This is a genomic window from Micromonospora sp. AP08 (genome assembly GCF_008085935.1).
In the GTDB taxonomy this organism is placed as follows: Bacteria; Actinomycetota; Actinomycetes; order Mycobacteriales; family Micromonosporaceae; genus Micromonospora; species Micromonospora chersina.
In genome coordinates this window covers 1-56,962 of the sequence record NZ_VSEZ01000020.1, presented here as the reverse complement: position 1 = coordinate 56,962, position 56,962 = coordinate 1, and the positions used below count along the sequence as shown (strand labels likewise).

The following is a 56,962-nucleotide window of genomic DNA, read 5'->3' as shown; positions in this document are numbered from 1 at the left end:
TGGCCGTACCGGCCATCACCGAGATGAAGGAGCTGGCGAACCAGTGAGCACGTGCGGCATCGGGCGGGCAGAAGGGGCGGCGGCGTGAGCGCCAACGGTGGGACGAAGGCGATCATCGCCGCGCTGGCGGCCAACATCGGCATCGCCGTCACCAAGTTCGTCGCGTTCCTGCTGACCGGCTCCTCATCGATGCTGGCCGAGTCGATCCACTCGGTGGCTGACTCCGGCAACCAGGGCCTGCTGCTGCTGGGCGGCCGGCGGGCCAAGCGGGAGGCCACCCCGGAGCACCCGTTCGGCTACGGCCGGGAGCGCTACATCTACGCGTTCATCGTGGCGATCGTGCTGTTCAGCGTCGGTGGACTTTTCGCGCTGTACGAGGCGTACCACAAGGCGCAGCACCCGGAGCCGATCACGAGCTGGCAGTGGGTCCCCGTGGCCGTCCTGGTGATCGCCATCGGCATGGAGAGCTTCTCGTTCCGGACCGCCATCCAGGAGTCCAACCACATCCGGGGCAACCAGTCCTGGGTGCGGTTCATCCGCCGGGCCAAGGCCCCGGAGCTGCCGGTGGTGCTGCTGGAGGACTTCGGCGCGTTGATCGGTCTGGTCTTCGCGCTGTTCGGCGTGGGAATGACGCTGATCACCGGGAACGGCATGTGGGACGCGGCCGGCACCGCGATGATCGGCGTGCTGCTGGTGATCATCGCGATCACGCTGGCCATCGAGACGAAGAGCCTGCTGCTCGGTGAGGGCGCGGAGCGCCACGATCTGGCGAAGATCGCGCAAGCGGTGACCGAGGGGCCCGAGGTCGAGCGCATCATCCACATGAAGACGCTCTACCTGGGCCCGGAGGAGCTGATGGTGGCCGCGAAGATCGGGGTGACGGCCTGCGAGACGGCCGAGGAGGTGGCGCGGGGCATCAACGCCGTGGAGGCGCGGATCCGCGCCGCGGTGCCCATCGCCCGGGTCATCTACCTGGAGCCCGACATCTACAGCGCGGCGGCGGACCGGGCGGGCACCGGGCAGGCGGCCCACACGGCCGTCCCGCAGCCGGAGGCCGCCGCCGGCGGCGACGAGGCGGCCGGACGGCCCGGGAGCTGACCGTGGAGCTGTTGCAGGGCCGGATCCGGGACTACGCCTGGGGCTCCCGCACGGCGATCGCCGAGCTGCAGGGGCGGCCGGTGCCGAGCGCCGGGCCGGAGGCCGAGCTGTGGCTGGGCGCCCACCCGGGCGCACCGGCCACGGTGGACCGCGACGGCAACCCGGTCAGCCTCACCGAGCTGCTGGTCGGGGAGCCGGAGCACTGGCTGGGCGAGCGCCTGGTCGGCCGGTTCGGCACCCGGTTGCCGTTCCTGTTGAAGGTCCTGGCGGCGGACGCCCCGCTGAGCCTCCAGGCCCACCCGGACGCCGAGCAGGCCCGGGCCGGCTACGCCGCCGACACCGGCCGGGTCAACTACGTGGACCCGTACCACAAGCCGGAGCTGCTGGTCGCGCTCTCGGAGTTCGAGGCGCTCTGCGGGTTCCGGGACCCGGCCGAGTCGGCGGCGGCCATCGCGGCGTTCGGCGTACCCGCGCTGGAGCCCGTGGTGGCGGCGCTGCGGACCGGGCCGGAGGGGCTACGGGAGGCTGTACGCCTGCTGTTGAGCTGGCCGGAGGCGGAGCGTGCCGGGCTGGTGGCGGACGTGCTGGCGGCGGAGGCCGCCGGTCCGGACGCGGGGCTGGTCCGGGCGCTGGCGGTCGACTACCCGGCCGACCCGGGTGTGGTGGTGGCGTTGCTGCTGCACCACGTCCGGCTGGCGCCGGGCGAGGCGATCTGGATGCCGGCCGGCAACCTGCACGCCTATCTGCGGGGCACCGGCGTGGAGATCATGGCGGCCAGCGACAACGTGCTGCGCGGCGGGCTCACCCCGAAGCGGGTGGACGTGGACGAGTTGCTGCGGGTGCTGCGTTTCGAGGTGCTCGACGAGCCGGTGGTCCGGCCGGAGCAGGTGGCGCCCGGGGTGGTGACCTGGCTGGTGCCCGTGGACGACTTCGCGCTGCACCGGGTCGAGGTGACCGCCGGTCGTCCGGGGGCACGGCTGGACGTGCCCGGCCCGCGGGTGGTGCTGTGCCGCGCCGGGGAGGTCACCGTGGCCGACGGGGTGGGGACGGTCACCCTGGCGGCCGGCCAGGCGGCGATCGGCACCGCGGCCGGCGGTCCGCTCGTGCTCGGTGGGGCCGGCGTGGCGTTCGTCGCCACCTCCGGCCTGCGCTGACCGGAACACTGCGCGGTGGCTCAGCCTCGCCACAAGTCCGACTTTCCCGAAATGGCTTGACGCGACCCTGACCCGGTGTGACTCTATGGGTACGCAGCGTTGTCGCGACGAAGGTCCGGTAACGCGCGGGGGAACCAAACCGGGGGGATGCACGGGGCGGCCGGGCCGTGAGCGGAAAGTCCGTTCACGACCGACCGCCCCGTGCGCTGTCCGCCGACCGGGGCCGCCGCCCCGTCGGTCAACCGGGCACGGGAGAAGAAGTCCACGCGCGTAAGGTGGAAGGCTGCGCAGTCATCGTTCGACAGGAGCTTCCATGACCAGCACCCTCCCGGCGGCCCCCCGTGGCGCGTCGTCCGGAGCCCGGCCGAGCACCCTCGCCGAGGGCGACTACAAGGTGGCGGATCTGTCGCTCGCCGCGTTCGGGCGTAAGGAGATCCGGCTCGCCGAGCACGAGATGCCCGGCCTGATGGCGATCCGGCGCGAGTTCGCCGAGGCCCAGCCGCTCGCCGGCGCCCGCATCACCGGCTCGCTGCACATGACCATCCAGACCGCCGTCCTGATCGAGACCCTGGTCGCGCTCGGCGCGCAGGTCCGCTGGGCGTCCTGCAACATCTTCTCCACCCAGGACCACGCCGCCGCCGCGATCGTCGTTGGCCCGGACGGGACCCCCGAGGCCCCGGCCGGCGTCCCGGTCTACGCCTGGAAGGGCGAGAGCCTGGAGGAGTACTGGTGGTGCACCGAGCAGGTGCTCACCTGGCCCGACGGGCAGGGCCCTAACATGATCCTCGACGACGGCGGCGACGCCACCCTGCTCGTGCACAAGGGCGCCGAGTTCGAGAAGGCCGGCGTCGTGCCGCCGGTCGAGTCCGCCGACTCCGAGGAGTACGCGGTCATCCTCCAGCTGCTGCACCGCTCGCTCGCCGAGGACGGCCAGCGCTGGACCCGGATCGCCGCCGGCATCAAGGGCGTGACCGAGGAGACCACCACCGGCGTGCACCGGCTCTACGAGATGCACCGCGCCGGCACCCTGCTCTTCCCGGCCATCAACGTCAACGACTCGGTGACCAAGAGCAAGTTCGACAACAAGTACGGCTGCCGCCACTCGCTCATCGACGGCATCAACCGCGCCACCGACGTGCTGATCGGCGGCAAGATGGCGGTCGTCATGGGCTACGGCGACGTGGGCAAGGGCTGCGCCGAGTCGCTGCGCGGCCAGGGCGCCCGCGTCGTGGTGACCGAGGTCGACCCGATCTGCGCCCTCCAGGCGGCGATGGACGGCTACCAGGTGGCCACCCTCGACGACGTGGTCGAGCAGGCCGACATCTTCATCACCGCGACCGGCTGCTTCAACGTCATCACCCACGAGCAGATGGCCCGGATGAAGCACCAGGCCATCGTGGGCAACATCGGCCACTTCGACAACGAGATCGACATGGCCGGCCTGGCGAAGCGCTCCGACGTGACCCGCGAGAACATCAAGCCGCAGGTCGACGTGTGGCGCTTCGACGACGGCCACGCCATCATCGTGCTCTCCGAAGGCCGCCTGCTGAACCTGGGCAACGCCACCGGCCACCCGAGCTTTGTGATGTCGAACTCGTTCGCCAACCAGACCATCGCCCAGATCGAGCTCTACACCAAGACCGACGAGTACCCGGTCGGCGTGTACGTGCTCCCCAAGCACCTGGACGAGAAGGTCGCCCGCCTGCACCTGGGCGCGCTCGGCGCCAAGCTGAGCACCCTCACCAAGGAGCAGGCCGCCTACCTGGGTGTGTCCCCGGAGGGCCCGTTCAAGCCGGAGCACTACCGCTACTGAGTTCCGCACCCGGAGGGGACCGGGGTCGGCCGTCGCGCGGCCGTCCCGGTCCCCTTCGCGTACGGGTGGGGCCGAACGACCCTGGCGGGTGTGCCCGCCGCCGGGCGAAGGTGAGGTGACCAGGGCATGTGAGCATGCCGACGGGCGGGGTGACGTTCGGCCGATCGACTTGACTCGGTGCCCGATCAGGAGCAAGGTATGGCTGCCCTAAGTTAACTGAGGCGTGCCTAACCAAACACGGAGTACCGATGTTCGCCACCTACCTGATCGGCCTGCGCGAGGGCCTGGAAGCGACCCTCGTGGTCAGCATCCTGGTCGCCTTCCTCGTGAAGTCGAACCGCCGCAACCGGCTGCCGCAGGTCTGGGGCGGGGTCGGTACGGCCGTGGTTCTCTCGGTGCTCTTTGGCTGGCTTTTCGTCTACACCTCGACGTCGCTGCTCAAATCCTCCGGGTCGCGCGAACTCTTCGAGGCCGTTACCTCAGTGGTCGCCGTGGTCTTCGTGACCTGGATGATCTTCTGGATGCGCAAGGCCGCCCGGTCGATCGCCGGCGAGCTGCGGGGCAAGCTCACCGATGCGCTCGCCGTCGGATCCCTGGCGGTGGCCGGTATGGCCTTCCTCGCGGTGATCCGAGAGGGCTTGGAAACGGCCTTGATCTTCTACTCCGCTGCGCAGGGCGCAGCCGAAGGCGCGGGCGGCCCGCTGCTCGGACTGATCGGCGGCATCGCCACCGCCGTGGTAATCGGCTTCCTGCTCTACCGGAGTGCCGTGAAGATCAACCTCGGCAAGTTCTTCACCTGGACCGGCGCTCTGCTGATCCTGGTCGCCGCGGGCATCCTGAAGTACGGCGTGCACGACTTCCAGGAAGCCGGGGTTCTGCCCGGGCTGAACAACCACGCCTTTGACTTCAGCTCAATCGTGGACCCGGACGGGTGGCTCGGCTCGCTGCTCGGCGGCATGTTCAACATCACCCCCGCGCCCACGGTGCTGGAGACGATCGCCTGGGTGGCCTACGCGGTCCCGGTGCTCGTGCTTTTCCTGCGCAAGCCGGCCGCCCCGGCCCGGCCCGCCGCACCCGCCGCCCCCGAGGCTTCCACCGACACCGCGCCCCAGCGCGCCTGACCGGCCCGTTTCCGAGGAGACACCACCGATGCGTACCACTCGATTCGTCGTGCCCGCCGCCGCCGGGGTGCTCGCCGTCGCCGGGCTGGCCGGTTGCGGGGGCGGTGACGACTCCGACGCCAAGGCCGGCGGCCCGATCGCCGTCAAGGCCACCGACAGCGCCTGCGAGGTCGGCGTCACCGAGGTCGAGGCCGGGCAGGTGACCTTCAAGGTGACCAACTCCGGGTCCAAGGTCAACGAGTTCTACGTCTACGCCGCCGGCGACCGGGTGATGGGCGAGGTGGAGAACATCGCCCCCGGCCTGAGCCGCGAGCTCCACGTCGAGCTGCCCGCCGGCACGTACGAGACCGCCTGCAAGCCCGGCATGAGCGGCCGCGGCATCCGGGGCGCCCTCAAGGTCAGCGGCACGGCCGCGACCGTCGCGCCCGACGCCGCGCTCAGCCAGGCCACCGCCAGCTACCAGCGCTACGTGCAGAGCCAGACCGCCGCGCTGCTCACCAAGACCGAGGAGTTCGTGGCCGCGGTCAAGGCCAACGACGTCACCAAGGCCAAGGAGCTGTACCCGGTGGCCCGCACCTACTGGGAGCGGATCGAGCCGGTGGCGGAGAGCTTCGGCGACCTCGACCCGAAGATCGACGGCCGCGAGGAGGTCGTGGAGGAGGGCATGCCGTTCACCGGCTTCCACCGGATCGAGAAGGACCTGTGGACCACCGGCGACGTCAGCAAGGACGGCGGCATCGCCGACCAGCTCCTCGTCGACGTGAAGGCGATCGTGGCCAAGGCCAACGCCGAGAAGCTCACCGCGCTCCAGCTCGCCAACGGCGCCAAGGCGCTCCTCGACGAGGTCGCCAGCGGCAAGATCACCGGCGAGGAGGAGCGGTACTCGCACACCGACCTCTGGGACTTCAACGCCAACCTGGAGGGCTCGAAGGCGGCCATCGCCGCGCTGCGTCCCGCCCTGGAGCAGCGCTCGCCCGACCTGGTCAAGCAGCTCGACACCGAGTTCGCCACCGTCGAGGCCGCGCTCGGCAAGCACCGCGCCGGCGACGGCTGGAAGCTGCACACCCAGCTCAGCAAGGCCGAGCTCAAGGAACTCTCGGACAGCATCAACGCCCTGGCCGAGCCGATCAGCAAGGTTGCCGCGGTCGTCGCCCGATGACGACCGGGTCCGGAGGTGACGTGATGAGCGAGCCGAACACCGACGAGACGATCCGCGGGACCGGCGTGTCCCGGCGCCGGGCCATCACCCTGGCCGGAGCCGGCGTGGCCGGCGTCGCCGGGGTGGCGGTCGGCGCGGGCGCGCTGCTCGGCGGCGGGGACCAGGCGTCGGCCACCGAGACGGCGGCCGGCGCCGTCCCGTTCCACGGCGAGCACCAGGCCGGCATCGTCACCCCGGCCCAGGACCGGCTGCACTTCGTCGCGTTCGACGTGATCACCAAGGACCGGGCCCGGCTGGTCGCGCTGCTCCAGGAGTGGAGCGCCGCCGCGGCCCGGATGACCGCCGGCAAGGACGCCGGGCTGATCGGCGCGGTCGGCGGTGTGCCGGAAGCCCCGCCGGACGACACCGGCGAGGCGCTCGGGCTGCCCCCGTCGCAGCTCACCATCACCGTCGGCTTCGGACCGACGCTGTTCCGCGACGCCCAGGGCCGGGACCGCTTCGGCATCGCCGACAAGCGGCCCGCCGCCCTGGCCGACCTGCCGCACTTCGCCGGGGACGCGCTCAAGCCGGAACTGTCCGGCGGCGACATCTGCGTCCAGGCGTGCGCGAACGACCCGCAGGTGGCGGTGCACGCCATCCGCAACCTGGCCCGGATCGGCATGGGCGTGGTCAGCGTCCGCTGGTCCCAGCTCGGCTTCGGGCGTACCTCGTCGACGTCCCGGGGGCAGGCCACCCCGCGCAACCTGTTCGGCTTCAAGGACGGCACGGCCAACCTCAAGGCCGAGGACGCCGACCTGCTCCGCGAGCAGCTCTGGGCCCAGGCCGGCGACGGCCCCGCCTGGATGGCCGGCGGGTCCTACCTCGTCACCCGCAAGATCCGGATGCTGATCGAGACCTGGGACCGCAGCCCCCTGGCCGAGCAGGAGATGATCGTCGGCCGGACCAAGGGCAGCGGCGCGCCGCTCGGCAAGCGCGCCGAGTTCGACGAGCCGGACTTCGCCGCCAAGGGCGACGACGGCGAGCCGGTGATCGCCGAGACCTCGCACGTCCGGCTCGCCCACCCGGACCAGAACGACGGCGCCCGCCTGCTGCGCCGCGGCTACAACTTCGTGGACGGCTCGGACGGGCTGGGCCGGCTCGACGCCGGGCTCTTCTTCATCGCCTACCAGCGGGACCCGCGCAAGCAGTTCGTGCCGATCCAGACCCGGCTGGCCCGCAACGACGCCATGAACGAATACCTGCGGCACGTCTCCAGCGGCCTGTTCGCCTGCCCGCCCGGCGTCCGTGACGCCGCCGACTGGTGGGGCCGGGAACTGTTCTCCTGACCGGGGTCAGCGCCCGGCGCGGACCGAGGTGGGCTGTCCGCGTACCGGATCGGGTGGGGTGGGGACGGCGGGCCGCAGGGTGGTCGGCGCCGGGGTGGCCGGCGCGGAGGTCAGCTCCGGCCACAGCGTGGCGGTGACCGCCCGGGCGCGGCCCAGCCGGTACGCGGCCCGGCGACCCCGCTCGGCCAGCACGGCGGCGAGGTACACCGGCTCGGGCGCGGCCCACGGCGGGGGCGGCGACGTGACCGCCGCGACCTCGGCCCACAGCCCTCGGCCCAGCCGGCTCCGGTCCGGCTCGGCGAGCTGGTGCAACCGGCCCAGGTACTGCCGGACGACCAGGGCCAGCCCGTCGTCCACCCGGGTCAGGTCGAGGGTGGCCGCCCAGCGGAGCAGCGGCGGCACCGCCGGCGGGGCCGGCCGCCACACCCCGGCGCTGCGGGTGTGCACCACCAGCGTGCCGGCGACCAGGTCGCCCAGCCGCCGCCCGCGCGGGTCGGTCAGCATCACCGTCACGCTCGCCGCCCAGCTCAGCAGCGGCAGCACCAGCCCCGGCCACTCCACGGCCACGCCCACCAGCGCGCGGGTCAGCGACTGGCCGACCCCGACCGGGCCGCCGTCGGCGCGGACCACCCGCAGGCCCACGGCCAGCTTGCCCAGCGTCCGGCCGCCCACGAAGCGCTCCATGAGCACCGGGTAGCCGACCAGCACCAGCACGAGCACCACGAGCTGGAGGGCGCCGGCCAGCGCGGCGTCCATGAGGTCACCCGGCAGGCTCACCACCAGCACCGACAGGCCCGCGCTGAGCAGCATCGCCACCACGAGCTGGGCCACCAGGTCGATCAGCAGGGCGAGGACCCGGGAGCCCAGCCGCGCCGCCCGGACGTCCAGCTCCACCGCCTCGCCGCTGACCAGACCGGCGTCGGCCCATCCGGCCGGTGGGGGAGGTTGCGCGCGCACCCCGACAGTGAACACTATGTGCGCCGGACGGGGGAGGACGAAGTGGATCTCGACGCGTACGTGGCCGAGCACGGCGCCGAGTGGCGGCGGCTGGAGCAGTTGACCGGCCGGCGGAAGCTGGACGCGGCCGAGGTGGACGAGCTGGTCGGCCTCTACCAGCGCGCCGCCACCCACCTGTCCGCGCTGCGCAGCCGGGCCCCCGAACCGGCCCTGGTCGGCCGCCTCTCCCACCTGGTGCTCGCGGCCCGGGCCCGGATCACCGGCCGCCCCCGGCCCTCCTGGGCGGCGGTGGGCCGGTTCCTCCTCGGCGACCTGCCGGCCGCCCTCTACCGGGCCTGGCCCTGGTGGTGCGCGGTGGCCACCGGGTTCAGCGCGCTCACCGCCTTCCTCATCTGGTTCGTCGCCGGCCACCCGGACACCGCCGCCGCGTTCATCGGCGCCGAGGCGGCCCGGCAGCTCGTCGACTCCGGCTTCGCCGGCTACTACACCGAGTTCACGGCGCCGACCTTCGCGTTCCACCTGTGGACGCACAACGCCTGGCTGGCCGCGCAGTGCCTGGCCGCCGGGGTGCTCGTGGTGCCGGTGCTCTGGCTGCTCTGGCAGAACGCGCTGAACATCGGCGTGGTGGGCGGCGTGATGATCTCCTACGGCCGGGCCGACGTGTTCTTCGGCATGATCACGCCGCACGGGCTGCTCGAACTCACCGGCATCCACGTCGCCGCCGGGGTCGGGCTGCGTACCGCGTGGGCCTGGATCGCGCCGCCGGCGCACCTGAGCCGGGGCCGGGCCGTCGCCGAGGCGGGCCGCTCGGCCATCGTGGTCGCCGCCGGTCTGGTCGGCCTCTTCGCGGTCTCCGCGCTGCTGGAGGCGTTCGTGACCCCGGCGCCGCTGCCGGTCGCCGTCCGGGTGGGGATCGGCGCCACGGTCTGGCTGGCCTTCCTGGCGTACGCGCTGCTCCTCGGCGGCCGGGCGGTCAGAGCTGGCCGAGGGACTTGAGCCGCAGGTAGGTGTCCGCGACCGCCGGGGCGAGCCGGTCGGCGGGGGCGTCCACCACGGTCACCCCGTGCCGGGACAGCGCGGTCCGGACCCGGTCCCGCTCGGTCAGGGCCCGCCAGGCCGCCGCGGCGGCGTACGCGTCGTCGGGGCCGGTCGGCGGGGCGGTCGTGAGCCCGGTCAGCACCGGGTCGTGGGTGGCCGCGAGCACGACCCGGTGCCGGGCGGCCAGCCGGGGCAGCACGGGCAGCAGCCCCTCGCCGAGCGCGCCGGCCTCCAGGGCGGTGAAGAGCACCACGAGGCTGCGCTGCCGTTCCCGGCGCAGCACCTCCCCGGCGATCAGCTCGAAGTCGGTCTCCACCAGCGCCGGCTGGAGCGGGGCGACCGCGTCCACCAGCCGGGCGAGCAGCGCGGGCCGGCCGCTGCCGGTCACCCGGGCCCGGATCGCGGTGTCCGCGGCGAGCAGGTCGACGCGGTCGCCGGCCCGGGCGGCCAGCGCGGTGAGCAGCAGCGCCGCGTCGATCGCGGTGTCCAGCCGCGGCTCGTCGCCGAGCCGGACCGCCGAGGTGCGGCCGGTGTCCAGCACGCAGACCAGCCGCCGGTCCCGCTCCGGCCGCCAGGTGCGCACCAGCACGTCGGAGCGGCGGGCGCTGGCCCGCCAGTCGATCGAGCGTACGTCGTCGCCGACCACGTACTCGCGGAGGGTGTCGAACTCGGTGCCGTGGCCCCGCCCCCGGGTGACCTGGACGCCGTCGATGACGCGCAGCTTCGCCAGCTTCTCGGGCAGGTGCCGTCGGGAGTCGAACCGGGGCAGCACGCGCAGCGTCCACGGTGGGGTGGCCGGGTGGCCGGCGCGCTGCCGGAACGCCAGCCGCATCGGCCCGAGGGAGCGTACGGTCAGCGCCACCGCGGGCCGGTCGCCGCGCCGGGCCGGGGTGAGCCGCACCGGCAGGGCGGCCGTGCGGCCCGGCGCGACGGTGAGCACCCGCCCGGCGGGGACGTCGGGCCGCGCCCCGGCCGACGGCACCCACGCGTCGCGCACCTGGGCGCGCAGCGTCCGGGCGGAGGCGTTTGCCAGGTGCAGGGTGACCGTGGCGGTGCCGCCCAGCCGGACCGTGCGGTCACCGGCGCGGGTGGCGGTGACCCCGTGCAGCGGCGCCGCAAGAGTCCAGTCGAGGACGACCAGCAGCAGCACCGCCGCCGTCAGCACGGCGACGCCGAGGAAGGGCGCCGGCCAGGCCGGCAGGGTCGCCGCGCTCGCCGCGAGCAGCAGACCCGCCCGCCAGGTCATCGCGGCGTCGGCACGGTGGCCAGCACCGCGTCCAGCACGGCGTCGACGGTCACGCCCTCCAGCTCCACCTCCGGGCGCAGCCGCAGCCGGTGCCGCAGGGTGGGTCGGGCGACCGCCTTCACGTCGTCGGGGGTGACGTGGTCCCGGCCGGCCAGCCAGGACCACGCCTTGGCGGTGCTCAGCAGGGCGGTGGCGCCCCGTGGCGAGGCGCCCAGCTCCAGCGCGGGGGCGACCCGGGTGGCCCGGCACAGGTCCACGATGTAGCCGAGCACCGGTTCGGCCACGTGCACCGCCCGCACCGCCGCCCGGGCAGCGGCCAGGTCGGCCGCGGTGGCCACCGGGCGTACGCCGGCGGCGCGCAGGTCGCGCGGGTCGAAGCCGGCGTGGTGCGCCCGGAGCACGCCCAGCTCCTCCTCCCGCTCGGGCAGCGGCACGGTCAGCTTGAGCAGGAACCGGTCCAGCTGCGCCTCCGGCAGCGGGTAGGTGCCCTCGTACTCGACGGGGTTCTGGGTGGCCGCCACGATGAACGGGTCGGGCAGCGGGCGGCGCTCGCCCTCGACGGAGACCTGCCGCTCCTCCATGACCTCCAGCAGCGCCGACTGGGTCTTCGGCGGGGTGCGGTTGATCTCGTCGGCGAGGAGCAGGTTCGTGAAGACCGGCCCCTCCCGGAAGGTGAAGGCGGCGGTGCGCGGGTCGAAGATCAGCGACCCGGTCACGTCGCCGGGCATCAGGTCGGGGGTGAACTGCACCCGCTTGGACTCCAGGTCCAGCGCGCCGGCCACGGTCCGCACCAGCAGGGTCTTGGCCACCCCGGGTACGCCCTCCAGCAGCACGTGCCCCCGGCAGAGCAGCGCGATGACCAGGCCGGTGACCACGGCGTCCTGCCCGACGACGGCCTTGGCCACCTCGGCCCGCAGCCGGTGCAGGGCGGCGCGGGCGTCGGGCTGGGCGGCGGGCGACGCGGCGGCGATGACGGGTCCGGTCACCGGGGATCTCCTTCGGTCGGGTGGGGGGCCAGGGTACGGGTCAGGGCGTCCAGGCCGCGGGCCAGCTCCAGCAGCTCCCGGTCGTCCTCCGGGGCGGCGCCGTGCAGCAGCTCGGCCACCCGCTCCGGGTCGGCCCCCGCGTGCGCGGCGACCCGGGCGGCCACCTCGTCGGGCGGGGTGTCCGGGGGCAGGTTGAGCCGGGGCAGCAGCCGGTCCAGCGCGGCGGCGCGCAGTGTCGCTGCGGCGGTGTCCCGGGCGCCGGCCCGGCGGTAGAGCCGGGCGCGGCCGAGCACCGTCTCGGCGGAGTGGACGGTCACCGGCAGCGGCTCCGGCACGGGCGGGCCGAGCCGGCGGGACCGCCAGAGCACCAGCAGCAGCCCGGCCACGGCGAGCTGCGCCAGCACCGCCCAGAACCAGGGCGGGAAGGCGTCCCAGAGCGGGTTGTGCCAGTTCGGCGGCGGGTCCGCCCGGTCGTCCGCGCGCCCGCCGCTGCGCCGGGGCAAGGGGGTCCCGTCGCCGTCGGGGGTCGGCGACAGGCTCGGCCCGGTCGGGGCCGGCTCGGGGCCGGGCAGTTCGAGCCAGACCAGCGGGCGGTCGCCGCCGAGCAGGCCGGTGGCGAGGCTCCGGTTGCCCCACTCGTCGATCCGGTCGTTGCGGAACGGGTCGCTGGCGCCGATCACCACCACCTCGGCGCCCCAGGAGATCCGGTGCAGCGCGCCCGCGTAGCACCGGTCGACGGGGGACGGCCCGGCGTAGCGCTGGTGGTCGACGGCGGCGGTGCCGGCGCGCAGCGCCTCGGGCAGCCGGCAGGACGGGCCGTCGGCGTCCGGCGGCAGGGCCCGGGTGGCCCACCGGCGGTCGGTCGGTTCCAGCGGCAGGGCCAGGCCGGTCAGCACCCGGCGGGACGGCTCGACCAGCACGAGCCGGCTGCCGCCGGGCAGCACCGTCAGGGCGGGCAGGGTGCTCGGGTGCACCAGCTCGGGGGCCGGCACGAAGAGGGTGACCGGGCCGGGCCCGACGGCACGCAGGGCCTCCCGCACGTCGGTCTCCCGGCGGATCGGCACGCCCTGCGCGCGCAGCGCCCCCGCCAGCCGGCTGCCCCCGTCGCCGCCGGTGGCGACCGGGGACAGGAAGCCCCGGTCGGCCGGGTCGGGCTGGTCCACGGCGTGCAGGACCAGGGTGGTCACGATCAGCAGCACGGCCAGCCCGAGCGGGACCAGCATCCGGTGCCACCGGCGGCGTGGCGCGGGGGGCGCCGCCGGGCGGGCCGGGTCGAGGGTGGTGGTCACCGGTGGTCCCCCTCGGCGGCCAGCTCGCGACGCAGGTCCGTGGCGAGGTCACGCATCCGGTGGTCGTGCGCGGCGGTGGCCGGGCGCTGGGCGTACCAGAGGTCGGAGAAGATCGCCCCGGCGGCGTGCAGGGTGGGGTGCACCCCGGGCCGGACCCGGGCGACGGCCGCCGTCAGCTCGGTGACGGTCAGCCCGGGGCGGGGCTCCACCAGCTGCCGCGCCACCAGGAGGCGGACCATCTCACGCAGCCGTTCCCGAACCGCCTCGGCGTACCGGCCCTCGGCGGCGAGCCGGTCGGCGAGGCCGGCGGGGGCGGCCGGCCCCGGCTCGGGGGACCGGGGCGCGGGCAGCGGCACCGCCGGCGTCTCCGGCCGGGCCCGGCGCCGCCGCCGGGGCAGCCGCAGCTTCGGCCGCCGCAGTCGGGGCAGGCGCAGTCGGGGCAGCCGCAGCCGGGGCAGCCGGAACCGGGGCAGGCGGAGCCGGGGCCGGCCGACCCGGGGCAGTCGGCGGGGCACCCAGGCCGGGAAGAAGTGCCAGGCCAGCGCGACCAGCAGCGCACCGGCCAGCAGGAGCAGGGCGGCCAGCGGCAGCGGTACGGCGTCGCCCAGCGCGGCGACCGACTCGGTCCACCACCGGCTCACCTCGGCACCGCCAGCAGGACGGGCTCCGGGGTGCCGGCCGGTGCCCGGGAGAGCCGGATGTCCAGCCCTTCGGTGCGCATCCGGGTCTCCAGGTGCAGCACCGCGTCCAGGCACGCCAGCGCCGGGTATGCGACCGCGTTGACCGCCGCCCAGGCGACGGTGGCGACCGGCAGCGCCCAGGCGGAGACGTCGAAGAGGCCCAGCAGGCCGAGGCCGTGGTAGACGCCCAGCCCGATGCCGAGCCGGATCAGCCACCAGCCCAGGTAGCCGAGCAGGCGGATCGCGGCGGCCCGCCCGCCGACCCGGACCGCCAGTCGCAGTGCCCGTCCCGGCGCCCGGTACGCCGCCACCCGGTCCACCACGAGCGCCGGCACCACCGCGCCGAGCAGCCCGTACGCGACGAACCAGGCCGGCCCGGCCAGCCCGGCGAGCAGGACGGTCGACCCGACCAGGGCCCCGGCCAGCAGGGTGGCCCACCAACGGGCGTCGTGCAGCAGCTCGCGTGCCCCGGTGCGGCGGCCCAGCAGGGCGGCCCCGGCGCTCCGGGCGGCCGGGTTGCCCAGCAGCGCGATGATCATGGCCTCGGTGCCGGCGCCGAACGCGAGCAGGAGCCAGTACCACCCGAGCCGGTCCGGGTCGAACCACCACTCGGGCGGCCGGGCGTTCGCCAGCACCCGCAGCGGGTGCAGCAGGGCCTGCTCGCCGAGGGCCAGCAGGACGGCGAGCGGGACGAGCACCCGGGCCTGGTTGCGCAGCAGCAGGACGGCCGAGTCGAGCAGCTCACCGACCGTCAGCGGGCGGCGCGGGAGCACCGCGGTCGGGCCGACGTCGGGCACGGCGTACTCCTGGCGGGCGGGTCGAGGTGGCGGGCGGCGACTGGCACGAGGGATCATGGTTGCACGGCGCGTCCGCGCCCGGTGGACCCGTCCGCCACGACGCGCCACGCGGGCGGCCACGCCGTCAGCTGTGGTGCCGGACCGCCCTCGGCGCTACGGTGCCGTGAAGACGGCGGACCCTACGAACGAACGGGGATGGAACGATAAACCCCATGAGAGCCCGGGTACTGGTGGTCGACGACGACCCCGCACTCGCCGAGATGCTCGGCATCGTCCTGCGCAGCGAGGGCTTCGTGCCCTCCTTCGTCGCGGACGGAGAACGGGCACTGGCCGCGTTCCGTGACAGCCGGCCCGATATCGTCCTGCTCGACCTGATGCTGCCCGGCATGAGCGGCATCGACGTGGCCCGGGCCATCCGTGGCGAGTCCGGCGTGCCGATCGTGATGCTGACCGCCAAGAGCGACACGGTCGACGTGGTGCTCGGGCTGGAGTCCGGGGCCGACGACTACGTGGTCAAGCCGTTCAAGCCCAAGGAGCTGGTGGCCCGGATGCGGGCCCGGCTGCGCCGGGGCGAGGACGTGGCGCCGGAGCTGCTCACCATCGGCCCGCCCGGCAACCAGATCACCATCGACGTGCCCGCGCACACGGTGAGCCGGGACGGCGAGGAGGTGAAGCTGACGCCGCTGGAGTTCGACCTGCTGGTCGCGCTCGCCCGCAAGCCGCGCCAGGTCTTCACCCGGGAGGTGCTGCTGGAGCAGGTCTGGGGCTACCGGCACGCCGCCGACACCCGCCTGGTCAACGTGCACGTGCAGCGGCTGCGCGCCAAGATCGAGCCGGATCCGGAGCGACCCGAAATCATCCTCACCGTGCGAGGCGTGGGCTACAAGGCGGGCACCGGATAGCCTGGTCAGCACTGTGGTGACCTCCCCGCGCCCCGACTCGCCGACCCCCGCGTCCCGCCGGCTCCCCGCCGCGCGGGCGCTGTGTCGCGTGCTGGCCGGCCGCACGGCCCGGCTCGCCGCGGGCGTCCACCAGACCTGGCGGCGCTCGCTCCAGGTCCGTGTGGTCACCATCACACTGGTGGCGTCCAGCCTGCTGGTGGGCGGGTTCGCCTACCTGATCGCCGACAAGCTCACCAACATCCTGCTGGAGAACGCCGAGACCGACGTCCTGCTGCGGCTCCAGAACGGCAGCGACTACGCCTCCAAGCAGTTCAACCTCTACAGCCAGCCGCAGGAGGCCCAGCTCCAGGACACCATCGACGGCACGGTCAACTACCTGGCCGGTGGTGACCCGGCGCAGACCAGCGGCGTGGTGGTGGCGATCACCGCCGACAACTTCGCCGGGTTCATCGAGCCCCGCACCTCGCCGGACGTCCAGGTCCGCCCGCTGATCGGGCGGGAGCTGCGGGCCAAGGTCGCCGCCGGCAAGATCGCCCACCAGATCCGCACCGGCACGCTCGACGGCCAGCGCACCAAATACCTCGTCTACGGCTCCCCGGTGCCGACCCGGTTCGGGCAGGTGGAGCTCTACTACCTCGTGCCGCTGGCCCGGCAGGACGCCACGGCGGCCGACGCCCGGGCCACCGTGGTCGCCACCGGCGCGGCCCTGGTCCTGCTGCTCGGCCTGCTGGCCGCCCTGGTCACCCGCCTGGTGGTGACCCCGGTGCGGGTGGCCGCGCGGACCGCCCAGCGGCTCTCCGCCGGCCTGCTCGACCAGCGGATGGTGGTCAACGGCGAGGACGACCTGGCCCTGCTCGCCGCCTCGTTCAACCAGATGGCGACCAACCTGCAACGGCAGATCCTCCGGCTGGAGGAGATGTCCCGGCTGCAACGCCGGTTCACCTCCGACGTCTCCCACGAGCTGCGGACCCCGCTGACCACGGTCCGGATGGCCGCCGACCTGATCTTCGCCGAGCGGGACGAGTTCGACCCGGCCGTGGCGCGCAGCGCCGAGCTGCTCCAAGCCGAGCTGGACCGGTTCGAGGAACTCCTCACCGACCTGCTGGAGATCAGCCGCTTCGACGCCGGCTTCGCCATGCTCGACAGCGAGCCGACCGACCTGGTGCCAGTCGTGCACCGGGTGGCCGAGCGGCTGGCCGGGCTGGCCGAGCGGGTCGGGGTGGCCATCGAGCTGGACCTGCCGGACAGCCCGGTGATCGCCGAGGTGGACCCGCGCCGGGTCGAGCGGGTGCTGCGCAACCTCGTCGGCAACGCGGTCGAGCACGGCGAGGCCAAGCCCGTGCGGATCACCCTGGGCATGGACCAGAGCGCGGTGGCGATCACCGTGCGGGACCACGGCGTCGGGCTCAAGCCCGGCGAGGAGAAGCTGGTCTTCAACCGGTTCTGGCGGGCCGACCCGTCCCGCGCCCGGCAGACCGGCGGCACCGGCCTGGGCCTGTCGATCAGCCTCGAGGACGCCCGGCTGCACGGCGGCTGGCTGGAGGCGTGGGGCGCGCCCGGGCAGGGCGCCCAGTTCCGGCTGACCCTGCCGGTCCGGGCCGGCGACCGACTGACCACGTCGCCGCTGCGGCTCGTGCCGGCCGACGCCACCCTGCCGTTCGGCGGCCCGCGCCAGGGCGGGCTGCTCGCCATCGGTCCGGGCAGCGGCGCCGGGGCGCTTGCCGTCGGGCCGGCGGAGCCGGGCGGACGGGCGGAGGTGGCGCCATGAGCGCGCGACATGAGCCGGTCACCCTGCGGCGGCGGGTGCTGGTCGCGCTGCTGGGCGGCGTGCTGCTTCCCGCCGGGCTGGTCGCCTGCGGGATCCCGAACGAGACCGAGGTGCAGGTCGACGGCTCGGCCCCGGCCGCCGAGGCCGGCACGCTGAACGGCAGCCCCGCTCGGCCGCCCACCCCGGGCGACAGCGCCGAGCCCGTTCCTTTCATCGAGAACTACCTGCGGGCGCCCGCCGCCGGGGAGCGTGAGCAGGCGTACGCCCGGGCCAAGGAGTTCATCGGGCCGGAGGCGAAGGGCCTGCTGCCCGAGAAGCAGCAGAGCAGCGAGATCGAGCTGACGGTGGTGCGGCTGCTGGAGAAGCCGGAGGTCACCCCGCCGAACAACCAGGGCACCAGCGACGTGACGCTCAAGGTGCAGCAGGTCGGCGTGCTGCGCGCGGACGGCGTCCTGGACTCGCCGGAGGCCAGCGAGACCGAGTACAAATTCCAGCTGCGCCGGGCGGACTCCGGCGGCCCCGGGCTGCTCCTCACCAACGTGCCCAACGAGCTGCTGATCAGCGACACCGCACTGCGGGAGTACTACCGGTCGCGCACCATCTACTTCTGGAACTCCGCCCGGTCACGCCTGGTGCCCGACCTGCGCTACCTGCCCTCGTCGGTGCCGGCCGAGCGGCGGGTCACCGACGTGGTGAAGTGGCTGACCGGGGGCCCGTCGAAGTGGCTGGCACAGGGGGTGACCGGGCTGCCCGACGGCACCCGGCCGATCAACAACGCCACCGGCGCGGACGGGCACTGGGAGGTCAACCTCACCATGCCGGGGGCCGACGACAAGAAGCTCGGCCTGCTCGCCACCCAGCTCGCCTGGTCGCTGCCCGAGATGAGCGGTCAGCTCGATCTGAAGATCCAGAACCAGAAGCGGCGCACCGTCGACCTCGAGCAGGAGCGGGCGGAGCACGCCGTCTCCCCGACCGGCGACCGACCGGCCCGGTTCAGCGTCTACGACGGCGCCGTCCGTCCGCTCGCCATCGCCAACGAGCCGAGAGCCGCCGTCCCGCTGCTGGTCGATGCCAACAAGAACGTGGTCGCCGCGGCGCTGGCCCGCGCCGACGACCAGGTGCTGGCCGCGCTGGTGGTGACCGGCACGAACCGCCGGCAGCGGCTCAAGGTGGGCTCTGGCCCGGACCCGGTGGCGGTGTTCGACAGCAGCAAGGACACGTACGGCACGCTCAGCCGACCCACCTGGCTCCGTTCGCTCGACGAGCGGCACCCCGCCGGCCTCGTGGCCGCGGACGGCAAGCTCTACCGGTTCGACGGGGCAGCCGGGATGAGTTCCGTCCCGCTGGCCGTCCCCGGGCCCGTCGTGGCGGTCGCCGGGTCCCTCGACGGACACCGGATCGCCCTGGTCATCGGGGGCGCCCTCTACGTGGCGGCGGTGAACGTCGACGGCGGCGTGGTGAGCGTGGGCCTACCGCGCCGGCTGGCCACCCTGCTCACGAACATCAGTGCCGTCGACTGGGTGGCCGAGAACGACCTGGTCCTCGCCGGCAACGAGGCGGACCGGCGACCGGCGATCCACCAGATCACGGTCGACGGCGCCCAGGAGACGGCGCTCAAGCGGGACATCGGCGCCGAGGTGACCCAGTTGGCCGCGTACCCGGGCGGCGCGGTCGGCGGGCCGCCGGCGCTGTCGTACATGTACGAGGCGAACCGGGCGGCCTACCGGAACAACCCGTTCGAGAACATCAAGCGGGAACAGGTGCTGGACGTGCCGGCCGGCAGTCGGGCGACCAACCCGACCGCACCCTTCTTCCTCTACTGAGGCGCCGGTGCCGGGCCTGGGCGGACTCTGGTCGGACCTGACCGACCTGGTGTTGCCGGCCGGCTGCGCCGGCTGTGCGGAGCGGGTGCCCGGCCTGCGGCAGGGTTTCTGCCCGCGATGCGTCGGCGAACTGGAGTCGCTGCGACCCGCCCCGACCCGCCCCGATCCGGCCCCGCCCGGCCTGCCGCCCTGCGTCGCCCTCGGCCCGTACGCGGGCGCGCTGCGCCACGGGCTGCTGGCGTACAAGGAGCGGGGCCGGCACGGGCTGGCCCGGCCGCTGGGCGCGCTGCTCGCCGAGGTGGTCGCCGCGGCGGTGGGCCCGCGCCGGGCGGTGACCCTGGTGGCGGTGCCGGACACCGCGCGGGCGGCTCGGGCCCGCTACGGCGACCACCTGGACCGGCTGGCCCGCCACGCGGCGGACCGGCTGAAGGCGGCCGGCTGGCCGGTACGCGTGCTCCGCCCGCTGCGCGCGCTGCCCCGGCCGGACTCGGTGGCGCTGGACAGCGCCGGCCGGGCCGCCGCGGCCGACGCGGCGTTCCGGCTGCGCCGGGCCGGCGGGGCGGACGGGCCTGTGGTGCTGCTCGACGACATCGTCACGACGGGGGCGACCCTGGCGGCGGTGAGCCGGGTTCTGCGCGAGGCGGGAATGACGCCAAACGCCGCGGCCGTGCTCGCCGCAACGCAAAAACGGCACCATCAGTGACGCTTCGTGTTTCCGTTTCACCCCATGGTGTATGAGCTGTTAAATTTCGCGGCCTCTCCCGGCAACTGGGGGTGACTGGTGGCCGAACAGGAGTTAGCGTTTTCGTGTCGGGGGTAGGAGGTCTCCAACCTTCCCCGGCACTGGAAGGAGGCGTAGCCGTACACCATCGGTCGACGCCGAACGGGGTTCTCCCTGGGTGCGTCGACCGGAAGATCCGGACCGAACGACCGTCCGAACAAGGGAGGTCACGTGGACATCGTGGTCAAGGGCCGTAACGTCGAAGTGCCGGACCATTACCGGGTGCACGTAGCCGAGAAACTCGCAAAGATCGAACGCTACGACCACAAGCTCATTCGCGTGGACGTCGAGTTGTTCCACGAGCGCAATCCGCGCCAGGCCGATCACTGCCAGCGGGTGGAAATCACCTGCGTGACGCGCGGCCCGGTGATCCGGGCCGAGGCCTGCACGAATGATTTCTACAGCGCGCTGGACGCCGCCATCGCCAAGCTGGACACCCGCTTCCGCCGGGCGGCCGACCGCCGCCGGGTGCACCGCGGCCGGCACGCGCCGCTCTCCGTCGCCGCCGCCACCGCCGACCTGCCGGTGGCCGACCTCGACGGGCCCGGCCTGGCGACGCTGAACGGGCACGGGACGGCCACCGCCGTCGCGGAACGGCCCGACGAGGGTGGCTACGAGGAACACGACGACCAGCCGTGGCACATCGCGCGGGCGAAGGTGCACCCCGCCGAGCCCATGACGGTCGACGACGCGCTGTTCCAGATGGAACTGGTCGGCCACGACTTCTACCTGTTCCAGGACAAGGAGTCGGGCCGCCCGAGCGTGGTCTACCGCCGGCACGCCTACGACTACGGGATCATCTCGCTCGACACCGGACCCTGACCACCCCGCGGGACACGACCGGCCGGAAGCCGTGGTGGGCGACCACCACGGCTTCCGCCGTCAGATGGCCCGGTCGTCCGGCAGCAACCCGAAGACGAGCGAGTCGTACCGGGTGCCGTCCGGGCCGGGGAGCCGGTCGCGCAGCAGCCCCTCCCGCCGGAAGCCGACCTTTTCGAGGACCCGCTGCGAGGCGATGTTCTCCGGTCGGGTGCCGGCCCAGAGCCGGGCCAGCCCGACGTCGAACGCCCAGCCGGCGACGAGCCGCACCGCCCGGGTGGTCAGCCCCCGGCCGCGCGCCTCCGGTAGCAGGCTGTAGCCGAGCATGCCCTGGCCGGTGGCGGGCTCGTCGTACATCAGGGCGCAGCCGCCGGCCACCGCGCCGGTCGCCGCGTCGAGGATCGCGAAATCGGCCGAGCGGCCGGCCAGCCAGCGGCTCTCCGCCAGCCGGCAGCGCCGCTCGATCGACGCCCGGTCCGGCGCCACCGGCGGGACCCGGTTCGCCACCACCTCCGGCAGCGTGTGCAGCCGGTACAGCGCCTCGGCGTCCGCCGGCCCCACCCGGCGCAGCGTCACCACGCCGTCGGTGAGCCGGCCCTCGGGCAGGTCCGGCAGCAGCCGGGGGGTCGGCCCGGGCGGGTCGTCGGCGAGGCGTACCCAGACGGCCAGGTCGTGCCGACCGTGCCGGCCCTGGCCGGCCGACCGGCGTACCCCCTCGTGCCGGAACCCGGCGGCCAGGGCCACCCGCTGGCTGGCCCCGTTCTCCTCCTGGGTGAGCAGTTCGAGCCGGACGGTGCCGGCGGCGAAGGCCGCCTCGGCCAGCGCGCGGGTGGCGGCCGTGGCGACGCCCCGGCCGCGCGCCCACGGCGCCACCCAGTAGCCGATCTCCGCCTGCCCGCGCTCCGCCACCGGGTGGCTGAGGCCGACCGCGCCGATCAACCGGTCGGTGGCCGGGTCGGCGATCACGTAGGCCGCGCCGCCGGTGGCCCAGGCCGCCGGTGCGCCCTCGGTGATCCACCACCGGGCGCTCTCCTCGGTGTACGGGTCGGGCAGGCCGGGCAGGAACCGCTGGGTGAGCGGGTCGGCGCAGGCGGCGGCGGTGTCCGCCAGGTCGGTGAGCCGGTTCCGCCGCAGCCGCACCCCGTACGCCTCGATGGTCTCCGGCGTCATCGCTGGTCCTGCGGGAGCAGCCCGCCGATCCAGACGTCCTGCCGTTCCCCGCGGTGCTGGACGCCGCCGCGGAGGGTGCCCTCGACGGTGAAGCCGGCCTTCTCGGCGGCCCGGCGCGACGCGGTGTTGCCGACGTTGGCCCGCCACTCGATCCGGGCCAGCCCCAGCGTGGTGAAGCCCCAGGCGCAGAGCGCGGCGAGCGCGGCCGGCAGGTAGCCCCGGCCCCGGGCGTGCGGCACGGTCATGAAGCCCACGTCGGCGACGAGCGGCGAGCCGGGGGAGATCCGCAGGTCGATCGAGGCGACGTACCGGTCGTCGGCGTCGGCGACCGCGTAGGAGGCGCCGGTGCCCCGGGCCCAGGCCGCCTGCGCGATGTCCCGCAGGAAGCCCTCGGCGTGCTCCCGCTGGTAGGGGTGCGGCACCGTGGTCCAGCGGATGGTCTCCTCGTCCCGGCAGGTGGTGACGAGCGCGTCGATGTCGCGCTCCTCCGGCGGGCGCAGGCGCAGCTCGGTGGCGCCGGCGGTGGCGAACAGGACCGGCTGGGGCCGGCCGAAGACCGCCGCCCGGCGGGCCTGGAGGGTGTCCGGGCCGTGCGGGGCGGGCTCGCCGGGCGCGGCCAGCTCGGCCGGGAGGAGGGAGCCGATCCAGCCCTCCGGGCGGCCGTCGACCGCCGGGTGGGCCATCCGCAGCTCGCCCTCGACCCGGAAGCCGGCCCGGAGCGCGACCAGCCGGGAGACGTGGTTGCCGATCTCGGCCTGCCAGATCAGGCGGCGCAGCTTCAGCGCGTCGAACGCCCAGCGGGCGACCGCCCGGGTGGCCCGGACCCCCACGCCCCGGCCGCGGGCCCAGGGCGCGGTCCAGTAGCCGATCTCGGCGGAGTCGAGGCCCCGGTCGATCGCGACGAGGCCGCAGGCGGCGAGCAGTTCACCGGTTTCCGCGTCGCACACCGCGAACGGCGCTCCGGTGCCCTCCGCCCAGGCCGTCCCGCTGCCCGTGGTCACGAATCCCAGGGCGTGTTCGGGCAGGTACGGGCGAGGTACGGTGGTCCAGCGCTGGATGTCCGGATCCTGGCAGGCGCGGTACACCGCGTCGGCGTCCTCCGCCCGCCAGGGTCGCAGCAGCAGGCCGTCCTCGGTGATCTCCACAGGCTCCACCCGAGCCATCGTGCCGGATCGTTCGCGTACGGCGTAACCCGATTAGCGCCGCTCAGCGCCCCCGCTCGGCGTTATGTCGGGTTCGCGGCCCCGGACCGCCGCCACCAGTGACCATCGCCGTGCCGGAGCGCCTACGATGGTTCGAGACTGTCTAGGGGAGCGTTGATCCGTGTCGATTCTGGAAAAGGTCCTTAGCGCTGGCGCGGGCCGCATGGTGCGTCGGCTCAAGGCCATCGCCGCCGCCGTCAACTCGATCGAGGACGACTACGTCAACCTCACCGACGACGAGCTGCGGGACATGACCGACCAGTTCAAGGAGCGGCTCGCCGACGGGGAGACCCTCGACGACCTGCTGCCCGAGGCGTTCGCGGTGTGCCGGGAGGCCGCCTCGCGGGTGCTCGGCCAGCGGCCCTACGACGTCCAGGTGATGGGCGGTGCGGCGCTGCACTTCGGCAACATCGCCGAGATGAAGACCGGTGAGGGCAAGACCCTGACCTCGGTCATGCCGGTCTACCTGAACGCGCTCGCCGGCAAGGGCGTGCACGTGGTCACGGTGAACGACTACCTGGCCGAGCGCGACGCCGCCTGGATGGGCCGGGTGCACGAGTTCCTGGGCCTCACCGTCGGCGTGGTGCTGCCCAACCGGCCGGCCAGCGAGCACCGGGCGGCCTACGAGTGCGACATCACCTACGGCACCAACAACGAGTTCGGCTTCGACTACCTGCGCGACAACATGGCCTGGTCGCGGGACGAGCTGGTCCAGCGCGGTCACTTCTTCGCGGTGGTCGACGAGGTCGACTCGATCCTCATCGACGAGGCCCGCACCCCGCTGATCATCTCCGGTCCGGCCGAGCACTCCGCCCGCTGGTACCAGGAGTTCGCCTCCGTGGTGGCCCGCCTCCAGCCCGGCACCGACGGTGAGGGCGACTACGAGGTCGACCACGCCAAGCGCACGATCGCCATCACCGAGCGCGGTGTCGCCAAGATCGAGGACCGCCTCGGCATCGACAACCTCTACGAGTCGGTCAACACGCCGCTCGTCGGCTACATGAACAACGCGATCAAGGCCAAGGAGCTCTACAAGCGCGACAAGGACTACATCGTCAGCGACGGCGAGGTCCTCATCGTCGACGAGTTCACGGGCCGCATCCTGCACGGCCGCCGCTACAACGAGGGCATGCACCAGGCGATCGAGGCCAAGGAGGGGGTGGAGATCAAGCAGGAGAACCAGACCCTGGCCACCATCACCCTCCAGAACTACTTCCGCCTCTACGAGAAGCTGTCCGGCATGACCGGCACGGCCCAGACCGAGGCGAGCGAGTTCAACAAGGTCTACAAGGTCGGCGTCGTGACCATCCCGACGCACCGGCCGATGGTCCGCCTCGACCGCGCGGACGTCATCTACAAGACCGAGAAGGCCAAGTTCAACGCCGTGGTCGAGGACATCGCCGAGCGGCACGAGCAGGGCCAGCCGGTGCTGGTCGGCACCGTCTCGGTGGAGAACTCCGAGATCCTCTCCCACATGCTGCGCCGCCGCGGCATCCCGCACTCCGTGCTGAACGCCAAGTTCCACGCCAAGGAGGCGGAGATCGTCGCCCAGGCCGGGCGCAAGGGCGCGGTCACCGTCGCCACCAACATGGCCGGCCGTGGCACGGACATCCTGCTCGGCGGCAACGCCGAGTTCCTCGCCGCCAACGAACTCCGCCAGCGCGGCCTCGACCCGGTCGAGCAGCCGGAGGAGTACGCGAAGGCGATGGAGGAGATCCTGCCCAAGTGGAAGCAGGCCTGCGACGTCGAGGCGGAGGAGGTCGCGGCCGCCGGTGGCCTCTACGTGCTGGGCACCGAGCGGCACGAGTCCCGCCGGATCGACAACCAGCTGCGCGGTCGCGCCGGCCGGCAGGGTGACCCCGGCGAGTCCCGCTTCTACCTGTCGCTGCAGGACGACCTCATGAAGCGCTTCCGGGCCGGTGCCGTCGAGGCGGTGATGGAGCGCTTCAACATCCCGGAGGACGTGCCCATCGAGTCGAAGATGGTCACCCGCCAGATCAAGAGCGCGCAGGCCCAGATCGAGGGCCAGAACGCCGAGATCCGCAAGAACGTCCTCAAGTACGACGAGGTGCTCAACAAGCAGCGCCAGGTGATCTACGCCGAGCGCCTCCGGGTGCTCAACGGCGAGGACCTCTCCGAGCAGGTCCGCAACATGATCGACGACGTGATCGGCGCGTACGTGGTGGGCGCCACGAGCGACGGCTACGCCGAGGACTGGGATCTCGACCAGCTCTGGTCCAACCTCAAGCAGCTCTACCCGGTGGGCATCACCATCGACGAGCTGGAGGAGGAGGTGGGCTCCCGGGCCGGCCTCGACCAGGACTTCCTGCTCGCCCGCCTCAAGGAGGACGCGCACGCCGCGTACGACCGGCGCGAGGAGCAGCTCGGCGAGGAGCCCGTACGCCAGCTCGAGCGGATGGTCCTGCTCCAGGTGATCGACCGCAAGTGGCGCGAGCACCTCTACGAGATGGACTACCTCCAGGAGGGCATCAGCCTGCGGGCGTATGCCCAGCGCGACCCGGTCATCGAGTACCAGCGCGAGGGCTTCGACATGTTCGCCACCATGATGGACGGCATCAAGGAGGAGACGGTCGGCTTCCTCTACAACCTCGAGGTCCAGGTCGAGGAGCCCGCGCCGGAGGCCGAGGAGGAGGTCCAGCTGCTGGAGAAGCCGGTGGAGATCCGGGCCAAGGGTCTCAACCGCGCGCCGCAGCAGCAGGGCCTGCAGTACTCGGCGCCCTCGGTCGACGGTGAGGCCGGCCGCGGCGCCCCGGTGATCGAGCGCGCCGACGAGCAGGCGCCGGCGCTGGGCATCGGCCGCCCCGAGACGTCGGAGCGCCCGGCGGCCTCCACCCCGCGCCGGTCGACGGCCGGGATGAGCGGCCAGGCGGTCGCGGCGAGCACCGCCCGGCGGGCCGCCCCCGGCCAGGTCGACGCCGCCGGCGAGGGCCCGTCCCGCAACGCGCCCTGCCCGTGCGGCTCCGGCCGCAAGTACAAGCGCTGCCACGGCAGCCCCAACGGCGGCAACTGACCGCCCACCCACCCGCGACACGACGGGCCCCGGCCACCGGCCGGGGCCCGTCCCCGTCCCCGTCTCCGTCTCCGCCCCGGAGCACCCCGTCGATCTTGCACTTGGCGCCCAGACGAAACGGGCGAAAGCCGCATCGCGCGGGCTCAAAGTGCAAGATCGCGGAGGGGGAGCGGCTCGGCGGGGGCGGGGTGGTGGTTCAGAGGACCGTGAGGACAGTGCAGAGCCAGGTGCCGCGGCGGTGCTCCAGGCGTAGCGCGACCGCCCAGCTCGCCCCGCCGGCGCCGGCGAGCACGGCGGCGGCCTCGACCGCACCGGCGCGGGGCTCGCAGACCCGCAGGCGACGGAGCTGGAGGACCGGTCGGGCGGTGCGGCGGCGTGCCGGGCCGGCCCGGCGGGCGGCGCGGGTCAGCTCGGCGGCCACTCGGGCGGCTGCCTCGGGAAGGCAGAGCGGCCGGAGCTGTCCGGGTGGGCGGTAGCCGTTGACGATCTCCAGGAAGGTGCGGACGAACCGGTGCGCTGCCCGGGCCGCCTCCGGGGTCGCGGTCACCAGGGCGGCCGGTGGCGGGCCGACGGAGCGCCCCGGACCGGTCGGCGCCGGCCGCACGTCGGCGGCCCGGCCGCTGGCCCGATCGAACGAGCGACCGGAACGGCGGGTCGGGCGGTCGGCGGCGCGGCCGGCGGGCCGGTCGACGTCCCGGCGCGCATCGAAGAGGTCGAGCGCGAGCTGGTCGACGCTGCCCCAGGCGTCGCCCCAGGCCGGGTCCCGGTCGGTGCAGGGCGGGTCGAGCGGCGGGGCGGGCCGGAGTCGGACCGGGGGACGCGGCGCCAGCGGGCGGCGGGTGTCGACCATCCTCAACCCCTGTTCCTTGCGTTTGCCTTCGTTTGCCTCCGACAGGTTCCCATCTTCGGGTAGGGCAACGCCGACCGTCAATACCGCTCGCTCACTCCGCGTCGCGTTCGGTGAGTGGGTTGCCGCGTACCCAGTCGGCGGTCTCGGCGTACTTGCGCGCGATGTACTCCTCCAGCCGCGCGCGCTCGACCCGCCACTGGCCCCGCCCGCCGATCTTGATGGCGGGCAGCTCGCCGCTGCGCACCATGTGGTAGACCTGCGAGTCCGAGACGTTCAGCTCGGCGGCCACGTCGGACAGCAGCAGGAACCTCGGCTCCACGGTGACTCCCACAGTTGGCTTCGTTTGCCTCAGTTTGCCATCAGGAGCGCCGTCGCCCCAGGCCCGCCACGGCGAATCCGGCCGGGGGACACACCGGCGGGGAACTTCTCCCGGGCGGGTGCGAGGTGTATGACGGTCACGGCGTACGGCATGATCGGCGCCCGGAGCCGGCGTCCGCCGGCCGGGGCCTGACGGCGGGGAGAGACCGGTGACCGACGAGCTTGTCCGGGTGTACGTGCCGGCGACCGTCCCCATGCTGGCCCGGCTGCGCGAGGAGGGCCTGGCCGGCGGGGAGGCGCACGCGGTCACCCCGGAGCTGCGCGAGTGGTACGCCGAGGGCGACGAGGAGGAGTTGGAGTACGTCGCCTTCACCCGGGCCGCCCAGGAGGCGCTGCTGCTGCTCCGGGCCGATCCGGGTGCGCCCCGGCGGCGGGTCGTCGTCTCGGTGGACCTGCCGGCGCGCGCGGTCGGCCGGGTCGGCGGCGAGCTGGGGTCCAGCGTGGTGCGCCTCTCCGGGCCGGTGCCCGTGAAGTCGGTGGCCGCGATCCACGTGGACGGCGCGGAGGCCGTCGAGGACGTGGCCGCCGCCGCCGAGGTGGTGGCGGAGGCGCAGGCCGGCGACCCGGACGCCCAGTTCACCGTCGACGGGGCCGAGGACCACGAGCTGGAGTGGTACGACGTGACCGAGCTGGACCTGCTGCTGCGCGAGGTTTCCTGACCCCCGGAGGGCTCAGGAGTCGGACTCGTCCTCGTCCTCCACGGCGCGCGGGCCGAGGGTGCGGCCGAACAGGACGAGCGCGGTGAGCGCCCCCACGAAGAGCACCCAGATGCCGTTGTCCACCCGCGAGGTGCCGAGCGCCGTCTGGGCCACCTGGTCCGCATCGCTGAGCGCGGCGGCCAGGTCGAGCAGCCCGCGCCCGCCGATCCGGATGATCACCTCGGTGAGCAGCAGGAGCAGGCCCGCGCCGGCACCGGCCACCAGGTACCCCGGCCAGCGCACCTGCGGGGCGACGGCGTCCCGCCCCTCGGCGCGGCGGCGGGCCCAGGCCAGGTAGAGGTACGCCACCAGGCCGGCGATCAGCCCGGCGAGGAGGGATTCGGTGCGGGACACCCACTTCGCGGCGTCGAGCATCGACTCCTGGGTGTCCCCGGCGCCGAACAGGTCGGAGAGCGGGTCCCGGGCGCGGCTGAACAGCACCACGAAGACCTGCGCGGCGAGCGTGGCGGCGGCCAGCCCGCCCACCACCCGGGCGTTGCGGGCCCCGGCCATCGCCCCGCCGATGATCGCCGCCGCGGCCGTGGTGCCGGCGATGGTGTTGGTGGTCGCGTTGTCGGCGTACGTCAGATTCACCGCCACGGCGGCGGCGAGCCCGACCAGCAGGCCGGCGCCGACGGCGGCCAGGAAGCGCAGGGTGGCCCGGCCCAGTCGGTTGGTCACCGCCAGGGCCACCGCGGCGCCGGCCACCAGCGCGGCGGTGATCACGCCGGGCAGGGCGTACGCGGAGAGGCTGATCGCGGTGACCCCGGCCGCGGCCGAGGTGATCGCCGCCCGGGTGGACCAGAGCATGGCGGCCAGCCAGCCGAGCGACAGCACGGCCAGCACCAGGGCGCCGGGCGCGTGTGCGAGGCGGCTCCCGGCGGGCGCGGCCTCGACGGTCTCGTCCGAGGGGGAGTCGACCGCCGGTTCGGTGGCGGGCTGGTCCGGCTCCGCGGCCGTGGAGCTGCCGGGCTGCTTGCTCATCGTCTCCCTCTCGACGGACGCCGGATCGGCCGCGAGGGCCGGGCAGGTCACCGGTCATCCAGCGTACGCGGCCCTCCCGGTCCCCCTCCCGACGCGGCTGGCCGGCCCGAGCGTGCGGTGACGGATCGCAGGTATGGGGTGGGGACGTGCCGAGGATTCGTCGGTGGCGGGCGGCTTGTCGCCTACGGTCCGGTGTGCGGCGGTGCGTCCGGGTGCGCCGGCGCGGTCGGCGCGAACAGGGGCGGTGGAGGTGGGGCCGGGCCCCTCGCATGGAAGAATTGGCCGAGGTCCCGCCGCCGCGACCGGTCCGCCGCGCGGTGCCCGGCACCCGGCCTCCCGGCCGGCGCCCGCGGGTCACTACTCGCCACCGCCGTCGAGATCGCACAGGAGCCTGTGATGGACGCCGTGTTCTCCGTACCCGAGCCGCGCAACGAGCCGGTCCACACCTACGAGCCCGGCAGCGCCGAGCGGGAGCGGCTCCAGCGGCGGCTGGCCGACCTGGCCGCCGAGCGGATCGACCTGCCGATGACCATCGCCGGCGAGCAGCGGATGGCCGCCGGTGACCCGATCGACGTGGTCCAGCCGCACAAGCACGCCCACGTGCTCGGCGTGACCGGCCACGCCACCCACGACGACGCCCGCGCCGCCGTCAAGGCCGCCAAGGACGCCGCGCCCATGTGGCGGGCGCTGCCGTTCGAGGAGCGGGCGGCGATCTTCCTGCGTGCCGCCGACCTGCTCTCCGGGCCCTGGCGGGACACCCTCAACGCGGCGACCATGCTGGGCCAGTCCAAGACCGTGGTCCAGGCCGAGATCGACGCCGCCTGCGAGCTGATCGACTTCCTCCGGTTCAACGTCTACTTCGCGCGCAAGCTCCTGGCCGAGCAGCCGATGTCCTCGCCGGGCGTGTGGAACCGCTTCGACCACCGGCCCCTGGAGGGCTTCGTCTACGCGGTCACCCCGTTCAACTTCACGGCGATCGCCGGCAACCTGCCCTCGGCGCCGGCCCTGCTCGGCAACACCGTGGTCTGGAAGCCGGGCCCGACCCAGCAGTTCGCGGCCCACTTCACCATGCGGCTGTTCGAGGCGGCCGGCCTGCCGCCCGGTGTGATCAACATGGTCACGGGGCGCGGCGAGGAGGTCTCCGACGTCGTGCTCGCCGACCCGGACCTGGCCGGCATCCACTTCACCGGGTCCACCAAGGTCTTCCAGCACCTGTGGAAGACCGTCGGCGACAACATCGCCCGCTACCGGGGCTACCCCCGCCTGGTCGGTGAGACCGGCGGCAAGGACTTCGTGGTGGCGCACACCAGCGCCGACGTGGACGCCCTGCACACCGCGCTGATCCGGGGCGCCTACGAGTACCAGGGCCAGAAGTGCTCGGCCGCCTCGCGGGCGTACATCCCCCGGTCGATCTGGGAGGGCGGGCTGCGCGACCGGCTGGCCGCCACCGCCGACTCGCTCACCTACGGCGACGTCACCGACTTCAGCAACTTCGGCGGCGCGGTGATCGACGACAAGGCGTTCGGCCGGCACGTCGCCGCGCTGGAGCTGATCAAGGGTGACGACGCCTGCCGGGTCCTGGCCGGGGGCACCGCCGACGACTCGGTCGGCTACTTCGTCCGGCCGACCCTCTTCGAGTGCTCGGACGCCGCGCACGAGACCTTCACCACGGAATACTTCGGCCCGATCCTCGGCGTGCACGTCTTCGACGACGCCCGCTTCGACGAGGTGGTCCACCAGGCCGAGTCGATCGCGCCGTACGCGCTGACCGGGTCGATCTTCGCGACCGACCGCCGGGTGGTCGACCAGGTGGCGGAGAAGATGCGGTACGCGGCGGGCAACTTCTACATCAACGACAAGCCGACCGGCGCGGTGGTCGGGCAGCAGCCGTTCGGCGGCGCCCGGGCCAGCGGCACCAACGACAAGGCGGGCTCCTGGCACAACCTGGTCCGCTGGATGTCGCCGCGGACGATCAAGGAGACCTTCGTCCCGCCGACCGACCACGGCTACCCGCACATGGGCTGACCTGCGCGCGGTCGCCGGTGGCGCACGTAGCGTCACCGGCGACCGGCCGGCCGGGGGAGGGCACCGACGTCCCCGGCGGACTGTCGTCCGCCGACAGTGCACATCGGACCAGCCAACGGGTGGCTAAAACGGCAAATCGTGGACGCCAGGTCCGACAAAGTGGCAGCTTAGAGGGCATGGCGGAATCCGGAGTCAACCCGACGGCGGCGGCCCTGCTGGGCCTGCTGCACGACGGCCCGATGACAGGCGGCCAACTCATGGCCGCCGCCGAGCGCCGGCTGGCGCCGTACTGGTCGATGACCCGCAGCCAGGTCTACCGGGAGCTTCCCGTCCTGGCCGAGAAGGGTCTCGTGCGGCTGGGCAAGCCCGGGCCGCGGTTGAGTCAGCCGTACGCGATCACGGCGGCCGGGAAACGGACATTCTCCCGCTGGCTTGCGGAGAACCCCGGCCGGGACACCATCCGTAACCCGATAGCGCTACGGATCGCCTTCGGCAACCTGCACTCGGCGAGCCAGCTCAAGAACCTGTACGCCTCGGCGAACGAGTACCACACCGAGGCCCTGGCGGCGGTGCGCGAGCAGGTCAAGAACGCCAAGAAGGAGGGCGACAGCTACGACGCCAGCGCGCTGGAGTTCGCCGTCGCCTACCACCGGGCCGCGCTGTCCTGGCTCAAGAGCGCACCGGTCGGCTGACCACCTGCGCCGGACCGGCCAGCATAGGCAGTAGGCTTGTCTGTCGTGACCGCTGCCGATTACGCCGAACAGCTCAAGGAACTCGACGCCACCCTCCGCAACATCGAGGCGGTGCTCGACCTCGACAAGCTGCGCGAGCAGAAGGCCCGCCTGGAGCAGGAGGCCTCCGCGCCGGACCTGTGGGACGACCAGGCCAAGGCGCAGCAGGTGACCTCGCAGCTGTCGTACGTCAACGGCGAGATCTCCAAGCTCGGCTCCCTCCGCTCCCGCCTCGACGACGCCGGGGTGCTGCTGGAGCTGGCCCAGGCCGAGTCCGACCCCGGCACCCTGGCCGAGGTCGAGTCGGAGATCACCGGGCTGACCAAGGCCATCCAGGAGATGGAGGTCCGCACCCTGCTCTCCGGCGAGTACGACTCCCGGGAGGCGCTGGTCGCCATCCGGGCCGGCGCCGGCGGCGTGGACGCGGCGGACTTCGCCGAGATGCTGCTCCGGATGTACCTGCGCTGGGCCGAGCGGCACGGCTACCCGACCGAGGTCTACGAGACCTCGTACGCCGAGGAGGCGGGCCTCAAGTCGGCCACCTTCACGGTCAAGGTGCCCTACGCGTTCGGCACGCTCAGCGTGGAGTCCGGCACCCACCGGCTGGTCCGGATCAGCCCGTTCGACAACCAGGGCCGCCGGCAGACCAGCTTCGCCGGCGTCGAGGTGCTGCCGGTGGTGGAGCAGACCGACCACATCGAGATCCCCGAGAACGAGATGCGGATCGACGTCTACCGCTCGTCCGGCCCGGGCGGGCAGAGCGTCAACACCACCGACTCGGCGGTCCGCATCACCCACATCCCCACCGGCATCGTGGTCACCTGCCAGAACGAGAAGTCCCAGCTGCAGAACAAGGCCTCCGCGCTGCGGGTGCTCCAGGCCCGGCTGCTGGAGCGCAAGCGGCAGGAGGAGCAGGCCAAGCTCCAGGGCCTGAAGACCGACGCCGCCGGCTCCTGGGGCGACCAGATGCGCTCGTACGTCCTGCACCCTTATCAGATGGTGAAGGATCTGCGGACCGAGCAGGAGACGGGCAATCCGTCCGCGGTCTTCGACGGCGAGCTGGACAGCTTCATCGAGGCGGGTATCCGCTGGCGGAAGCAGCAGCAGCTCACCGCTGACGGTGCGTGATCGATCTCGGACGCAGCGCGTCATCGATCTCTGTCTGACCGGCTGAATCGACGACGCGACTCGCTTCGGAGGGGCTGGGGGCTTGGCTCTCCGGTTACACCGCGTAGACTCTCGACCCGTGATTCAGCTTGAGCAAGTGACGAAGACGTACCCGAAGGCGTCCCGGCCTTCGCTCGACAACGTGTCCGTCTCGATCGAGAAGGGCGAGTTCGTCTTCTTCATCGGTCCATCCGGCTCCGGCAAGTCCACGATCATCAAGCTGCTGCTGCACGAGGTCACCCCCAACAAGGGGCGGGTCGTCGTCAACGGCAAGGACGTCACGTCGATGCGTTCCTGGAAGCGACCCCACTTCCGGCGTTCCATCGGCTGCGTCTTCCAGGACTTCCGCCTCCTGCCGAACCGCACCGCCTACGAGAACGTGGCGTTCGCGTTGGAGGTGATCGGCAAGACCAAGGCGGTCGCCCGCCGGGTCGTGCCGGAGGTGCTGGAGCTGGTCGGGCTCGGTGGGAAGGAGCACCGCTACCCCCACGAGCTGTCCGGTGGTGAGCAGCAGCGGGTCGCGGTGGCCCGGGCGTTCGTGAACCGGCCGCTGATCCTCCTGGCGGACGAGCCCACCGGAAACCTGGACCCGGACACCTCGATCGAGATCATGCGCCTGCTGGACCGGATCAACCGCACCGGCACGACCGTCGTGATGGTCACGCACGACTCCAACATCGTGAACCAGATGCGCCGCCGCGTCATCGAGATCGAGAGCGGCCGCATCGTGCGCGACCAGGCCCGCGGTGTCTACGGCTGAGCCGCTGACGATCCGCTGACCCTGACGACGAACACCTCACGCCGGAGAGCCGGAGGAATATCCCGATGCGGATGAAGTACGTCCTGTCCGAGGTACTGGTCGGACTGTGGCGCAACGTCACCATGACCCTCGCCATGATCATCACCATGGCGGTGTCGCTGTTCATGCTGGGCGGCAGCGGCCTTCTGTACCAGAAGGTCGGCGACATGAAGGACCTCTACTACGAGAACGTCCAGGTCTCGATCTTCCTGAAGACCGACGTCAACGACCAGCAGCGGACCGACCTCGAGACCAAGCTCAAGGCCGACCCGATGATCAAGGACGTCACGTACGTCAACAAGGACGAGGCGTACAAGCGCTTCCAGCAGATGTACGCCGACGCGCCCGACCTGGTCAACGCGGTCAAGCCCGACCAGCTCCCCGAGTCGTTCCGGCTCACGCTGGTCAACCCGGAGCAGTACAAGAAGATCTACGACGAGTACAAGACCTCCGAGGGCATCGACACGATCGTCGACCAGAGCAAGCTGCTCGACAAGGTCTTCGGCGTGCTCAGCGGCTTCCAGAACGGCGCGCTGGTCATCGCGATCGTGATGGCCGTGGCCGCCCTGCTGCTGGTCGCCAACACCATCCAGGTGGCGGCGTACAGCAAGCGGCGTGAGGTCGCGGTCATGAAGCTGGTCGGCGCCTCCAACTGGTTCATCCAGGCGCCGTTCGTGCTGGAGGCGGTGGTCGCCGGTCTGATCGGCTCGATCCTCGGCCTCGTCGCGCTGATCGCCCTGAAGGTGCTCGCGGCAGGGAGTTCGATGGCGGCCCTGGAGGGCCTGATCACCCCGATCTCCTGGTCCGAGATCTTCCTGACGTTCCCGCTGATGGCCGCCGTCGGTGGTCTGGTCAGCGCGGTGACCGCCTGGGTCACGCTCCGCTTCTACCTGCGGGTCTAGCGCTCGCCGCACGGCTCTCCGAGGACCCTTCCGCGTGGAATAAACCGCGCGGGAGGGTCCTTGTGTTTCCGGTAGCATGATCCGCGCTCCGCGATCGGAAGGGAGGTGGCGCCGATGCCACGGGAAAAGGGTCGCAAGGTGGTCGCCTCCAACAAGAAGGCGCGGCACGACTACGCCATCCTCGACACGTACGAGGCGGGCATGTCGCTGACCGGCACCGAGGTCAAGTCGCTGCGGGCCGGGCGGGCGTCGCTGGTCGACGCGTTCGCCCAGGAACGTGACGGCGAGCTCTACCTGCACGGGATGCACATCCCCGAGTACACCCAGGGCACCTGGACCAACCACGAGCCCCGGCGTACCCGGAAGTTGCTGCTCAAGCGGCTGGAGATCGACCGGCTGATCGGCAAGACCAAAGAGAGCGGCCTCACCATGGTGCCGTTGCAGGTCTACTTCTCCGACGGCTGGGCGAAGGTGGAGATCGGCCTGGCCCGGGGTAAGAAGTCGTACGACAAGCGCCAGGACCTGGCCAAGCGGGACGCCGACCGGGAGATCGCCCGGGTGGTGGGCCGGCGCGGCAAGGGCATGAGTGAGTAAAACGTCCGGTTTGTCCCGGAGCCGGCTTCCGGCCGGCCTCGGAATGAATCCGGTTGCGCCAGGCGTTAGGCTTGGTGTTGCTGCCGACAGGGGCAGCCCGTCGAGGGGGTGACTGGTTTCGACTTCGTACGTTGCGGCAGGGGAAGCGAGCCGAGGAAGCCGACGTCGTCTCGAGAATCGTTCGTCGGAAACCAATAAGCGCCAAGAACAATCGCGCTGACTTCGCTCTCGCCGCCTGAGGCGAGTAGCAAGTCTGTCGGCCTGGGAGCGCCTTCGACCCAGTTAGCCGGCATCAGCTAGAAGGCTGGCCAACCGGACCCGGTCGCGGGGTCCGTGCGGCGAGATCAATCAGCGACTGGGCCCGTCACACCGACTCGCTCGCGTGATCGGAGGGGCCGAGTAGAGGCACAGCGAGCTGCGCTCGGAGAAGCCCTGACAAGGCGGCGAAGGACCCGGGTTCGATTCCCGGCACCTCCACCACCTGACCTGTGCGCCCCGGTCCATCGGACCGGGGCGCACAGTCGTCTCCGGCCCCGGTCGGGCCTTAGGCTGCCGCCTGTGACGAACGAGCGGATCCGACTGTCCGTCGGCGCGGCGTCCGGGCCGCGCGCCGTGGCCGCCGTGGTGGGCGTCCTCCTCACCGCCGTCGGCGCGGCCTTCGTGCTGCTGCCGGTGGTCGCCGGCGGCCTGCTGCGTCGGGTCACCGGCTTCGGCGACCCGGTCCCCTCGTACGACGACGTCCGCGACCTGCCGCCCGAACTGCTCCCGCCCGACCTGCACGACGGCGCCACCGCCGCGCCCACCCCGCTGCGCTGGGCCGGACTCTGCGGCCTGCCGTTCGTCCTGCTCGGGCTCTACCTGGTGCTGCGGGTGCTGCGCACGGCCGCGTGGCTGGACGGGACCCGGGCCTCGGTCCGGGGCGCGCTCGGCACCCGCACCGTCGACCTGGCCACCGCCGAGGTGCGCGGCGGCGCGGTCGTCCACCGCGTCGGCGACGACGCGGTGGTGCGGGTGCCCACGCTGATCGCCCGGGACCGGGACAGCGGCCGGCGGGTCACCATCCCGTTGCAGGGCCCCGGGCTGGGCAGCCTGCCCCCGGCCGAGCTGCGGGCGCTCGCCGACGCGATCAGCGCGGGCCGGCCGGACCAGGGCCGGGACGCCGACGCGCACGCCCTCGCCGGCCGGCTGCGCGGCATGGCCGCCGATCCGCTGGGGCTCTAGGGGCGGGTGTGGCCGCCGGGGCGCAAGGGGCAGATGAGGCGTCCGCCCCTCCTGGACAGGTCGGGTGACCGGGTTCACCATCGCTGTACGCGGTAGCGCAGCAGTGCGGGAGGTGCCATGGTCACCCATCCGATCCAGCAGCCGTCCACCCTCACCGCCGTGCCCCTGCCGCGGCCCGCCCACCCCGGCGACGTGCACGCCCTCGCCCGGGCGCTCGCCGCGGCACCGGCGGAGCCGCGCTGGCGGGAGCACCTGATCGGCCGCCTCGGCCCGGTCCGGCAGGGCTTCGCCGAGCACGTCCGGGTCACCGAGGGACCGGCCGGCCTCTACGCCGAACTGCTCCACCAGGCGCCCCGGCTCGACCGCGGCGTACGCCTGCTGGCCGGCGAGCACGCCGCCATCGCGGCGGCGATCGCCGCGCTCCAGCACGCGGCACGGCTCCCCGCGGTGCCCGCCGAGGAACTGCGGGAGCAGGCCCGGACCCTGCTGCGGGCGCTCGACCGGCACCGGCAGCGCGGCGCGGACCTGCTCTGGGAGGCGTACCAGGCCGACCTGGGCGGGGAGAACTGACCGGGGGAACCGGTCGGGGGAGCGCCGCGTCCAACCGGCATGCGTCGCTATTTCGCCCTGCTCGGGCTGCCGCTCCTGGTCCTGGCCGGCTGCGCCGCGCCCGGCGCCGACCCGGCCGGCCCTCCGGCTACCGGCCCGGGCGGTCCGTCGGCCTCCGGCCCCGACCACCGCTGGGAAGCGTTCGGCCAGCGCGCCACCGAGGTGGCCGACGCGTGGCGTCCCGGCCCCGCCTGGCGCAGCGGGTACGTCCCGCTCGACGAGGCCACCGTGCTGGTCGGCGATCCCGGCTTCACCGACGAGACGAAGCAGGCGTTCCTCAACGGCTGGTACCGGGACCAGATCGACCTGCCGGCCGCCCGGCCCGCCGACGGGACGATCCGCTTCCCGGACGGCACGCTGCGGGTCCCGCTGGTCAGTGCCGCCGAGGCGTACGCCCAGCTGGACCAGGGCGACCCGCCGCCCTGCGACGGGCGGCCGATGGCCCCGGCGGCGCGGCCCAAGGGTGGCCCGACCGTCGAGCCCGGCCCCGACGGGCCGGTCGCCACCCAGGTGGCGACCCCGTGCGTGCCGCTGACGGTCACCGGGGCGAAGCTGGGCAGCGCGTCGGTGCGGACCAGCCGGGGCGAGGCCACCGTGCCGGCCTGGCTGTTCACCGTCGAGGGGCTCCGGGCGCCGGTGGCCCGCCTCGCCGTCGCGCCGAGCGCGGTCGGCACGGCGCCGGAGGGGACCGCGCCGAGCCGCCCGGCGGACGACGGGATCGTGGCGGCCCTCGACCTGCGGGCGGTGACCGGCAACCGCGTCGACTACCGGGTCGGGACCGGCGCCTGCGACGGGGAGCCCACGCCGCTGGTGCTGGAGCGGGACGACGTGGTGGTGCTCGGCGGCGGGGTGGTCCGCTCGACCGGGCCGTGCACGATGCAGCTCGTGATGAAGCCGCTGAGTGTCACGCTCAAGGCGCCCCTCGGCGACCGGACGGTGCTCGACGTGGCCAGCGGCACCCCGCTCGTCGTACGCCGCTGACGGTTACAGGATCCGCGGCACGTCGGTGCTGATCGGCACCGGCAGCACGGTCGGCCGGTCGGCGGCGAGCGCGGCGGCCAGCGCCGGGCCGAGCGCGTCCGGCGACTCCACCACCTCGGCCGCGCAGCCGTAGCCGCGGGCCACCGCCGTGACGTCGAGCCCCGGCAGGTCCAGCGCCGGCACCCCGGGCGTGTGCTTCAGCTCGGCGAACGCCTTGAGGATCGCGTACTGCCGGTTGACCGGGACCACGACGGCGAGCGGCAGGCCGAGCTGCGCGGCGGTCCACAGCGCCTGCACCGAGTAGTGGAACGAGCCGTCACCGACCACCGCGACCACCGGCCGGCCGCGCCCGGTGTCCCGCTCGGCCAGCGCGATGCCCACCGCCGCCGGCAGGCCGAACCCCAGGCCGCCGCTGGCCATCGTGAAGTACGACCGGGGCCGCTCGATCCGCAGCCGGCGGCGCAGCGCCGCCAGGTTGGACGGCGACTCCTGCACCAGCACCCCGTCGGCCGGCCACTGCGCGGCCAGCGCCACGAAGACGGCGTCGGCGCTCGGCGGGTCGGTGGCCTCCGGCGGCGCCGGGGCGTCCCGGGCCGGCGGCGGGGGCCGGTCCGCCGGAGGCAGCAGCTCCACCAGCCCGGTCATGGCCAGCCCGGCGTCGCCGAGCAGGCTCTCCCCGACGGGCGCGCGGGCCGCCTCGTCCGGGTCGTCGGTGACGTGCAGCAGCCGGGCGTCGGCGGGCAGGTAGTCGCCCGGCACGTGCGGGTAGTAGCGGAACACCGGCGCCCCGACCACCAGCACCGCGTCGTGGCCGCGCAACGCCTCCGCCAGCGGGCCGATCGCGTACGGCAGGACGCCCCGGAACTGCGGGTGGCCCTCGGGGAAGACGGCCCGCTCCGGCGCCGGGGCGGCCCAGACCGGGGCGGCCAGCCGCTCGGCCAGCGCGACGGCGGCCGGCCAGGCGTCGGCCCGGTCCACCGCCGCGCCGAGCACCAGCGCCGGGGCGCGGGCGGCGGCCAGCGCGGCGGCGAAGCCGCGCAGCCGGTCCGGGTCCGGCGCGATCCGGGTGGCCACCGTCCGCACCTGCGGCGGCGGGTCGGCGGGTCGGGCCCAGTCGTCCATCGGCAGGGAGAGGAAGACCGGCCCGGTCGGGGGCTGCACCGCGGAGGCGTACGCCCGCATGAAGGCCGCCGGGACGTCCTGCGCGCGGGCCGGCTCGTGCGCCCACTTGACGTACGGCTGGACCAGCTCGACCGCCCGGGGGTTGGCCAGCCGGGGCTCGATGAGCAGCATCTCCCGGGTCTGCTGGCCGGCGGTGACGATCAGTGGCGTCCTGTTGTGCCAGGCGGTGACCAGGTTGCCCATGCCGTTGCCGATGCCCGGGGCGGTGTGCAGGTTGACGTGCGCGGGACGGCCGGTGGCCTGCGCGTAGCCGTCGGCCATGGCCATCGCCGACGCCTCCTGGAGGGCGTGCACATAGCGGAAGTCGGCCGGGAAGTCCGCGAGGAACGGTTCCTCGGTGGAGCCGGGATTGCCGAAGACGGTGGTCAGGCCCAGCGCACGGAGCAGGTCGTAGGTCGTGTCGCGGACCGTTGCCATCGCCGGCTGCCTCCCGTCCCCCCGCGCATGCCGGGAGACGGCCCGGTGATCAGCGTCCCGACTAGCCGAATCTATCGGGCCGAGGTCGACTTTTCGGGTGCTTCCCGGCGCTCAGGGCAGCGGGAACGGGAGCTTGATCCCGTCCAGCGCCCGCCCGCAGGGGCAGTCCCGCTCGGCGGGCAGCGCGGCGACCGCGTCCAGCAGCACCCCGCGCAGCCGGTCGGTGTTCTCCCCGAAGACCCGGAAGACCTCCTCCTGGGTCACCGACCCACCCGCCTCGACACCGGCGTCCAGGTCGGTGACCAGGGCGATCGAGGTGTAGCAGAGGGCCAGTTCGCGGGCGAGCACCGCCTCCGGGTGCCCGGTCATGTTGACCACCGTGCCGCCGATCGAGGCGAACCAGCGCGACTCCGCCCGGGTGGAGAACCGCGGCCCCTCGACCACCACCACCGTGCCGCCGTCCACGGCCGGCACGCCCCGCCCGGCCGCCGCGTCGAGCAGCGTGCGCCGCCCCGCCGGACAGTACGGGTCGGCGAACGACACGTGCACCGCGCCCTGGTCGTAGTAGGTCTGCGTCCGCCCGCTGGTGCGGTCGACGAGCTGGTCCGGCACCACGAACGTGCCCGGGCCCAGCTCCGGCCGCAGCCCGCCGACCGCGCAGGGCGCCAGCACCTGGCGTACGCCCAGTGAACGCAGCGCCCAGAGGTTGGCCCGGTAGGGGATCAGGTGCGGCGGGTAGCGATGGTCGCGCCCGTGCCGGGGCAGGAACGCCACCCGCCGGCCGCCCACCTCGGCGATCGTGACCGGATCCGACGGCGCGCCGTACGGCGTCTCCAGCACGTGCTCGGTGGCGCCGTCGAGCAGGGCGTAGAGGCCCGACCCGCCGATCACCGCCAGTTCGGCCGTAGCCGCCATCCGGCCCTCCCTCGATTCCGTCGCGATCACCCGCCGGTCAGACCTTAGCCAGCGGGCTGACCGCAGGCTATGGTGCCTTGCATGGCGTTGACAGCGCGGCTGGTCGCGGCGTACGGCTGACGGGTGTCGGACATGCAGGGTGAGGGACAGGCGATCGGTGGCCGAGCCATGGATTCCATGACCGGGCGGCTGCTGGTCGCGACGCCTGCGCTGAAGGACCCGAACTTCGACCGCACGGTCGTGCTGCTCGTCGCCCACGAGCCCGGCGGCGCCCTCGGCGTGGTGCTCAACCGGGCCACCGAGGTCCCGGTGGCCGACGTCCTGGGCGACTGGAGCGACCTGGCCCGACACCCCGCGGTGCTCTTCGAGGGTGGTCCCGTGCAGCCCGACTCGGCGATCTGCCTGGCCCGGATGCGCCACCCGATCAAGCCGGTGAAGGGCTTCCACCGGGTCTCCGGCGCGGTCGGCACCATCGACCTCTCGGTCGACCCGGAGAAGCTGCGCGACGCCGTCGGCGGGATCCGGGTCTTCGCCGGCTACTCGGGCTGGGGCGCCGGCCAGTTGGAGCGGGAGATCGAGGACGGGTCCTGGTTCGTGTTCGACGCCCTCCCCGGCGACGCCTTCGTCGACCGCCCGGACGATCTCTGGCCGATGGTGCTGCGGCGGCAGGGTGGCATGATGGCGGCGGTCGCCCACTTCCCGCCGGATGTGGCCCTGAACTGAGCCACCGGCCAGGGGTACCCCCGCGAGATGACCATGCCGACCGGCGTGTGTATAGTTCTCTCCGTGCCCGGGCGACCGGGGACACCGCAAGGGGCCGTGGCGCAGCTGGTAGCGCACCACACTGGCAGTGTGGGGGTCAGGGGTTCGAGTCCCCTCGGCTCCACCCTTAGCGATCAGGGCGTTCGTCAGCGATGGCGGGCGCCCTTCGTCGTATTCCGGCCGAGACTGGGGCATGACCTGCTCGTGGGCAGGTGCGGCTCCTGGTCCCGGCTCAGGTGACTAGCTGGCGCGTGGGGCGTACATGATCACGGCGACGCCGGCGAGGCAGATGGCGGCGCCGACGACGTCGTAACGGTCGGGGCGGAACCTGTCGACGACCATGCCCCAGGCGAGTGAGCCGGCGACGAAGATGCCGCCGTAGGCGGCGAGGATACGGCCGAAGTTCGGGTCGGGCTGGAAGGTGGCGACGAAGCCGTAGAGCCCGAGCGCGATGACTCCCGCGGCGATCCAGAGCAGCCCGCGGTGTTCCCGCCAGCCCTGCCACACCAGCCAGGCCCCGCCGATCTCGGCCAGCGCGGCGATGACGAACAGCAGGATCGAGCGGGCAACCGTCATCCGTCGGACCCTATCTTCACCACCTCGCGGTCCGGTCGTTCCTCTCGGCGAGTTCGGCGAACGGCAGGGGGCAGCAGGAACTGCCGGCGCAGGCGACCAGGTCGTCGCAGCCGGCCGAGATGGCGGCGCGGAGGGTGTCGCGGATGACGGTGAGGTCGGCCAGCCTCTGCTCCACCTCGACGAGCTTCTCCCTGGCTCGCACCTGGAGGCCGTTGTCGGATCGGCCGCGGTGCCGGTGCCGGCCGGCGTCGAGCAGGTCGGCGACCTCGTCGAGGGTGAAGCCGAGGCGCTGTGCGGTCTTGATGACCCGCAGGAGGGTGACGGTGTCGGCCGGGTAGAGGCGGTGCCCGCCGGGGGAGCGCCGCGGGGCCGTGAGAAGTCCCCGGCGCTCGTAGTAGCGCAGCGTCTGCAGGTTGACCCCGGCCGCGTCGGCGAGCTGGCCGCTGCGGAGCCCCGATCCGCTCATCGCGAGCCTGCCGCTGACGCGGCACGGTCGGCGAGGGCGTCGAGCACGTCGACGTGGGCCACGGGCACCTGAACGTCCAGCGTCAGCGCGTCCGGGCCGGACCGGGAGATGGCGAAGGCGAAGAACGAGCAGCACGACGACTCCCGGGCGGTGAGGTCCCGTGCTGTCTCCTCGACCTGCGCGTCTCCGGCGAGATGCAGCCGCAGATGCTGCGCGGAGACTCGGTCGGCACCCCGGACCGCGTCGCGGGAGAACTGATCGAACTCGGCGAGCCGCAGCGGCCGTTCAGCCGTCGGCAGGGTGCAGGCATCCGGCGCCCAGGAGTCATCGGTTGCTACTTGTCCGTCGCTCATGCTTCGACGGTAAGCCTGTACCTGGGTATCGGATGCAACCCACCCTGCCCGACGGACGCCGCCACCGGGAATCAGCGCGGCTCGTACGCCTTGGGCAGGCGCATGCCCCGCTCGGCCATGAGCTGCCGGACCCGGTCCGGGTAGTTCGTGATGATCCCGTCGACCCCCAGGTCCATCAGCGCGGCCACGGTGGCTGGGTCGTCGCAGGTCCACGGCACGACCTTCAGGCCGCGGGCGTGCGCGTCGGCGATCATCTCCGCGTCGGGGTAGAAGCGGAAGGCCGGGTCGGCGACCGTGCCGTTCTGCGGGAAGCCGTAGTTGGGGGAGAGGGTGGTCACGCCGGGGATCGCGGCTGCCGCCCGGACGAAGTCGCCACCGAAGTCGTCCGCGTCCAGGCCGCCCAGCCAGGGCGAGGCGCCGGGCTTGCCGACCTGGAGGAAGTCGTAGTTGGTCAGCGCCACGAGCGGCCACCGCGGAGCGAGCCGGTGCATCACCCGCAGCGCGCCCCAGTCGAAGGACTGGATGGTGACGTGGTCCTCGATGCCCGAGGCGCGGATCTCCTCGAAGACCCGGCGGACGAACAGCTCGCGCGGTGCGGTCTGCTCGGGCGCCCCGGCCTCCACCTTCGTCTCGATGTTCAGCGTGATCTGGTGGGCGCGCCAGGTCCTCACCAGGTCCAGCACGTCCCGCAGCTCGGCCATCCGGACCCCGGCGATCTGCTCCTGCTCCGGGAAGCCGGGCAGTTGCTGGTAGCCGCAGTCCATGGTCTTGATCTGGGCCAGGGTCAGGTCCTTGACGTACTTCCCGACGTACGGGTACATCGCGTCGCCCGGGGTCACCGGTCCGGTGTCGCGGCACTTCTGCGCGCTGACCTGCCGGTCGTGCGTGACGACCACCTTCTCGTCCCGGGTGACCTGGGTGTCCAGCTCCAGCGTGGTGACGCCGAGGCGCATGGCCTTGGCGAAACCGGCCAGGGTCTCCTCGGTGGTCAGCCCGATCCCGCCCCGGTGCGCCTGCAGGTCGAAGTGGGTCTTCTGCGGCAGCACGCCGGGGTCGGCGACGGGGGCCGCGTGGGCGGCCGTCGGCACGGCCAGCACCGCCCCGACGGCCAGCACCGTCATGAGCTGACGGACGAACATGGGAAAACCTCCGCTACTCGGTTGACGTTCGCGCAGCCGAAGCTAGGTGCGGGGGCGGTGTCCGTCGTGGCCCTGACGTGAGGGGGCGGTGAACGTTCGCGGACGGGCAGGCTGCGCCGCCGGCCGGGCCACGGCGTTGCGCGGCCCGGCCGGCGGCGTCACCGGGTACGGCGGGACTTGGGCAGGTCGAACTGGTCGGCCCGGCGGCAGTCCTTCGGGCCACCGATCGCGTCCGGCCCGACCCGGTCGAGGGCCTGGCGGGCCCGGTAACGGCCCAGGTTCCAGGCGTACCAGGGGTCGGACTCCTCGAGGTCGTCGGCGATCCAGCTCAGCGTGCAGCGGCGGACCGGGTCGGGGAGTCCGGTCAGCGCGGGCGTGGCGTCGGCGGAGAGCGCCCGCAGGTACCACGCGTCGATCTTGCCGGTCTGCTCGTACCGGAGGATGTTGCGCTTCGCCGCGTAGTCCTCGGGGTTCAGCACGGCCAGGCCGAGCAGCATGGCCACGGCCAGCGCCACCGTGGTGCCCGGTATCCACCGCCCCTGCCACCGCACGCCCGCCGCCAGGATCATGAGGAAGACCGCGCCGAGCAGCAGCTCGAACGCCATCACGAAGATCCGCTCGCCGGTGAAGCTGTAGACCTTCTGGTACGTCCACATCCGGGACAGCGCCGACACGACGATCACCACGCTGAGCGCGCTGAGCAGGCCCAGCAGGACGCGCAGCAGGTGGCGCTCGACCGGCCGCTCACGGCTGGCCAAGCGGCTCACCCCGCCCAGCACGGCCAGGGTCAGCAGGGTGACGAAGAGGAGCTGCCAGAAGCCGCTGCGGGCGTACTCGGAGTAGCTGAGGCCGGCGACCTTCTGCACGTGCCGCTGGCCGCCGAAGAGCACGGTGAACTGCACGATCACGAAGCCCACGAAGAGCAGCGTCAGCGCCCCGATGGCCGGTGCCCACTCCAGCACGCCGAGCCGGCGGCTGCTCGGCCGGTCCACGGTGGACAGGTCGGGCGGGGCGGCCAGCGTGTAGACGGCCGCGACCGCGATGAGCCCGCCGACCGCGGCCAGGAAGATCCAGCGGAAGACCGTACCGATGTTGATCTCGGGGACGACGGCGGCCAGCACCTCCGAGAAGGCCGCGTCGGCCGAGGAGAGCAGGCTGCCGAAGACCAGCAGCACCAGCACGGTGGCGACCACCGAGCCGGTGACCTTGCGGACGGTCCCGGCCTCCGGGGACGCGGTGACGTGCCGGCGCACCCAGGGCAGGCCGCGGAACGCCGCGAACGGCGTGGCGGCCAGGCCGAACAGGATCGAGCGGACCAGCCGGCCGCCGACGATGGCCAGGGTGGCGCAGCCCAGCGCGCCGAGCACGCAGAACGTCACCAGCCACCACGCGTTGCGGAAGGCCAGCACGGCCAGCAGGACCAGCGCCGCCGCGGCCCACCCGCCGCGGATCAGCCGCTCGGTGCGGGGCAGTTCGGCGGTACGCCGGCGCACCGCGACCAGCACGCCGAGGGTCAGCGTGAGCCAGCCCAGGAACCAGCCGATGCCGACCCGGCTCAGCGGCACGAAGAACGCGGTGCCGAGCGCGCCGGCCAGCACCGCGAGCGGGACCGCCCGGCCGGTGGCCTGCTTCGGGCCCGGCCAGCGCGCGCCGAGGAACGAGGTCCGGGGCGTCCGCGGCCGGGGCGTCCAGCCGGCGTGGGGCGGGTAGCCACCCCAGGGCTGCTGCCCGTGGACCGCACCCGGATAGGGCGGTGCGGCGACCGGCGGGGTCGGGACGACACCGGGCGGCGCCACCGGCGTACCGGTCGCCGGCGGAGCGGCGGTCGTCGCTGGTCCGGTGGTCGGGGCCGCGGTGGTCGCCGGGGCGGTTCCGGGTTCGGGGTCGGCCTTCGTGGCCGGTTCCGGCTGAGCCTCGGAGTCCGACGGCTCGGCGGGGGTGAGGGCCGGCGTTGCGACGTCGTCGGTCGTCGTGCCGGTGCCGCCGCCACCGGGCGCCGCCGCGCCGATCGGGGCCGGGGTCTCGACGGCCGGCGGGGCGGCCTGGGTGGGCACGCCCGGCGCGGGGACCAGCAGCCGCGGGGCGGCCGCCGGCCCGGGGGCCGCGTCCGGCTCTGCCTCGGCCACCGGCACCAGCGGCACGAAGAGCGCGTAGCCGCGGGTGCCGGGCGGCACGACCACCGGGATGGCCCAGGCGGGCTGCCCCTCCGGGCCGGGCCACGGCATCGAGGGCGGCGCACCCGCCACGGCGGGCGTGACGAGCAGGTGCGGCGTGACGTCGGTGGGGACGTCGCCGGCCGCGGACCCGGTCGCCGGGGCGGCTCGGGGCGGTTCTGGCTTCTGTGGCGGCTCGGACACGGCACGCTCCTTGATCACGGGGTGCCGTCACTGTAGGGCCGGAGCATGCTCCACCGCCGCCCCGACCGACCGTCCGTTCGGTCAGCACATCCCGGCAAGCCGTGAAGCGTGGCACACCGGCGCGCCGATCGAACCTTTGCCGGCCCGCGCCCGTACCAGTGCCCGGGAGGTCGATGACATGGCCGTACGCCGCACGCTCGCCGCGCTCGCCGCCGTCGCCGCGACCCTGCTGTTCACCGGCGTTCCGGCGAGCGCGCACGGCGCCCCCACGAGCCCGTTGAGCCGGGCCGCGGCCTGCGGTCCGGAGGGTGGCCGGGCGGACACGCCGGCCTGCCGGGCCGCGATCGCCGCCGGGGCGGCCGTGCGGGAGTGGGACAACATCCGGGTGGCCCAGATCGACGGGCGGGACCGGGAACGCATCCCCGACGGGGAACTGTGCAGCGGCGGGCTGTCGGCGTACCGGGGGTTGGACCTGCCCCGGGCCGACTGGCCGGCCACGACGCTCACGGCCGGGGCCCGGCACACGTTCCGCTACCGCACCACGATCCCGCACAAGGGCACGTTCCGGTTCTACGCCACCACCGCCTCGTACGCCCCGACCCGCCGGCTGACCTGGGCGGACCTGGAGGAGAAGCCGTTCCTGACGGTCACCGACCCGCCGATCCGGGACGGCGCCTACGAGATGCCGGGTCGGCTGCCGACCGGGCGCACCGGGCGGCACATCATCTACACCATCTGGCAGAACTCGAACACCCAGGACACCTACTACTCCTGCTCCGACGTGGTGTTCCGGTCACCGTCCGGCGGGGCGGCGTCCACGCCGCGGACCAGAGCCGCGGCGGCCCCGCGTACCGTGCCGAAGGCCGCGACCGGCGACCCGGCCGGCGAGCCGGCGGCGGGGGTGCCGGTGGCGGCGGTGACCGACACGCGCACGTTCCCCCGGCCGCTCGTGGTCGGCGCGGCGGCCGGGGTCACCGTGCTGCTCGTCGTCGTGGTGGCGATGCGGCTGCGGCGGGCCGGCAGCGTGCCGGCGGGCCGGCCGTGCGGGGTCCGCAGCCACCGCGCCGGCCGGCGCCGGATCTGGTAGTCCTCAGCCCAGGTGGCGGTCGATCTCGGCCAGCTCGTCGACGCCGAGGTCGAGGTTGTCCAGCGCGGCGACGTTCCCCTCCAGCTGGGCCACGCTGCTCGCCCCGATGATCAGGCTGGTCATCCGGGGGTCGCGCAGCGCCCAGGCCAGCGCGAGCTGGGCCAGGCTCTGACCGCGCCGTTCGGCGACCGCGGCGAGCCCGCGGATGGTGGCCATCTTCTCCTCGCTGAGGTCGCTCTCGTTGAGGAAGACGCTGGTGCGCACGCGGGAGTCGGCCGGGATGCCGCCCAGGTAGCGGTCGGTGAGCAGGCCCTGCGCCAGCGGGCTGTAGGCGATGCAGCCCGCGCCGGCCTGCTCCAGGGTGTCGAGCAGCCCGTCGGCCTCGGTCCAGCGGTTGAGCATCGAGTACGACGGCTGGTTGATCAGCAGCGGGGTGCCCAGTTCGCGGAGGATCTCGGCGGCCCGGGCGGTCTGCTCCGAGTTGTAGTTGGAGATGCCGACGTAGAGCGCCTTGCCGGAGCGGACGACCGCGTCCAGCGCGCCCATCGTCTCCTCCAGCGGGGTGTCCGGGTCGAACCGGTGCGAGTAGAAGATGTCGACGTAGTCGAGCCCCATCCGGCGCAGCGACTGGTCCAGCGAGGAGATGAGGTACTTGCGCGAACCCCACTCGCCGTACGGGCCGGGCCACATGAGGTAGCCGGCCTTGCTGGAGATGACCAGCTCGTCCCGGTAAGGCTTCAGGTCGGTGGCGAGCATCCGGCCGAAGTTCTCCTCGGCCGTGCCGGGCGGCGGGCCGTAGTTGTTGGCCAGGTCGAAGTGGGTGATCCCGAGGTCGAAGGCGCGCCGGACGATGTCCCGCTGCCGCTCGTACGGCCGGTCCGGCCCGAAGTTGTGCCACAGCCCGAGCGAGATGGCGGGCAGGCGCAGGCCGCTGCGGCCGCTGCGCCGGTAGATCATCGAGTCGTAACGGTCTTCGCTGGCTAGGTAGGTCACGAGTGCAGACCCTAGTCCCGGCCGGGCCCCCGGTCGGGCGGGAGGTGGGGCCGCCGGAACCGGCGTGCGGCCGCACCGGCGCGGGTAGCTTCGAGCCATGCGCTACGTCCCGCTCGACACCCCCAAGCCCATCTCCAAGATCGGCCTCGGCACGTGGCAGTTCGGCTCGCGCGAGTGGGGCTACGGCCCCGACTACGAACAGCGGGCGGCGCAGATCGTCCGGCGCGCGCTCGACCTGGGCGTCACGCTCTTCGACACCGCCGAGATCTACGGCTTCGGCCGCAGCGAGCGCATCCTCGGCGCGGCGCTGGGCGAGGACCGAGCCAAGGTCGTCGTGGCCAGCAAGATCTTCCCGGTGCTGCCGCTCGCCCCGGTGGTGCAGCAGCGGGCGGTCGCCTCGGCCGCCCGGCTCGGCGTCGCCGGCATCGACCTCTACCAGGTGCACCAGCCCAACCCGGTGGTCGCCGACACCACCACCATGCGCGGCATGCGCGCGCTCCAGGACGTCGGGCTCGTCGGCGAGGTGGGGGTCAGTAACTACGGCCTGCGCCGCTGGCGGTTCGCCGAGGCCGCGCTGGGCCGCCGGGTGCTGAGCAACCAGGTCCGCTACAGCATGGTCGACCGCGGCCCCGAGAAGGACCTCATCCCGTACGCGGAGCAGGCCGGCCGGATCGTCATCGCGTACAGCCCGCTGGGGCAGGGCTTCCTGTCCGGCCGGTACGACGCGCGGAACCCGCCCGCCGGGGCGGTGCGGCGGGCCAACCCGTACTTCCTGCCGGAGAACCTGGAACGGGGCACCGAGCTGATCGCCACCCTGCGCGAGGTGGCCGACGCGCACGACGCCACGCCCAGCCAGATCGCCCTGGCGTACCTGCTCCGCCACCCCAACGTGGTCGCCATCCCCGGCGCGTCCGGGGTGGAGCAGGTGGAGCGCAACGCCGCCGCCGCCGAGATCGACCTGGCCGACGACGAGCACGCCGCACTGGTCACCGCCGCCCACGCGTTCCGCCCGGTCACCGGGCTGGCCGCCGTACCCAAGCTGATCCGCGCCCGCACCCGGAAGTGACCGCCATGGACGACATCACCGCACTGATCCTCGACGACCACGCCGCCTTCCGCCGCGGCTTCGCCCGCCTCGACGACGCCCGCGACCCGGCGGAGCTGCTGGCCGTCTGGGAGGCGCTCGCCCTGCACCTGGACATCCACGCCGAGGCCGAGGAGGCCATCCTCTACCCGCACCTGGTCCGGCACGGCGACGACGGCGCGGAGGAGACCGAGGACGCCATCGGCGACCACAACAAGATCCGCGACGCCGTCGCCGAGTCGAAGCTGCACGAGGTCGGCTCGGACGCCTGGTGGGCGGCCGTGTGGCGGGCCCGCCGGGAGAACAGCGAGCACCTGGCCGAGGAGGAGGACGAGGCCCTGCCGGACTTCCGCCGGCACGCGAGCGTCGAGCTGCGGGCCGAGCTGGGGCAGCGCTGGCTGACCTTCTACGGCGAGCACAAGAACGGGCGCAACCTGCCCTTCCGCGACAAGGACCCGGAGAAGTACGTCCAGGACCACCGCTGAGCCCATCTCCCCGTCACGGGGGAGTCGGTGGGTCGCCCTCCGGCGGGAGAATGGCCGGGTGACGGTCCCGGGTGTGCTGGCGCCGCTGGTGCGCGGGAGCACCTGGCGGCGTGCCGTGTTCCTGCTGCTCGGCGGGGTGCTCGCCCTGCCGTACGCGCTGCTCGCGGCGACGTTCGCGCAACTGTTCGGCAACGGCGACGTGCCCCGCCCGATCGGCGCCGGCCTGCTGCTGGTCGCCGTGGTCCTCGCCGCCGTGCCGGTGTTCCTCGCCGGCAGCCGGGCGCTGGAGATCGCCGCCGCCCGGGCGCTGCTCGCGGTCGACCTGCCCGAGCCCGCGCCGGGCCACCGGATCGACCGGGAGACCCGGCTGCGGGCCGCGCTCTGGATCGCCCTGCACCTGTTCACCGGTGGCCTGGTGCTGTTCGCGGCGATCAGCGCGTTCCCCATGGCGCTGGTCTTCCTGGCCGGGCTGGCCGGCGTCGACATCGGGGCGACGGCCGACGACGGCTTCGGCCCGTTCGGCCCGGATCACCCGGTCGCGGCGGGACTGGCCGGGCTGGCCGTGCTGGTCGCGCTCGGCTACGCGGTCGCCGGTCTGGGCGCGCTCGCCGCCTCGATGGCCCCGGTGCTCCTCGGCCCGGCGCAGGCCGAGCGGATCGCCGCCCTGGAGGCGCGGTCCGCCCGGCTGGCCGAGCGCAACCGGCTGGCCCGCGAGCTGCACGACTCGGTGGGGCACGCGCTCACCGTGGCGACCCTCCAGGCGGGCGCCGCCCGCGAGCTGCTCGACACCGACCCGGAGTTCACCCGGCGGGCGCTGCGCGCCATCGAGGAGACCAGCCGCCGCGCCATGGACGACCTGGACCACGTCCTCGGGCTGCTCCGCGAGACCGAGGACGGGCGGGCGCCCGCACCCACCGTGCCGCAGGCCACTCTCGACGGGCTGGACCGGCTGGTCGCCGACACCCGGGCCGCCGGCCTGGTGGTGCAGCCCCGGGTCAGCGGGGCGCTGGGCGGGCTGCCCGCCGTCGTGTCCCGGGAGGGCTACCGGATCGTCCAGGAGGGGCTCACCAACGCCGCCCGGCACGGCCGGGGGCCGGTGGAGCTGCGGGTGGCCGTACCCGACGGGTCTCTGGAGATCGAGCTGGTCAACGGGCTGCGTGGCGTCAGGGGGCCGGGTGGCGGCGGGCGCGGCCTGGACGGCATGCGGGAGCGGGTGCTGCTGCTCGGCGGGCAGCTCACCGCCGGGCCGGAGGGCGACCGCTGGCGGGTACGGGTCACCCTGCCGGCGCCGAGGGAGGAGACCGGATGACCATCGACGTGCTGATCGTCGACGACGACGAGCTGATCCGGGTCGGCCTGCGGGCGATCGTGGACGCCCAGCCCGACCTCCGGGTCGTCGGCGAGGCCGCGGACGGCGCCGAGGTGCCGCCGCTGGTGGCCCGGCTGCGCCCGCGGCTGGTGCTCATGGACGTCCGGATGCCGGCCATCGACGGCATCCAGGCCACCCGGCGGCTGCTGGCCACCTCCGCCGACCCGCCCCGCGTCCTGGTAGTGACGACGTTCGCCAACGACGAGTACGTCTACGAGGCGCTGCGTGCCGGCGCCAGCGGGTTCCTGCTCAAGCGGGCCCGCCCGGCCGAGGTGGTGGAGGCGATCCGCGTGGTCGCGGCCGGCGAGTCGCTGCTCTTCCCGGCGGCGATCCGCCAGCTCGTCGGCGCGTACGGCGGCCGGGGCTCCGACGGGCTGCGGGCGGCCCGCCTCACCGAGCGGGAGGCGGAGGTGCTGCGGCTGATGGCCGCCGGGCTGTCCAACCCGGAGATCGCCGACCGGCTCGTGGTCGGCGTGGAGACGGTCAAGACGCACGTCGGCAACGTGCTGGCCAAGCTCGGCGTACGCGACCGGACCCAGGCGGTGATCGCCGCGTACGAGTCGGGCTTCGTGGTGCCGACCGGCTGACCCCTCGCCCGGGGGAGACGGTCCACCCCCGCGCGGGAGGGATCCGGGACCCGGCCGGCCGAGGCTGAGGTCATGACGACGACAACCGATTCCCCACCCCGTCGGGCCGGCCGGACCCGGCTCGATCTGGCCGCCCCGCTCGCCGCCGCCTGGCTCGGCGGCTGGGGCGTGCTCGCCCTGGTCTCGACGCTGACCGGCGCCGGCTACCCGTTCGGCGCCAACGACCCGCACGGCGGCGACGTCAGCCTGCTCCGGTCGGTGCCGGTGGACGTCGGCGCACCCCTCTTCGCCGGGGTGCTGCTGCTCGCGGCGGTCGCGGCCCTCGCCATGAGCGGCCCGGCGACGGTACGCCGACCCGGCCTGCCCCGCGCGCTGCTGCTCGGCTACGGCTGGGCGGTCGTCTTCGCGCTGACCGTGGTCGTCCCGGACGCCCGGGTGCTGATCGTGCTCGGCTACCTCCCGATGCTGATCATCGGTGCGCCGTTCGGCTGGCCGCCCGTCGACTACGGGCAGATCTTCGACTGGCCCCTGGCGGCCCGGTGCGCCGCGCTCGTCGGCGGCGTCCTGCTGGCCGGGGCGCTGCTGCTCTGGCAGCGGCGAACCGCCGGCGCCTGCCCGGCCTGCGGTCGGGACGACCACGAGCGGGGCTGGACCACGCCGGCCTCGGCCGCCCGCTGGGGGCGCTGGGCCGCGTACACGGCCGCCGTGATCCCGTTCGCCTACGCGCTCACCCGGTTCGCCTGGGCGGCCGGCATCCCGCTGGGCATCTCCCGGGACTTCCTCGCCGAGATGCGGGAGACCGGGCTCGTCTGGGCCGGCGCCGGGCTCGGTGCCTTCGCCACCGTCGGGGCGATCCTCACCCTCGGGCTGGTCCGCCCCTGGGGCGAGCGCTTCCCCCGGTGGCTGCCGGGGCTGGCCGGCCGGCGGGTGCCGATCAAGCTGGCGGTCGTCCCCGCGACGCTGGTCGCGCTGTCGGTGACGGCGGCCACTCTCGGGCTGCTCACGAAGCCGGATTTCTGGCAGATCGGGCACGAGTTCAGCCTGGCCTCCGCGCCGATGCTGCTCTGGCCCCTCTGGGGCGTCGCGCTCGGGGCGGCCACCCTGGCATACCACCTGCGCCGGCGGGGCGCCTGCGCCCGCTGCGGGCGGCCCGTCCCCCGTCCGTGACGCTCCGGCCGCCCGGAAGGCGGCGCGCGGTCACCCGACCGAGATAGCGTGGGTCGGGTGACTGCGCCCAACCAGGTTCCCCCGGTCCCGCCCGCCGACCTGCCCGGCACGCTCGGCGAGCTGCGGGCGTCCGGCCACCACCACCGCACGGTCAAGCAGGAGCTCCGCGACAACCTCCTCGCCCGGATGCGCGCCGGCGAGGAGCGCTTCCCCGGCATCGTCGGCTACGAGGACACGGTGCTGCCCGAGGTCGAGCGGGCCCTGCTCGCCGGCCACGACATGGTGCTGCTCGGCGAGCGCGGCCAGGGCAAGACCCGGCTCATCCGCTCGCTCGGCGCGCTGCTCGACGAGTGGACCCCGGTGATCCCCGGCTCGGTGCTCAACGAGCACCCCATGCACCCGCTCACCCCGGCGTCCCGCGCCCTCGTCGCCGAGCGCGGCGACGACCTGCCGATCGGCTGGCTGCACCGCTCGATGCGGTACGGCGAGAAGCTGGCCACCCCGGACACCAGCGTCGGCGACCTCATCGGCGACGTCGACCCGATCCGCCTCGCCCAGGGGCGCACCCTCGGCGACCCGGAGACCATCCACTTCGGACTGGTGCCCCGCACCAACCGAGGTGTCTTCGCCGTCAACGAGCTGCCCGACCTGGCCGAACGCATCCAGGTGGCGCTGCTCAACGTGCTGGAGGAGCGGGACATCCAGGTCCGCGGCTACCAGCTCCGGCTGCCGCTGGACCTGCTCCTGGTGGCCAGCGCCAACCCGGAGGACTACACCAACCGGGGCCGGATCATCACCCCACTGAAGGACCGCTTCGGCGCCGAGATCCGCACCCACTACCCGCTCGACCTGGAGCTGGAGCTGGAGCTGATCCGGCAGGAGGCCGACCTGGTCGCCACCGTCCCCGAGCACGTGCTGGAGGTGCTCGCCCGGTTCGCCCGCGCCGTCCGGGAATCGCCGTCGGTGGACCCGCGCTCCGGCGTCTCCGCCCGGTTCGCCATCGCCGCCGCCGAGACCGTCGCCGCCGCCGCGCTGCGCCGCGCCGGCCTGCTCGCCACCGCCGCCCACGAGGCCCCGGTCGCCCGGGTCGGCGACGCCGTCTCGGTGACCTCCACCCTGCGTGGCAAGGTCGAGTTCGAGAGCGGTGAGGAGGGGCGGGAGATCGAGGTCCTCGGCCACCTGCTGCGGACCGCCGCCGCCGAGACGTTCCGGGCCCGGCTGGCCGGGCTGGACCTCTCCGGGTTCACCGCGCTGGTCGCCGAGGGCGGCGAGATCGAGACCGGCGAGCTGGTCTCCTCGGCCGAACTGCTCCGCCAGGTCGGCACCGTGCCCGGGCTCGCCAAGGTGCTCGACCGGCTCGGCCTCGGCGACGCGCCCACCCCCGAGGAGGCCGCCGCCGGGATCGAGTTCGTCCTGGAAGGGCTGCACCTCACCCGCCGGCTGGGCAAGGACGTCACCGAGTCCGGGCGCACCGTCTACGGCGGCCGGGGCTGACCGTGGCCGGCAACCGGTTCCGGTACGGGCAGTGGCGCGGCGGCCCCGACCCGCTCGCCCCGCCGTACGACGTACGTGCCGCCGTGGACGCGGTCGGCGCGGAGGTCCTCGCCGGCGGCAGCCTGCGGGAGGCGCTGCGCGACCTGCTGCGACGCGGCCCGCAGGGGCGCGGCGGCCTGGACGACCTGGCCGCCCGGGCCCGCCGGCTGCGCCGGGAGGCGCTGCGCCGGGGCGACCTGGACGGCGCCGTGACCCGCGCGCAGGCGCTGCTCGACCAGGCCCTCGCCGCCGAGCGGGAGGAGCTGCGCGGGCGGGACGGCGACGACGCGCGCTTCGCCGAGGCGGTGCTGGACAACCTGCCCCGCTCGACCGCCCGGGCCGTCGAGGAGCTGTCCGGCTACGACTGGGCCAGCGACGAGGCGCGGCAGACCTACCAGCGGATCCTCGACGGGCTGCGCGGCGACGTGCTGGAGCAGCGCTTCGCCGGGCTGCGCGACGCGGCGCGGGCCGCCGCCGACCCGGCCGCACAGCGGCAGCTCGCCGAGATGATGCGCGACCTCAACGACCTGCTCGCCCGGCACGCCCGCTCCGAGGACACCACCGACGCGTTCGCCGAGTTCATGCGCCGGCACGGCGAGTTCTTCCCGGAGCGGCCGAAGGACGTCGACGAGCTGGTCGACGTGCTGGCCCGCCGGGCGGCGGCCGGTGAGCGGCTCATGCGGTCGCTGTCCGACCGGCAGCGCGAGGAACTGGCCGGGCTCATGCGCCAGTCCCTCGGCGAGCAGCTGGCCGGGGAACTGTCCCAGCTGGACGCCCACCTGCGGTCGCTGCGCCCCGACCTCGACTGGCAGCGCGGCGAGCGGGTCCGGGGCGACCAGCCGCTCGGCTACGGCGAGGCCACCGGCGCGCTCGGCGAGATCGCCGAGCTGGACGAGCTGCTCGACTCCCTCGACCAGGACCACCCCGGCGCCACCCTGGACGACATCGACGTCGAGGCGGTCGCCCGGACGCTGGGCCGGGACGCCGCCGACGACGCGCGCCGGCTGCGGGAACTGGAACGCGAGCTGCGCCGGCAGGGCTGGGTGACCCGGGACGCCGAAGGGCTGACGCTCAGCCCGAAGGCGCTGCGCCGGCTCGCCGGCACCGCCCTGCGCCGGGTCTTCGCCGACCTGACCGCCGGCCCGCGCGGCCAGCACGACCTGCGCTCCGCGGGTGCGGCCGGCGAGGTGAGCGGCGCCTCCCGGCAATGGGAGTACGGCGACGAGCAGCCCCTCGACGTGGTCCGCACCCTCACCCGCGCCGTACGCCGGGCCGGCCCCGGTGTGCCCGTGCAGCTCGCGGTCGAGGACTTCGAGGTGATGGAGACCGAGCGGCGGGCCTCGGCGGCCGTGGCGCTCTGCGTCGACCTGTCCTACTCGATGATCTCGCAGGGCCGCTGGGGGCCCATGAAGCAGACGGCGCTGGCCCTGTCGCACCTCATGGCGACCCGCTTCCCGCAGGACGCCCTCCAGATCATCGGATTCGGCCGGGAGGCCGTGCCGCTCACCCAGCAGGAACTGGCCGCCGTCGAGCCGGACATGGAGCAGGGCACCAACCTCCAGCACGCGCTGCGGCTGGCCGGGCGGCACCTGCGCCGGCACCCCGGCGCCGAGCCGGTCGTGCTGGTCGTCACCGACGGCGAGCCCACCGCGCACCTCGACCCGTCCGACGGCGAGGCGTACTTCCACTGGCCGCCGCTGCCGGAGACCATTGAGGCGACCATCCGTGAGGTGGACAAGCTGACCCGGTACGGCGCCACGCTCAACCTGTTCATGCTCGGCGACGACCCGGGGCTGCGGCGGTTCGTGGACGCGGTGGCCCGGCGCTCCAAGGGCCGGATGTTCACGCCGGACCTCGACGACCTCGGCGAGTACGTCGTCTCCGACTACCTCCGCGCCCGCCACGGCCGCCACTGACCCGGGTTCCGTTCCCCGACCGTCCGACGCCAGGTCGGAACGGACGCCCCAGCTCCGACCGCCCCAGCGCGGGTGGCACGTGCTCAACCGCGCCTTTGCTCTGCAGCCCCCCACGCAACAGGCGAAATTTCAGGGTGTTGCCTCCATGGCTGCAGAGCAAAGGGGGTTGAGCGGGGTGGGCCCGGCGCCGGTCGGCCGTTCCCGACCGATTCGCCGATCTGGGGTGAATGTCCGGTCCGCCGCACGGGCTCGGCCTGACCCGCGGGTGGCGGTGCACTGCCCGCCCGACGGAGGCCACGCTGAGTGGAACGCCATGTATGTCTCCGGGGCCCGGATACACCCATCGAGTTCCACCGACGGGTGTTGGCTGGGCCGGATGTCCGTTTCGGGGGTGGTCGGTGGCACTCTGGCGGCGGAATGGCGGGCGGGTGGGCGTAGTTGTATCCCCGTGAACGATCGAGGAGGGCGCCCCGCCG

General features: G+C 73.8%; 52 protein-coding genes, 1 tRNA gene and 1 other RNA gene (1 of these 54 cut by a window edge). 35 read left to right on the top strand and 19 right to left on the bottom strand.

Translation table 11 applies throughout. The features are described from left to right. The 7 genes from FXF50_RS25890 to efeB all read left to right on the top strand — a co-directional run. A protein-coding gene (locus FXF50_RS25890) for an SIS domain-containing protein (protein ID WP_148431550.1) crosses the window boundary here: on the top strand, positions 1–47 show its end. 1,150 nt of this gene lie to the left of the window's left edge; the window shows 47 of its 1,197 coding nt (coding positions 1,151–1,197); its start codon lies beyond the left edge, outside the window; its stop codon occupies positions 45–47. 37 nt (positions 48–84) lie between these two features. Then, positions 85–1,098, top strand: coding sequence for a cation diffusion facilitator family transporter (locus tag FXF50_RS25885; protein WP_148431549.1), 1,014 nt, complete (start codon positions 85–87; stop codon positions 1,096–1,098). Between the two features lie 2 nt (positions 1,099–1,100). After that, positions 1,101–2,252: a mannose-6-phosphate isomerase, class I gene (gene manA / locus FXF50_RS25880; protein ID WP_148431548.1), complete on the top strand. Its 1,152-nt coding sequence runs from the start codon at positions 1,101–1,103 to the stop codon at positions 2,250–2,252. A 313-nt stretch (positions 2,253–2,565) separates the two neighbouring features. Continuing rightward, entirely contained in the window at positions 2,566–4,065 is a 1,500-nt protein-coding gene (gene ahcY, locus FXF50_RS25875) for an adenosylhomocysteinase (RefSeq protein ID WP_148431547.1), read from the top strand. 248 nt (positions 4,066–4,313) lie between these two features. Further along, a complete protein-coding gene (gene efeU, locus FXF50_RS25870; protein ID WP_148431546.1) occupies positions 4,314–5,186 on the top strand; it encodes an iron uptake transporter permease EfeU in 873 nt (290 codons plus the stop codon). A gap of 28 nt (positions 5,187–5,214) precedes the next feature. Then, positions 5,215–6,345, top strand: coding sequence for an iron uptake system protein EfeO (gene efeO, locus FXF50_RS25865; protein ID WP_148431545.1), 1,131 nt, complete (start codon positions 5,215–5,217; stop codon positions 6,343–6,345). A gap of 23 nt (positions 6,346–6,368) precedes the next feature. After that, a complete protein-coding gene (gene efeB / locus FXF50_RS25860) occupies positions 6,369–7,670 on the top strand; it encodes an iron uptake transporter deferrochelatase/peroxidase subunit (RefSeq protein ID WP_370464155.1) in 1,302 nt (433 codons plus the stop codon). A 6-nt stretch (positions 7,671–7,676) separates the two neighbouring features. Here efeB and FXF50_RS25855 read toward each other — a convergent pair whose 3' ends face one another. Beyond that, positions 7,677–8,627 carry an RDD family protein gene (locus tag FXF50_RS25855; RefSeq protein WP_255510191.1) on the bottom strand — a complete coding sequence of 317 codons (951 nt, stop codon included), beginning with the start codon at positions 8,625–8,627 and terminating at the stop codon, positions 7,677–7,679. A gap of 42 nt (positions 8,628–8,669) precedes the next feature. Between FXF50_RS25855 and FXF50_RS25850 the strand changes: the two genes are divergently transcribed. Next, entirely contained in the window at positions 8,670–9,623 is a 954-nt protein-coding gene (locus tag FXF50_RS25850) for a stage II sporulation protein M (RefSeq protein ID WP_148431543.1), read from the top strand. Here FXF50_RS25850 and FXF50_RS25845 read toward each other — a convergent pair. Genes FXF50_RS25845 through FXF50_RS25825 form a run of 5 tightly spaced genes read right to left on the bottom strand, consistent with a single transcriptional unit; the run spans position 9,601 to position 14,663 of the window. Then, on the bottom strand, positions 9,601–10,911 hold the full coding sequence (locus FXF50_RS25845; protein WP_148431542.1) for a DUF58 domain-containing protein: 1,311 nt from the start codon (positions 10,909–10,911) through the stop codon (positions 9,601–9,603). The two genes, FXF50_RS25850 and FXF50_RS25845, sit on opposite strands and share 23 nt — an antisense overlap. Further along, on the bottom strand, positions 10,908–11,882 hold the full coding sequence (locus tag FXF50_RS25840; protein WP_148431577.1) for a MoxR family ATPase: 975 nt from the start codon (positions 11,880–11,882) through the stop codon (positions 10,908–10,910). The genes FXF50_RS25845 and FXF50_RS25840 overlap by 4 nt, the downstream gene beginning before the upstream one ends. Positions 11,883–11,893: 11 nt before the next feature. Further along, positions 11,894–13,186, bottom strand: a complete 1,293-nt coding sequence (locus FXF50_RS25835; protein WP_148431541.1) for a DUF4350 domain-containing protein — start codon at positions 13,184–13,186, stop codon at positions 11,894–11,896. Continuing rightward, the gene (locus FXF50_RS25830) at positions 13,183–13,827 is read right to left on the bottom strand and encodes a DUF4129 domain-containing protein (protein WP_148431540.1); all 645 of its coding nucleotides are present in this window, start codon (positions 13,825–13,827) and stop codon (positions 13,183–13,185) included. Before FXF50_RS25830 ends, FXF50_RS25835 begins: the two co-directional genes overlap by 4 nt. After that, entirely contained in the window at positions 13,824–14,663 is an 840-nt protein-coding gene (locus tag FXF50_RS25825; RefSeq protein ID WP_148431539.1) for a hypothetical protein, read from the bottom strand. Before FXF50_RS25825 ends, FXF50_RS25830 begins: the two co-directional genes overlap by 4 nt. A 212-nt stretch (positions 14,664–14,875) precedes the next feature. Between FXF50_RS25825 and mtrA the strand changes: the two genes are divergently transcribed. From mtrA to hpf, 5 genes are all read left to right on the top strand, one after another. Beyond that, a complete protein-coding gene (gene mtrA / locus FXF50_RS25820; RefSeq protein ID WP_046564340.1) occupies positions 14,876–15,565 on the top strand; it encodes an MtrAB system response regulator MtrA in 690 nt (229 codons plus the stop codon). Positions 15,566–15,656: 91 nt separating this feature from the next. Then, positions 15,657–17,333, top strand: coding sequence for an MtrAB system histidine kinase MtrB (gene mtrB, locus FXF50_RS25815; RefSeq protein ID WP_187399823.1), 1,677 nt, complete (start codon positions 15,657–15,659; stop codon positions 17,331–17,333). A gap of 23 nt (positions 17,334–17,356) precedes the next feature. Next, a complete protein-coding gene (locus tag FXF50_RS25810) occupies positions 17,357–19,156 on the top strand; it encodes an LpqB family beta-propeller domain-containing protein (RefSeq protein WP_148431575.1) in 1,800 nt (599 codons plus the stop codon). 7 nt (positions 19,157–19,163) lie between these two features. Continuing rightward, a complete protein-coding gene (locus FXF50_RS25805; RefSeq protein ID WP_148431538.1) occupies positions 19,164–19,859 on the top strand; it encodes a ComF family protein in 696 nt (231 codons plus the stop codon). A 249-nt stretch (positions 19,860–20,108) separates the two neighbouring features. Then, entirely contained in the window at positions 20,109–20,759 is a 651-nt protein-coding gene (hpf, locus tag FXF50_RS25800) for a ribosome hibernation-promoting factor, HPF/YfiA family (protein WP_148431537.1), read from the top strand. A gap of 60 nt (positions 20,760–20,819) precedes the next feature. On the opposite strand, the gene FXF50_RS25795 is transcribed toward hpf, so the two are convergent. Both FXF50_RS25795 and FXF50_RS25790 read right to left on the bottom strand, forming a co-directional pair. Then, the gene (locus FXF50_RS25795) at positions 20,820–21,926 is read right to left on the bottom strand and encodes a GNAT family N-acetyltransferase (protein WP_148431536.1); all 1,107 of its coding nucleotides are present in this window, start codon (positions 21,924–21,926) and stop codon (positions 20,820–20,822) included. Continuing rightward, positions 21,923–23,089, bottom strand: a complete 1,167-nt coding sequence (locus FXF50_RS25790; protein ID WP_255510190.1) for a GNAT family N-acetyltransferase — start codon at positions 23,087–23,089, stop codon at positions 21,923–21,925. The genes FXF50_RS25795 and FXF50_RS25790 overlap by 4 nt, the downstream gene beginning before the upstream one ends. Before the next feature lie 160 nt (positions 23,090–23,249). Here FXF50_RS25790 and secA point away from each other — a divergent pair, with 160 nt between their 5' ends. Further along, entirely contained in the window at positions 23,250–26,159 is a 2,910-nt protein-coding gene (secA, locus tag FXF50_RS25785; protein ID WP_148431534.1) for a preprotein translocase subunit SecA, read from the top strand. A 196-nt stretch (positions 26,160–26,355) separates the two neighbouring features. Here secA and FXF50_RS25780 read toward each other — a convergent pair whose 3' ends face one another. After that, positions 26,356–27,009 (bottom strand): Rv3235 family protein, encoded by a 654-nt coding sequence (locus tag FXF50_RS25780; protein ID WP_148431533.1) that lies wholly within the window; start codon positions 27,007–27,009, stop codon positions 26,356–26,358. A 91-nt stretch (positions 27,010–27,100) separates the two neighbouring features. Beyond that, a complete protein-coding gene (locus FXF50_RS25775) occupies positions 27,101–27,328 on the bottom strand; it encodes an AlpA family transcriptional regulator (RefSeq protein WP_148431532.1) in 228 nt (75 codons plus the stop codon). Between the two features lie 208 nt (positions 27,329–27,536). On the opposite strand from FXF50_RS25775, the gene FXF50_RS25770 reads away from it, so the two are divergent. Continuing rightward, the gene (locus FXF50_RS25770) at positions 27,537–28,046 is read left to right on the top strand and encodes a hypothetical protein (protein ID WP_148431531.1); all 510 of its coding nucleotides are present in this window, start codon (positions 27,537–27,539) and stop codon (positions 28,044–28,046) included. A gap of 12 nt (positions 28,047–28,058) precedes the next feature. Here FXF50_RS25770 and FXF50_RS25765 read toward each other — a convergent pair whose 3' ends face one another. Next, positions 28,059–29,069: a hypothetical protein gene (locus tag FXF50_RS25765; RefSeq protein ID WP_148431530.1), complete on the bottom strand. Its 1,011-nt coding sequence runs from the start codon at positions 29,067–29,069 to the stop codon at positions 28,059–28,061. Between the two features lie 396 nt (positions 29,070–29,465). On the opposite strand from FXF50_RS25765, the gene pruA reads away from it, so the two are divergent. From pruA to FXF50_RS25715, 10 genes are all read left to right on the top strand, one after another. Then, positions 29,466–31,094 (top strand): L-glutamate gamma-semialdehyde dehydrogenase, encoded by a 1,629-nt coding sequence (gene pruA / locus FXF50_RS25760; RefSeq protein ID WP_148431529.1) that lies wholly within the window; start codon positions 29,466–29,468, stop codon positions 31,092–31,094. Positions 31,095–31,270: 176 nt separating this feature from the next. Next, on the top strand, positions 31,271–31,786 hold the full coding sequence (locus tag FXF50_RS25755; protein WP_148431528.1) for a PadR family transcriptional regulator: 516 nt from the start codon (positions 31,271–31,273) through the stop codon (positions 31,784–31,786). 45 nt (positions 31,787–31,831) lie between these two features. Continuing rightward, positions 31,832–32,953, top strand: a complete 1,122-nt coding sequence (gene prfB, locus FXF50_RS25750) for a peptide chain release factor 2 (protein ID WP_148431527.1) — start codon at positions 31,832–31,834, stop codon at positions 32,951–32,953. A gap of 118 nt (positions 32,954–33,071) precedes the next feature. After that, positions 33,072–33,752: a cell division ATP-binding protein FtsE gene (gene ftsE / locus FXF50_RS25745; RefSeq protein WP_013284225.1), complete on the top strand. Its 681-nt coding sequence runs from the start codon at positions 33,072–33,074 to the stop codon at positions 33,750–33,752. Positions 33,753–33,817: 65 nt separating this feature from the next. Then, the gene (gene ftsX / locus FXF50_RS25740; protein ID WP_148431526.1) at positions 33,818–34,693 is read left to right on the top strand and encodes a permease-like cell division protein FtsX; all 876 of its coding nucleotides are present in this window, start codon (positions 33,818–33,820) and stop codon (positions 34,691–34,693) included. Between the two features lie 114 nt (positions 34,694–34,807). Next, positions 34,808–35,287 (top strand): SsrA-binding protein SmpB, encoded by a 480-nt coding sequence (gene smpB, locus FXF50_RS25735; RefSeq protein WP_148431525.1) that lies wholly within the window; start codon positions 34,808–34,810, stop codon positions 35,285–35,287. A 104-nt stretch (positions 35,288–35,391) separates the two neighbouring features. Then, positions 35,392–35,767, top strand: a transfer-messenger RNA (tmRNA) gene (ssrA, locus tag FXF50_RS25730). 78 nt (positions 35,768–35,845) lie between these two features. Continuing rightward, entirely contained in the window at positions 35,846–36,508 is a 663-nt protein-coding gene (locus FXF50_RS25725) for a hypothetical protein (protein WP_148431524.1), read from the top strand. Between the two features lie 117 nt (positions 36,509–36,625). Then, positions 36,626–37,078: a hypothetical protein gene (locus FXF50_RS25720; protein WP_148431523.1), complete on the top strand. Its 453-nt coding sequence runs from the start codon at positions 36,626–36,628 to the stop codon at positions 37,076–37,078. 39 nt (positions 37,079–37,117) lie between these two features. Beyond that, positions 37,118–38,098: a hypothetical protein gene (locus FXF50_RS25715; protein ID WP_148431522.1), complete on the top strand. Its 981-nt coding sequence runs from the start codon at positions 37,118–37,120 to the stop codon at positions 38,096–38,098. A 3-nt stretch (positions 38,099–38,101) separates the two neighbouring features. Here FXF50_RS25715 and mdlC read toward each other — a convergent pair whose 3' ends face one another. After that, the gene (mdlC, locus tag FXF50_RS25710; RefSeq protein WP_148431521.1) at positions 38,102–39,697 is read right to left on the bottom strand and encodes a benzoylformate decarboxylase; all 1,596 of its coding nucleotides are present in this window, start codon (positions 39,695–39,697) and stop codon (positions 38,102–38,104) included. A gap of 111 nt (positions 39,698–39,808) precedes the next feature. Then, positions 39,809–40,612, bottom strand: a complete 804-nt coding sequence (locus tag FXF50_RS25705; RefSeq protein WP_148431520.1) for an S-methyl-5'-thioadenosine phosphorylase — start codon at positions 40,610–40,612, stop codon at positions 39,809–39,811. 132 nt (positions 40,613–40,744) lie between these two features. Here FXF50_RS25705 and FXF50_RS25700 point away from each other — a divergent pair, with 132 nt between their 5' ends. Beyond that, positions 40,745–41,335 (top strand): YqgE/AlgH family protein, encoded by a 591-nt coding sequence (locus tag FXF50_RS25700; RefSeq protein ID WP_148431519.1) that lies wholly within the window; start codon positions 40,745–40,747, stop codon positions 41,333–41,335. A gap of 90 nt (positions 41,336–41,425) precedes the next feature. Further along, a tRNA-Ala gene (locus FXF50_RS25695) sits at positions 41,426–41,498 on the top strand. Positions 41,499–41,614: 116 nt separating this feature from the next. Here FXF50_RS25695 and FXF50_RS25690 read toward each other — a convergent pair. The 5 genes from FXF50_RS25690 to FXF50_RS25670 all read right to left on the bottom strand — a co-directional run bounded on the left by FXF50_RS25690 (position 41,615) and on the right by FXF50_RS25670 (position 46,265). Further along, entirely contained in the window at positions 41,615–41,950 is a 336-nt protein-coding gene (locus FXF50_RS25690) for a YnfA family protein (protein WP_148431518.1), read from the bottom strand. A 16-nt stretch (positions 41,951–41,966) separates the two neighbouring features. Next, on the bottom strand, positions 41,967–42,416 hold the full coding sequence (locus FXF50_RS25685) for a MerR family transcriptional regulator (protein ID WP_148431517.1): 450 nt from the start codon (positions 42,414–42,416) through the stop codon (positions 41,967–41,969). After that, positions 42,413–42,769 (bottom strand): hypothetical protein, encoded by a 357-nt coding sequence (locus tag FXF50_RS25680; RefSeq protein ID WP_148431516.1) that lies wholly within the window; start codon positions 42,767–42,769, stop codon positions 42,413–42,415. Before FXF50_RS25680 ends, FXF50_RS25685 begins: the two co-directional genes overlap by 4 nt. 71 nt (positions 42,770–42,840) lie before the next feature. Continuing rightward, positions 42,841–43,908 carry a glycerophosphodiester phosphodiesterase family protein gene (locus FXF50_RS25675; protein WP_148431515.1) on the bottom strand — a complete coding sequence of 356 codons (1,068 nt, stop codon included), beginning with the start codon at positions 43,906–43,908 and terminating at the stop codon, positions 42,841–42,843. A gap of 158 nt (positions 43,909–44,066) precedes the next feature. Continuing rightward, positions 44,067–46,265 (bottom strand): DUF4153 domain-containing protein, encoded by a 2,199-nt coding sequence (locus FXF50_RS25670; RefSeq protein ID WP_148431514.1) that lies wholly within the window; start codon positions 46,263–46,265, stop codon positions 44,067–44,069. A 178-nt stretch (positions 46,266–46,443) separates the two neighbouring features. Between FXF50_RS25670 and FXF50_RS25665 the strand changes: the two genes are divergently transcribed. Next, positions 46,444–47,352 (top strand): lytic polysaccharide monooxygenase, encoded by a 909-nt coding sequence (locus FXF50_RS25665; RefSeq protein WP_148431513.1) that lies wholly within the window; start codon positions 46,444–46,446, stop codon positions 47,350–47,352. Positions 47,353–47,355: 3 nt separating this feature from the next. Here FXF50_RS25665 and mgrA read toward each other — a convergent pair whose 3' ends face one another. Beyond that, entirely contained in the window at positions 47,356–48,345 is a 990-nt protein-coding gene (gene mgrA / locus FXF50_RS25660) for an L-glyceraldehyde 3-phosphate reductase (RefSeq protein ID WP_148431512.1), read from the bottom strand. 97 nt (positions 48,346–48,442) lie between these two features. Between mgrA and FXF50_RS25655 the strand changes: the two genes are divergently transcribed. From FXF50_RS25655 to FXF50_RS25625, 7 genes are all read left to right on the top strand, one after another. Beyond that, positions 48,443–49,411 carry an aldo/keto reductase gene (locus FXF50_RS25655; RefSeq protein ID WP_148431511.1) on the top strand — a complete coding sequence of 323 codons (969 nt, stop codon included), beginning with the start codon at positions 48,443–48,445 and terminating at the stop codon, positions 49,409–49,411. A gap of 5 nt (positions 49,412–49,416) precedes the next feature. Continuing rightward, positions 49,417–49,914, top strand: a complete 498-nt coding sequence (locus FXF50_RS25650; RefSeq protein WP_148431510.1) for a hemerythrin domain-containing protein — start codon at positions 49,417–49,419, stop codon at positions 49,912–49,914. A gap of 58 nt (positions 49,915–49,972) precedes the next feature. Continuing rightward, complete coding sequence (locus tag FXF50_RS25645; protein WP_148431509.1) at positions 49,973–51,223, top strand: sensor histidine kinase; 1,251 nt, start codon at positions 49,973–49,975, stop codon at positions 51,221–51,223. Further along, positions 51,220–51,870 carry a response regulator transcription factor gene (locus FXF50_RS25640; RefSeq protein WP_148431508.1) on the top strand — a complete coding sequence of 217 codons (651 nt, stop codon included), beginning with the start codon at positions 51,220–51,222 and terminating at the stop codon, positions 51,868–51,870. The genes FXF50_RS25645 and FXF50_RS25640 overlap by 4 nt, the downstream gene beginning before the upstream one ends. A 72-nt stretch (positions 51,871–51,942) precedes the next feature. Then, positions 51,943–53,037 (top strand): hypothetical protein, encoded by a 1,095-nt coding sequence (locus tag FXF50_RS25635; protein WP_148431507.1) that lies wholly within the window; start codon positions 51,943–51,945, stop codon positions 53,035–53,037. Positions 53,038–53,085: 48 nt separating this feature from the next. Next, on the top strand, positions 53,086–54,531 hold the full coding sequence (locus FXF50_RS25630) for a magnesium chelatase (RefSeq protein ID WP_148431506.1): 1,446 nt from the start codon (positions 53,086–53,088) through the stop codon (positions 54,529–54,531). A gap of 2 nt (positions 54,532–54,533) precedes the next feature. Beyond that, a complete protein-coding gene (locus tag FXF50_RS25625; RefSeq protein ID WP_148431505.1) occupies positions 54,534–56,486 on the top strand; it encodes a VWA domain-containing protein in 1,953 nt (650 codons plus the stop codon). Positions 56,487–56,962: the final 476 nt, after the last annotated feature.

What these genes read in the sequence shown, in the direction of transcription:
- efeB (WP_370464155.1), top strand. Translation starts at nt 6,369, where the DNA reads ATGAGCGAGCCGAACACCGACGAGACGATCCGCGGGACCGGCGTGTCC.
- pruA (WP_148431529.1), top strand. Translation starts at nt 29,466, where the DNA reads ATGGACGCCGTGTTCTCCGTACCCGAGCCGCGCAACGAGCCGGTCCAC.
- FXF50_RS25650 (WP_148431510.1), top strand. Translation starts at nt 49,417, where the DNA reads ATGGACGACATCACCGCACTGATCCTCGACGACCACGCCGCCTTCCGC.
- ftsX (WP_148431526.1), top strand. Translation starts at nt 33,818, where the DNA reads ATGCGGATGAAGTACGTCCTGTCCGAGGTACTGGTCGGACTGTGGCGC.
- FXF50_RS25640 (WP_148431508.1), top strand. Translation starts at nt 51,220, where the DNA reads ATGACCATCGACGTGCTGATCGTCGACGACGACGAGCTGATCCGGGTC.
- FXF50_RS25705 (WP_148431520.1), bottom strand. Translation starts at nt 40,612, where the DNA reads ATGGCGGCTACGGCCGAACTGGCGGTGATCGGCGGGTCGGGCCTCTAC.
- FXF50_RS25715 (WP_148431522.1), top strand. Translation starts at nt 37,118, where the DNA reads ATGCGTCGCTATTTCGCCCTGCTCGGGCTGCCGCTCCTGGTCCTGGCC.
- ahcY (WP_148431547.1), top strand. Translation starts at nt 2,566, where the DNA reads ATGACCAGCACCCTCCCGGCGGCCCCCCGTGGCGCGTCGTCCGGAGCC.
- FXF50_RS25720 (WP_148431523.1), top strand. Translation starts at nt 36,626, where the DNA reads ATGGTCACCCATCCGATCCAGCAGCCGTCCACCCTCACCGCCGTGCCC.
- smpB (WP_148431525.1), top strand. Translation starts at nt 34,808, where the DNA reads ATGCCACGGGAAAAGGGTCGCAAGGTGGTCGCCTCCAACAAGAAGGCG.
- FXF50_RS25680 (WP_148431516.1), bottom strand. Translation starts at nt 42,769, where the DNA reads ATGAGCGACGGACAAGTAGCAACCGATGACTCCTGGGCGCCGGATGCC.
- FXF50_RS25690 (WP_148431518.1), bottom strand. Translation starts at nt 41,950, where the DNA reads ATGACGGTTGCCCGCTCGATCCTGCTGTTCGTCATCGCCGCGCTGGCC.
- FXF50_RS25845 (WP_148431542.1), bottom strand. Translation starts at nt 10,911, where the DNA reads ATGACCTGGCGGGCGGGTCTGCTGCTCGCGGCGAGCGCGGCGACCCTG.
- FXF50_RS25685 (WP_148431517.1), bottom strand. Translation starts at nt 42,416, where the DNA reads ATGAGCGGATCGGGGCTCCGCAGCGGCCAGCTCGCCGACGCGGCCGGG.
- mdlC (WP_148431521.1), bottom strand. Translation starts at nt 39,697, where the DNA reads ATGGCAACGGTCCGCGACACGACCTACGACCTGCTCCGTGCGCTGGGC.
- FXF50_RS25780 (WP_148431533.1), bottom strand. Translation starts at nt 27,009, where the DNA reads ATGGTCGACACCCGCCGCCCGCTGGCGCCGCGTCCCCCGGTCCGACTC.
- FXF50_RS25765 (WP_148431530.1), bottom strand. Translation starts at nt 29,069, where the DNA reads ATGAGCAAGCAGCCCGGCAGCTCCACGGCCGCGGAGCCGGACCAGCCC.
- FXF50_RS25635 (WP_148431507.1), top strand. Translation starts at nt 51,943, where the DNA reads ATGACGACGACAACCGATTCCCCACCCCGTCGGGCCGGCCGGACCCGG.
- FXF50_RS25790 (WP_255510190.1), bottom strand. Translation starts at nt 23,089, where the DNA reads ATGGCTCGGGTGGAGCCTGTGGAGATCACCGAGGACGGCCTGCTGCTG.
- FXF50_RS25755 (WP_148431528.1), top strand. Translation starts at nt 31,271, where the DNA reads ATGGCGGAATCCGGAGTCAACCCGACGGCGGCGGCCCTGCTGGGCCTG.
- mtrA (WP_046564340.1), top strand. Translation starts at nt 14,876, where the DNA reads ATGAGAGCCCGGGTACTGGTGGTCGACGACGACCCCGCACTCGCCGAG.
- efeO (WP_148431545.1), top strand. Translation starts at nt 5,215, where the DNA reads ATGCGTACCACTCGATTCGTCGTGCCCGCCGCCGCCGGGGTGCTCGCC.
- FXF50_RS25665 (WP_148431513.1), top strand. Translation starts at nt 46,444, where the DNA reads ATGGCCGTACGCCGCACGCTCGCCGCGCTCGCCGCCGTCGCCGCGACC.
- FXF50_RS25675 (WP_148431515.1), bottom strand. Translation starts at nt 43,908, where the DNA reads ATGTTCGTCCGTCAGCTCATGACGGTGCTGGCCGTCGGGGCGGTGCTG.
- FXF50_RS25655 (WP_148431511.1), top strand. Translation starts at nt 48,443, where the DNA reads ATGCGCTACGTCCCGCTCGACACCCCCAAGCCCATCTCCAAGATCGGC.
- FXF50_RS25700 (WP_148431519.1), top strand. Translation starts at nt 40,745, where the DNA reads ATGCAGGGTGAGGGACAGGCGATCGGTGGCCGAGCCATGGATTCCATG.
- FXF50_RS25795 (WP_148431536.1), bottom strand. Translation starts at nt 21,926, where the DNA reads ATGACGCCGGAGACCATCGAGGCGTACGGGGTGCGGCTGCGGCGGAAC.
- efeU (WP_148431546.1), top strand. Translation starts at nt 4,314, where the DNA reads ATGTTCGCCACCTACCTGATCGGCCTGCGCGAGGGCCTGGAAGCGACC.